This window comes from Pseudoalteromonas sp. MMG013, from assembly GCF_018100885.1.
In the GTDB taxonomy this organism is placed as follows: domain Bacteria; phylum Pseudomonadota; class Gammaproteobacteria; order Enterobacterales; family Alteromonadaceae; genus Pseudoalteromonas; species Pseudoalteromonas aurantia.
The window spans coordinates 57,672-115,342 of record NZ_JAGJEE010000010.1; the positions used below are offsets into that span (position 1 = coordinate 57,672).

Below are 57,671 nucleotides of genomic sequence, written 5' to 3' on the forward strand. Positions count from 1 at the left end.
GCGCAGATATTGATGCGGAAGTTATTTTATTGACAGCGCGTTTATGGCAAGCATTTGGTATAACAGAACATGTACGATTAGAGCTAAATTCACTGGGCTCAAATGAAGCGCGTGCTGAATATCGAGATGCGCTTGTGGCGTTTTTAGAACAGCATATTGGGCATTTAGATGAAGACAGTAAGCGCCGTATGCATTCAAACCCGCTACGAGTATTGGATAGTAAAAACCCTGATGTGCAGGCTATTTTAGTTAATGCGCCAAAACTATCAGAGCATTTAGATGAAGAATCTCGCACACATTTTGCAAATTTATGTGAACGTTTGGATGCAGCTGGCGTCAGATATCAGGTTAACGAAAAGTTGGTTCGTGGTTTAGATTATTACAATCGCACTGTATTTGAGTGGGTGACAGATAGTTTAGGCGCACAAGGGACAGTATGTGCTGGTGGCCGTTATGATGGATTAGTAGAACAACTCGGTGGTAAAGCAACCCCTGCGGTTGGATTTGCTATGGGGTTAGAACGTCTAGTGTTGATGCTGCAAGAGTTAGAGTGTGTTGGCGAGCTTCGTCGTAACGCGGATGTATACGTTGCGGCAATGGGTGATAAAGCCAGCATTCAGGCTCCGGTGATTGCAGAGGAACTGCGTAGCGACGTAATGGGTTTACGTGTTATGGTGCACGCAGGTGGCGGCAACTTCAAAAAACAATTAAAACGCGCAGATAAAAGTGACGCTCTTGTTGCTTTGATCTTAGGTGAAGATGAATTGGCTGAAGGTAAAGTAACCGTTAAATATCTTCGCGAACAAAAAGAACAAGTTACCTTGTCAATAGCTGAGGTTAAGGCCTTGCTATCAGACTTGGCTGGATAAGAGGTAAGAATGGAAATTTATTCAACAGATGAACAACAAGCAGAAGCAATAAAGCAGTTTTTCCGTGATAATGGGGTGTCTTTAGCGCTAGGTATTGTGATTGGCCTTGGTGGTTTATATGGCTGGAAGGCATATAACCAAAACCAAATTAGCAATGCAGAAGCTGCGTCTAGTGCGTATAGCAGTATTGCTGAAAGTGGGGAGATTTTAGCTAGTGCAGACTCTTTTATTAAAGATAATGCCGAGTCAAACTATGCGGTGTTGGCTGCGTTTGTTGCGGCAAAAGAAGCTGTAGATAGTAATCAATATGGTGTTGCGGCTGAGAAATTGCGCTTTGCTGCAGATTCTGTAAAGAATCCAGAATTAAAGGCAACAGCTTTAACTCGTTTAGCACGAGTGCAACTAGCAGATAAAAAGCTAGATGATGCACTGGCTACTTTAGAAGCCGTAATGCCCACTAGTTTTAATGCCCAAGTATCAGAAATTAGAGGTGATGTGTACCTTGAAAAAGGTGATAAGCAATCGGCTCGAACACATTATCAAGCTGCTGTTTCTGCAAGTGAAGATGGCAATAATACGTTACTACAAAATAAGCTAGATGATTTAGCCATTGCGCAGACCGCAGTATAAGGAGCTAAAATGAAACAGCTTAGTATAGCCACTTTAGCGCTGTGTATGGCGTCGTTGTTGGGTGGGTGTTCATCAAATGATGAAGATGAAGAAGTTTTAGTATTACCTGAGATAAATAACCAGTTTGAAACACAAGTTCAGTGGCAAGAAAGTGTGGGAAGCGGTGTCGAGCATTACTTTTCTCGGTTAACGCCGACTGTATACGAAGACACCGTCTTTGTTGCTGAACGCTATGGTGAAGTTAAAGCGTTAGATGTAAATACGGGTAAAACACTCTGGGAAACCGATTCACGTAAAAACCAAGCCTTTTGGCCTTGGGAAGACAGCGATAGTGCGAAGCTTTCTGGTGGTATCTTACAAGCTTTTGGTAAAATTTATATTGGCTCAGAGCATGGTGAAGTGATTGCTTTAGACCGTGAAACGGGTGCAATCGTGTGGCGTAAAGCCGTGCCTGGAGAAGCGTTATCTTCACCTGCGGCGGGCGATGGGTTAATTTATGTCAACCTAGGGTCAGGTAAGTTGCTTGCGTTACACCCAGATACCGGTGAAGAGCGTTGGCGGCATGAACAAGAAGTTCCGGCATTAACACTGAGAGGTTTGAGTTCACCTACGAGTGCAAATGGTGGAGTGCTGTTCGGTGAAGAAAGTGGTAAACTATCAGTATTAATTGCTGAAAACGGTTATTCCGCGTGGAGCGTTGATGTTGCCTTGGCAAAAGGTGCGTCAGAGTTTGAGCGATTGGTTGATGTTGATACAAAACCATTAGTGAGTGGCACCAATGTATACGCAATTGCGTATAATGGCAATTTAGCTGCTGTTGACGTACGAAACGGCAATGTCGTTTGGAAACGAGAGTACAGTAGTTATAGAGATTTTAGCATTGAAACCAATTCCATCTATATTGTAGATAGCGAAGGTGTTATTTATGCACTAGATAAGGACTCAGGCATTGAACGTTGGAGTCAACCTGCGTTACGTGGGTGGTACTTAACGACGCCTACAGTGGCTGGGAACTATTTAGTTGTAGGTGACCAAGAAGGTAATCTACACTGGTTAGATAAACAAAGTGGTCAGCTAGTATCAAGAGAAAGTTTTGATAGCTCTGGGTTTTTTGTTGAACCTGTGATTGCTGGCGACAAGCTAATTGTATACACCCGCGATGGTGAAGTTAGCGCCGTTAAAATTCCATAACACTTAGTTATTATTAAGTTTGTTAAGGCTTCGCTTTGCGAAGCCTTTTGTTGTTTATTAAAGAGGTAGTCTATGCTTCCTGTGATCGCTCTTGTAGGGCGACCTAATGTGGGTAAATCCACGCTATTTAACCGTTTAACACGTACTCGTGACGCGTTGGTTGCGGATTTCCCAGGTCTAACACGTGACCGTAAATATGGCCAAGCCAGTTACGATGGATATGAATTTATCGTTGTGGATACCGGTGGTATTGATGGTTCTGAAGAAGGCATTGAAACGGAAATGGCTGAGCAATCGCTGTTGGCGATTGAAGAGGCGGATATTGTTCTGTTTTTAGTGGATGCTCGAGCAGGAATGAACGCTGCAGATCAGGCTATTGCACAGCACTTGCGTAAACAGCAAAAGAAATGTTTTCTTGTTGCGAACAAAACGGATGGGATTGATGCCGATTCAAATTGTGCAGAGTTTTACCAGCTAGCGATCGGCGAAGTGTATCAGATTGCTGCTGCGCATGGCCGTGGTATTACCCAGTTGTTAGATCTCACTTTACAGCCTGTGATTGCAGAGCTAGCGGCTGAAGAAGATGAACTAGCGCAAGATGATGCTGACTTGGCTGATTTATATCTCGAAGGTGATGAAGGGGCGCATGAAGATGGTAAAACTGGTTTTGAAGACAAGCCTGTAAAGCTTGCCATTATTGGTCGTCCTAATGTAGGTAAATCCACGTTAACCAACCGCATTTTAGGTGAAGAACGGGTTATTGTTTATGATATGCCCGGTACGACCCGAGATTCAGTTTATATTCCAATGACGCGTAATGAACGCGAGTATGTTTTGATTGACACCGCTGGTGTTCGAAAACGTAAGAAAGTCAGCGATGTTGTGGAGAAGTTCTCAGTCATCAAAACATTGAAGGCCATTGAAGATGCGAACGTGGTGTTGATTGTTGTGGATGCACGTGAAGGTATCTCAGATCAAGACTTAAGCTTGTTAGGTTTTGCGTTAAACGCAGGACGTTCACTGGTGATCGCGGTCAACAAATGGGATGGCCTAGATGATTACGTAAAAGAGCGAATTAAGACTGAGCTTGACCGTCGTCTCGGGTTTATTGATTTTGCCCGCTTGCATTTCATTTCGGCACTGCATGGCACAGGTGTTGGTCATTTATTTGAATCGGTAGATGAAGCGTATGCGTCTGCAACTAAGCGTATTAGTACAGCAATGCTTCGTCGTATAATGGATATGGCACAGGCCGATCACCAACCGCCACTGGTGCGTGGTCGTCGCGTGAAACTCAAGTATGCCCATGCAGGGGGTTATAACCCTCCAAGAATCGTGATTCACGGTAATCAAGTCCACGATTTGCCAGATAGTTACAAGCGTTACTTGATGAACTATTATCGAAAAGCTTTGAATATCATGGGCACACCGATAAAAATTGAATTTAGAGAAGGGGACAACCCATTCTCAGGACGCACAAATAAGATGACGCTGTCGCAAAAGCGTAAGCTCAGAGCATTTACTAAAGAAAACCGTAATAAGTCATAATGATTTGATTACCCATGAAATGGCGCCATTGAGCGCCATTTTTGTTGATGGTGTATTTATTTTAAGTGAACGATGCAGATACGCTTAAGGTTTTCTCAGCCTCAATGATTTAATGTAACAGATATATGCCCCCACACCAGCGATTGGCAGCGTTAATAGTGCAGCCCAACCTGCGGTGTAACTTACGGCGAGTATCATGCCAATATCATAATTAAAAATCCTACAGTCCGTCGGTAGTGCTTCTTTCACCGTACATTGTAGTAACGCTACTGTGAGCTCTGCACTCATTACAATGAGCAAGGGGAACATGGCCAGTATTGCAAGGTATCTCGCCAGTCTTTGCAGTTTTATTTTACATAGCATTTTGTATTTCCTTATATTTCACGATTCCAATTTGACGTTCGATGTTATTGAGTGTCTAATCCCAGCTATTCTCCGGTTAATTATATGCCGTAATAAGTATTTATATAGCCACTTTTTCACGCCAGATAGATTATGATGTTGTTGATAAAAATCATCTGGATTATCAAAGTGGCCAAGAGATGCAATAATGCTCTTATGCTGAATATAAGTATTTTGTCCGTTAAATTGATTGTTGGGGTTTTGCAAGGAGGGCGTTGCAATTGCGTAGCCTATAAAGCTGCCAAGATGCGTTTTAAAACGCGATTGAATTGCATTTAAATAATCCTGATCGATAATGTAACCTTCTAACTCTAGCCATCTATCGTCTAGATATACTTCAACCCAACTGTGAATAATTTGCGCAGGTGCTAACGTTAAAATCCAATTAGGAATAACACCTTGTTTTAAATTATTACTAATGGTGAAGCCTTGTAATCGACAGGGAATACCCACCGCTCTTAATAGTGCCATCAGTAAGGTTCCTTTGGTATTACATTGGCCATAGCCTTGATATAAAACTGTGGATGCACTTAAACAATCCTCGCTGCTGTAGGCAAATTTTATGTCATTCATAACAAAGTCATAGATAGACTTTAAAGCTTGAGTTTGATTTATTACCAACCAATTTTTGTTGGTAATAAGAGTTTGGATTTGAATGTGTTGATAATTTAAAAGCTTAGTATTTGATAAGTAATTGTGCATAGTATCCTCTCTTTTTTAGAAAGGCACTATGACTGAATACGCGCAATAAAAATTGAATAAACTGGCTATAGAGGCGAAGGACGCATTTAATTGAACGACACATAGTGTGCTAAAAGTGCTTTTTAACTTTATACAGAGAATAACTTCTCTCTGTATAAAGCATATAGATTATTAAGATGAATGCGGTGTTTCACAGTCAGGTGAAAACCAGAAATCATCAGAGGCAGATACCCACTCATCACTGCAATTACCAAGTTGCTCACCTTCTACATCAGCACATGCGTCGTGATTTAAGCAATCTTGACTGTATTGCCCATCACCAAACATTGGGCAACCCGCACCACAGCGACCAGCACAAAACCCGTGACCACCAACAATGTAGGACTTTGTTTTCACAGAACCATTATCAAGGTCCCAAACAGCGGTTTTTCTGTTTCCCATTGCATAACAAATATCTGTCCACCCCTGGATGTGTGGACCCGTAGATGCACTCAGCGTTTGTTGGATTGGCTGATCAATTGGGTAGGTTGCTAAAAATTCGAAAAACTTCAATAAAGCCGTATTAGACTCATTATCGAACGTAGATTGAAAGCCCTTAATTTTTTCAGCATGCAGTTGTGCACTATGAAGCATATTTTTGATATCAGATTGCAGTTCTTTGGTAACAACAAGCTCCGATTTTTGCTTAGTAAAGCCGTTAATTACAACTTGTTTATTAACATTATCAAGCGCCAGGAGAAATACATTATCTTTATATTCAATGGTTGCATTAAAGACATCAGCCGCAGAGCCAGATGCCTTAAAGTTAATACGGTTATTTTTCCCGACTTTACTTGTGGAATATGCCTGATCCGAGAATGAACCTTGAATACCTGACTTTTGTGCTTCAATCGTGAAGTCATTCGTGTTGGCGAAGGTGCTCATTGAAAATAATGACAGAGCAAGTATGAGTGCTTTCTTCATAAATTAATCCTTTTAAATGGTTGAAAGGGACAGAGTCCAAATTTACTACCCACAAGACCTTGTGGCCCATTATGTTGATTAAAATTTAACAGAAAGTCAATTAATTGATTGATTTTTGAACTTGATTTTATTTTTATACAGTATTTTGCAAGTTACTGTTGAGTGTTTTTTCTGGAAAGAAGTTTTTGTAAAGTAATACCAAATTGCTTTTTGAAAGTGCGGCTTAGATGAGCACTGTCTGAAAACCCCGCAATATATGCAGCTTGAGTCGCGCTTCCACCTTTACTAATAACCTTAATAGCACAGATTAGTCGTCGCCATAGTAAATATGGACGCCAAGGTAGTTGCATATTTTGTTTGAATAAGTGCAAAAATCGACTCTCTGATAAATTTAACTGTGTAGCAATATCTTTTGCAAGCCAATGTTCTGGTTTAATGCAGCTGGTTGTGAAGCATTGATCTAACTGGACTAAAAGTGATTGGATCCGCACATCTAAATGACGATTGTTTTGCACGTATTTTAAATGGCAAAGCGCCAGTAAGTCTTTTAAATCACTGTGTATTGTGGGCATTGTTTGTAGTGGACATTGAATTAAGGCGTTTTGCGCCAATCGTGTATCAATACATTGACCTAAAGCACTGCTGGGTTCGATAAGAATGACCCAGCCTGATTGCATCGAGAGTTGATGTGAGACATGAGACTTGAGTATGAATGCAGTGCTGTTACAGCGATAGGTAGTGAGTTGATCTAATTGAATAGTCAAGCTCATGTGACTCATAGGGAGTGTAACTTGTTGCAAGGCATGCTGATGTGAGGTGGTATCTAATACTTGCGTATGGACCGCCAAAATACCGGGTTCGATGAAAAGTATAGGCATGTAATTAAACTAACAAAAAACCGAAGCAATTGCTTCGGTTTTTTTACGCGCTGAGGTTACTACGCAAAGGCATCTTGTAGTGGCGGTACTACCTGCTTTTTACGACTTAATACGCCATCAAGCCAAACTCGACTGTGTTCTGGTTTAACCCCGTAGGCTGTTTCAATAATGCCTTCATCATCAGATGAAATAAGCATTTGTGAGCCTTCCTTCATAATATCTGTCAGGAGTAATAATACAGAGTGGCGTCCACCTTCTTCTTTCAGTTTAGCGATATCAGCTTCTAAGTCAGTTTTGATGTCGTCAAATACAGAAAGGTCAATGACTTCTAATTGGCCAATACCAACAAGTTTTCCATTCATGTTGAAATCTTTAAAGTCTCGCATTACTAGATCACGAGCTGGTGTACCTTCAACGGCAGATTTCACCTTGAACATATCCATACCTAGTTCTTTAACATCTGCAACATGAGCAATTTCAGCAAGCGCTTCAACACACTTTATATCAGCTGTAGTACAAGTCGGCGATTTAAAAATAACAGTATCACTTAATATTGCACATAACATTAAGCCAGCGATATCTTTTGGGATCTCGATATTATAGAAGTCATACATCATTTTAATGATGGTATTACTGCAGCCAACAGGGCGGATCCAGCACTCTAGCGGTGTAGAGGTGGTTAAATCACCTAATTTGTGATGATCCACAACGCCAACAATTGTTGCCTCGTCTATATCATCAGGGGCTTGTGTTTTTTCAGTATGATCAACGATGTATACTTCTTCACCTGCATAGCTAAGCTTCAGCTCAGGTGCTTCAAAGCCAAAACGATCAAGAATAAATTGTGTTTCAGGAGAAATATCACCTAAACGTGTAGGTACGGCTGCTTCACCAATTTGGTTCTTTAAATACGCAAGTGCAATTGCACCACAAATAGAATCTGAATCTGGGATCTTATGACCCACTACATACATTGCCATGGACGGAGCTCCTTAAATTTTGGCCGATATTCTATCAAACTCTGTTGGTAATAAAATAGCCTTGTATCGTTAAATTAGACATAAGTGCTACTCCGAGCATGAGATTTTAAATATCTCAGGTGCTATGAAAGTGAATAAGGCGTATTTGTTCGATGGTATTTTTATTTTTTGTTGATATTATTTAACCTTTTATTAACAAGGGAATGTAATGGCATTCATTAAATATGGTTTTTTATACAGTATATTTTCACTATTCACGTGTGTTTTATACGCTGGAGAGACTGAGCTAGTTTCTTATCAATCGTTTGACCACCATGGCGATCATGCTTATTTACTTACGCTGCCAAGTGAAGCCAATTTTAAGCAGCAGCAGTTTTTAGAGGTTGAATTAGGTTGTGCAGTGCAAGGGTGCAGTGATTGGGATTACACAGTGCGTTTCGAATGGTTAAAAGACGGGCATCGATATGAATTCGGTCGTTTAATTACCCCTTATGCGGGCTATATGCAAAGGGGAATGCATGGTTTTAACCGTAGCTGGAGGCGAAAGTATGTCTTTGATATTTCACATTTGGCGCCGGTACTCAAAGGAGAGGGAACTTTGAATGTGCATTATGGAGGCTGGGGCGTCAAAAAGTCAGCATTTGGCTTTAGAGCAAAATTGATAACGCGAGGTACTGTTGCAAGGCGAGTAAATAAAGTTGTACCAGTGTATTATTCAGCGTCAGCTGGGTGGCCTTATAAATCGGCGAATGAATTTTCGTCGTTTTTACCTGCAACAGAAGTGACTTTTTCTGCTGATGACATCAAAGCTCAATTGAAGGTCATTGTTTCCGCACATGGTCACGCGCTTTCTTTTGATAATCCAGCGCAAGAGGCGGAGTTATGTGGCGAGTGGTGCGAGCGTTATTTTGAGCTATTACAAAATGAGCGTTTGTTAGCACGTACACCGCTTTGGCGTACCGATTGCGATCAAAGTGCAACATTCCCTCAAGGTGGCACCTATATTTATGCCCGAGCAAATTGGTGCCCAGGAGAAGTGGTTGAGCCATTTAGTTATGAGCTTGATACACGCCGCGCCCAGTCTATGTTAGATATCGATTGGCAGACTTATACTTGGCAGCCATCACAATATGGGTCTGATGCACCGAGGTATATTGTGAGTGCTGTATTGGTGACGTATGGACCTGTCAGGCTGAATACAGATTTGGCTATTGAGCAGATTTTAGCACCAAATAATGACATAGATAGCCGAACAAATACACGTTGTGGCGAGGTAAGCATTGCGGTGGTAAATCAAGGGCAAACGGATATTACAGATATTGATTTTTGGTATGGAGTCACCAAGCAGCAGCATTATTTATGGCATGGAGAGTTAAATCCAGGCGAACGCCAAATCCTTACCTTACCAGCTCGTTATTGGGGAGAATTCACATCGTCCAATGCACGCTTAACAGTACAGGCGATCACGGCACAAGATGAAAATAGTCGTAATGATTTTGCTGTGAGTAACTTTGATTTACCTCAGGCTTTTAGTAATCGGGCAAAATTGTATTTAACGACCGGTAAGTTTGCAGACGAAACCAGCGTAAGCATCAAAGACCGAGATCATCATCTTGTTAAACAATGGCATCAGTTTAACGCCTCGTCTGAGCATATATTAGAGTTGGATTTGCCAGTAGGCTGTTACAATCTAGAAGTGAATGATAAAGCGCAAGATGGTTTAGCATTTCCATTTTTAAATCAGCGTAAAGGGCAAGGAAGTATCGCTATTCATGATCCGTCACTCGTTGACGGGGTCGTAGAGGTGGAAGCTTTACAAGCTGATTTTGGCAGAAAATTGTCTGTCCCTTTTACCGTTGGCTATCGATTAGGTGAGTGTGCCGCGCCGCAATGGCAACCAAATAGAGCTTATTCAGTCATTGCTGAGAAAGTGGGTTTTCAAGGAATTATTTATGAAGTAAAACATTGGAGCTATAACTTCCAACCAGATAAGGCTGGCCCTTATGATGCTTGGCAGGCATACAGTTATTGTGATGGCAGTGAGCTAATAAATTGAAAGAATTGATATTAGTATAGTTGGGTTTGTGTGTGTAGCTAAATGTAGCTACACTGCGAGCAATATTTATGAAGGAAACTGCTATGGGCTTAAGTCGTAAAGCGTGGAATAACGTTGTGATTTTCTCGATGCTTTTGATGATTTTTTTTCTCAATGGCGTACACCATAAATTGGCTCCAGAGAGTCAGGTTTCCGGGCCAAAAGCCTTGTTGCCAGCGCAAAGCTTTGTCCTGACGTTAGCGTTTCCTGGTTATAAAATTGAGCGTATAGGAACGTCGTGGCGTATAGATGGACCTTGGCAAGCAAAGCCAGAGAAAATGCAGTCTTTGGTAAACTTATGGTTATCATTGCAGCTAGAAGTTGTCGACATAACGTTAAGTGCAGATAAAGCCATAACAGTTGCTCGGTTTTGGCTAGCTGGGCAAGAATTACCGTTAAGTTATCAACTATATTTGGATAATGAGCAGTACTACTTATTTGATAAACAGCAGCACCTCTGGTTATCGGTGCCGATGGAATTAGTACCGCAATTATTTTTACCTTTAGAAATTGGCAAGTCTGAAAACACGGGATTTGCGAATTAATCATTACAGAGTATTTTATGCCTGAATTACCAGAAGTAGAAGTGAGCCGTTTAGGCATACACCCACACGTTCAAGATCAAACGGTAACACAAGTACTTATTCATAACCCAAGCCTGCGATGGCCGATACCCGATGATGTAACGACAATTGTTAATTTGAAGATTGAGAATGTACGTCGCAGAGCCAAATATTTGTTATTGGATACGGCGGTCGGTAGCGTCATTTTACATTTAGGTATGTCTGGACATTTACGGATAGTACCTATCGAGGAGCCATTGAAAAAGCATGATCATGTGGAAATTCACTTTGAGAATGGTAAGGCGTTAAGACTAAATGATGCGCGGCGTTTTGGTGCATGCTTATGGCAGGCACTAGGTACCAGCCATACATTGTTTGCAAAGCTCGGACCAGAGCCATTAACGGGGGCGTTTACTGCGCTACATTTATATGAGCGTTCTCGAGGTAAAAAAATACCTATTAAGCAATTTATTATGGATAACCATGTGGTGGTAGGTGTAGGCAATATTTATGCGAATGAATCTTTATTTAAAGCAGGAATACACCCTAAAAAAGAAGCAGGAAAAGTATCGTTAAAGCGTTTTCAAGCATTAACTCCAATCATTAAAGACACACTCTCAGCTGCGATTGAGCAAGGTGGTACGACACTGAAAGACTTTTCACAAACGGATGGAAAACCGGGTTATTTTGCTCAGCAGCTGCTTGTTTATGGACGTAAGGGTGAGCCGTGTTTTACATGTGATACCCAATTACAAGAAATTAGGCTTGGTCAGAGAAGCACCATTTTTTGTCATAAGTGTCAGAAATAATGGTGCATGCGCTGTGTGAGTATTAGATCTAAGGAGTTACCACCTGCTCAGAGGTATTAATCGTTTCAAAAGGTGTATTAAAGCACCAAGCGGATAGAATTTTACTGACTTGTTCAATACGCAGTGCAAAACTTGATTTTAGCGCACGTTCATGAATGGTGTGATCACCATCACCATAAGGGCCAAAGCCATCTAGTGTGGCTGTGCCAGCAGCGGAGACGGTATTGGCATCGGAGACGCCACCACGATGTTCTACAGCGAGTGGGGAGCCTAAAATCTTTGATATTTGTTCGAGTAGATACTGCTGCTCGTCGTTTGGTACCATGACACCACGTTGTAAACCGCCATTGATAGCGATTTCTACGCCCGTAATTTCAACCGCCAAACAAATATTTTCAATGCCTTTGAGTAATCGTTGTTGTTCTGTTTTTGACGTGAACCGCGCTTCGACTAACATGTTGGCTTTCGGTGAAATAGTATTAGCCCCTAATCCACCAGAAATCTTCCCAACGTTGACGGTACTACCGCGCTTTAAGTCGCTGAGACTGGTCATTTCCAGTAATAAGTTGGCTAAAGCAAAGTTGGCATCAATGCCTTCACTATAATGGTTGCCAGCATGTGCCGCTTTGCCTGTTATACAGATATCAAAAGTTGCGATGCCTTTGCGAGCAACCACAACTTCATGATTTTTCCCTGCTGCTTCAAAAACTAAACACGCATCATAATGCGTGGCGAGCTCGGTTGTTAATGCTTTGCTGTCATCACTACCAATCTCTTCGTCGCTGACGAGTAAAAAGTCTATGTTATAAAGGGGGCCACATTGTTGACGCAATTGTCTCAGCGCATTCAAAGCAACAAAGTTTCCGCCTTTCATATCACATACGCCAGGGCCATATACCCACTCGTCATCTTGATGAAACTCATTAAAAGTCCCATCGGGAAATACGGTATCTAAATGACCTAACAGCAAGACTTTTCGACCCGTTTTCTTTGGAGTATGAAATAATAAATGATCACCTATATGCTCCCTTTGGTAACGTGTAAGCGAAAAGCCGAGCGGCCCTAGCAGCTCAATCATTTGTTCCCCATGTAAGTCTACATTTATTTTATTTTTACTATGAGAATTACAATGAATTAGGCTCGCTAATTCATCAAAGTTTATCTGTGTCATTATCAACTCCCTGAATTTCGTTGTGGCAGATCCTCGCGATATCGGGTTGCATTTCAGTGAAGCTTTTATGAACAAATTTTGTCCGTCGGTTTTGGTCAAAAATATGTCATACAGATCCTTTTAAATTAGCGTTCAGTTTAAAAACAATACAGCTTACCAAGGAGAAAAAAGTGACAGCACCACATGTGGGTATTTGGATGTATGAAAATGGTGGGGGATCGGCCATCGAGAGAAAACTAGTTCATGCATTGGCAGAGCGAGGGATCCAAACCAGTACCGGGTTAAATTTACGCGATGCGCGAGCACAAGGTGGTGAAGTGATATGCAATGGTGTCGCCATGGAGCAGCTTGATGTCTTTTTAAGTTATAACGCCGGGCAGCAAACTCAATACCAGTTATATTTATATCAAGTGCTTAGCCAAGCAATTCCGACACTTAATAATTTCAATGCATTTTCACTTGCAGAAGATAAATTCCGCACATCCCACTTGCTGAGTAGTCATGGTATTGCAACCCCAGATTATCGTCTATGTCATAAAAATGATATTGACGGCTTAAAAGGTGCGATTCGAGATTTTGGCGGTAAGTTAGTCTATAAACCAACGGATGGGTGGGGAGGCGTGGGTATTGTTAAAATAGATGGTGAACAAGCGCTTGATATGTTATTGCCCTTTTTGAGTCGAACAGATCTTCGGTACTTTTATGTCGAGCGCTTTATTAATTATGACAATACCGATTATCGGATTGATATTGTCGATGGTAAGTGTGTTGGGTGCTATGGCCGAAAAGCGCCTAAAGATGATTGGAAAACCAATATCACCAGTGGTGGCTCGGTGTTTGTACGTGAACCTGGACAAGAAGTCATAGACTTAGCGATACAAGCTACCCAGTTATTAGGGCTTGAGATTGCGGGTGTAGATCTCATTTATGACCGTGAAAAAGAAGAGTATGTCGTCCTAGAAATCAACACTATCCCAGCATTTGCAACTCCAGAGCAAGAAGCGCTTGGGATTAATTTTAATCAAAACAAGCTCGACGCTATGGTCGACCTCATCGATAAAACAGTACAACGCAAACTCGCACTTCACTCAGCCAAGGTGGCCTAGATAATGACAACACATGCACCTCTACCAAAGATTGGATTACTGTATTTAGATTATGTATTACGCTTTTTTGATAAATCAAACTTTAAAGGCTGGCCGGATAAAATAGAGCAAGTAACTTATCATTGGGGAGATGATAAAGCGCGCTTTATTAATGAAGTTAAAAAGAAAAAAATAGATGTACTTATTGGTAATATTCCAGCTACCGCTTATGAAGCATTTCGAGATATTGCCAGAGCACTCCCTAATGTCCGCTTTTTACCGTCGCTTGACAGTCAGTTCTCAAATAAATCAAAAGAAAATGTGACCCACTTCTGTCGTAAATATGATTTGCCAACCCCACATACCGAAATTTTTTATATACCAGAAAAAGCGCAAGCATTTTTAGCGAAAGCAACTTATCCAAAAATCATTAAGCGCTCATATGGGCCTTCTAACTATGGTGGGTATTTCGTACATAAAGTGGATAGTGAAGCACAGGCCCAGCAGCTTTTGAGTGAAAAAAAGTATTACCCTGTGTATGTACAAGATTTTGTGCCGATGGAAGCGGATATTCGAGTGATGCTTATTGGCCATAAACCTGTGTGTGCATTTTGGCGCAGACCCCCCGAAGGTGAATGGTTAACTAATACCAGTCAAGGGGGTAGCATGGATTATCAAGGCGTACCGGATGCCGTATTAGAGTTGGCTATTCGCACTTCAAAATCGGCGAATGCGGAATATTGGGCATGTGATATTGCTCTAGGTAAAGATGGTAAGTTGCGTATCTTAGAATGTGCCACTGCTTTTGCTGCATTTCCGTATATTCGAGACTGGATTGGGCAATATCTCATGTGGTTACTTGGAGATGGCCGGTTTAGCAAGCCAAATATACCCATTTATAATTGGGAGGAGCTTGGGAAAATTGATACGCGATTATTACGAACCATGCGCCATATAGGCTTTTCTCGTTATACACCCAGCCAAGACAGTGGAGAAGTATTCAATGGTTTAGATGAACAAAACTATCCTATTTTAGATACTCGTTACTTGAGCAAAGAAGAGTGGCCGAGTGAAGTTTGGAATCTGCAGGATAATTTTGTGCTGACGTCATCAGAAATAAGCACTGGTAAACAGCCACAAAGCTTACCTGCCAGTGATGAAGCGGCGAATGATAATAACGTGCATTTACCCGTTTATAGCGAGGAACAAGTTCGTGCCATACTCGCTGAAGTGAAAGGCATTGGTCAAAAAATGATTGATGACATCATGCACACATTTGGCGCACATGGCGTGGTGGATGTACTCAATAGCGATCCGGAACAGTTGTGTGTTGTTAAAAATCTAAAAGACAAAAAGCTGCAGAAAATAGTTTCTCACTGGCAGCAAATAGCCACAGTTCACCCGTGCCATTAAGCACGGGTTTTTTGTCTTAAACTTTTTAGCCAAAGAGATATTTATGAAAATCCAATATGCATCGTATCAAGATACCATTGATTTTTTACAGCGGGCAATGAGTGAGCACCCACATTTAATTCGCTTACAAAGCATCGGAAGCACTTGGGAAAATAGGCCCATCATGTTGGTCACGGTATCGCTCGATGTCACTTATGCAGACGACAAACCCGCTTTACTTTATACCGGTTCAATTCATGCGCGAGAATGGATTGGCAATGAATTGGCAATTAAGTTTATTGAGTATGTTATAGATAATTACCGCTTCAACCCGAAATTACAAACAGCCTTGACGCGCAATACTTTATATATGGTACCGTGCTTAAACCCCGATGGTTTTGAGTACTCACGTAACCATTTTTCATTTTGGCGAAAGAACCGTCGTAATAACGGAGATGGTACATTTGGCGTTGATCTGAATCGTAACTTCGACGCAAAATTTATGCGCAACCACAATACCCATACCAATACTTATGGTGGCCCTCATGCTTTTTCTGAACCGGAAACCTGTGCCATCCGCGATTTTGTAGAAGCACATGACAATATTCGTATTGCTTTAGACTACCATTCACAAGGGAATGTATTTTTCCCTGCGCATAAGTTTAACCATGAAGTTGAAATTGAAGGCACTGATCTCAATGTGCTTTGTGCGAACATGAACAACGAAATTCGCAAAGTGACAGGGCGACAATATGGCATTCATCGCGGAAAGCCACCGGCGCAGCTCATTAATGGGAGTGGCCGAGAGTATTATTATCGTAAAGGGATTATTGCAACTGTTGTTGAAGTGGGTACGCGCAATATTCCAGATTACATGAAAAATATGTCACAAAGTGTCGCGGAAAATATTCCTGCGGTGTTACATGCTTTAAGTGAAGCAATTAATTATTCTCCACTGGCGCCAAGTCGAGTGAGTGACTTTACCATAGGGCACGTCACGCATGACAGCGTAGAGCTGCAATGGCAATATGAAGCACGAGAGGATATATATTTTGAAGTATATCGCAGTGAGCATAATAAAAGTCCGTGTACGGAAGCGAATTTGGTGGCAATTACTAAGTCACTTGAGTTTGTAGATACACAACTCAATAGCGGCCAGTTCTATTTTTATAATATTCGCGCAGTTGACAAAGTCACCAAGATAAAATCCCCTTTTAGACCTGAATTACGATTGAAAACCACATTAGCCTCGCACCAATGCGGCCGTACATTATTTCCAGCGAGAGAGCATGTCGGATATTTATCACAAAATTTTAGTAATAAGAATAAAGAACATTTTGGATATAACTCCATGTTTATCGGAGTGGATAAAGGCCGGGGCGTGAGTTTAGGTGTAGTCGCTTATGATTTAAGTACGATAGAGGATGGCTCACGTATTGAGACCGCACAATTCTTCCTATACCCGATGAATCGTGTTGCCACAAAAATAGAGAAGTATGGTGAGTGGTCAATTTCTGTTTTAGATGCCTCTTTGATAGAGGACATTTATGACTTTGACAAAGTGATGGAAGCGACGCCGTTACATACGTTAGGTGAAACCATTGAATCAGATAAAATGACGCAAGGAATTTGGCTAAAGTGGTCATTCAATGGCGTAGAACGTACGCTTTTAAACAAGTTATTAGCGGATAAAACGCTATTATTACGGATACAAGGCCCAGATACCTTGCCGTTAGGTAATGATTCACAAGTAATGCAGTTTGATATCGGCTACGGTCCATTTGGTAGTGGTTTACATTATCGACCTAATTTAGAGCTTATTTATCAGTTACCGGAGCAACGCTTAGCATTGACAATGTCTGCGTGTAATACGATTTACCAAGACAAAGTAGTCGCAGACAAATTGGCATCTGGATTTGATGGTCAAGGTGAAATCGTGTACGGACAATTGGCATTTGAGCATTTGCAGCATCTAGACCCACTAAAGACGGTGTTCACGCAAGCTTGCTTAACTTTATATAGTCGTAATAGTTTGTCGTCAGCGAAAGATGTGCGGTTTACGGTTGAATTGGTCGAGCTTAAAGATGTTGACTTTAAGCATGTGAAGCAGCGACAAAAAATAGAGTACATAGGCTATGAAGTAAGTAATGAGCAGCTGAAAGAGCGTACTGCGCATAACTTTATTTTTGACAGCTACAGCCTGCAAGAGCTGGCGCGATTGCATAAGGCAAATTCTCCTTATTACTTTATTATTCGCGCAACCGCAGAATCACAAGCGAGCAATGCTTTAATAAATTGGGCTGATTGCCACGCAGAGCAAGCGACGACATTGAATATTCAGTATATTGAACGTCGTAATGAGCCGTTGCCTTCCCCCACTAATTTACAAACACACAATGAGAATGGGGTTGTTAAGTTAACTTGGGATAATCCAGATAGCGGCGATTTAGTGGGTTGCTTTGTGGTCAGAAATCGCTTTCATCCGCCGCGTTCTCCTTTTGATGGCGTCAAGCTATATGGCGGGCCAGATATGTATACACTGGATAATTTTGGTAATGCCGATTTGAGCAAGTATTATGGTGTATTTAGTTACGATCATGCGCCGAACTACTCTGAGCCTGTGGTGATTTATTACTCAGGTAAGGGCAATAAGTAAATTAATGATGTGATTGATATTAGGGGCTGTTGATCTGTTCGGTTCATTTTTGCAGCAGTTTGATTGGAATTTATACAAGGTGGAGGCTGTATAGTATGGTTATGCCATGTGAGTCAGCCGATAACACAGTAGAAAAGCCAATCAAGCGCTGCCTACCGGTTCTTTTGAGCAGCCCTTTCTCTTTGTTGCTTAATATTCGCTTAGATCACTAGGCGACATATTAAGTGCCGCGATAAAAGCATGCTCAAAGAGAACAAAAATAGAACCGCAAAAATCAACAGCCTCTAGATAAAGTCACTTAAATTCTCGCTTTTTAGAAATAAGGATGTTCTATAAAGGGTTATGATGCCATGATACGTGCTTTGTTGTTTTTATCTGAGAACAGAGATGACTGATACGAGTGCGATATTTATTATTGTTCCTACAGCCGATGTTACATCGATTACTTCTGAATTAAATTATGTACCCGCATCATTAAACAGTGAAGGATTTATCCATGCTTGTGAGTATCACCAAGTTGCTGAAGTGGTATCGCGTTTTTTTGATAATCACTTAGCCTTGTCGGTGTTGGTTGTTGATGTGAGTTTAATCAACTCACCGTTACGTTATGAAGCACCAAGTATCACAATGTCTTCACCAGCCCTTTTCCCCCATATTTATGGGGCGTTAAACACAGATGCGATTGTTGATGTGTGTGACTTAGTGCATTTTAAACATCAACCTATAACGCCGGAAATAATGGCGGTATTACGACATTATCGTTTTGAACGCTTACCTGTCGAAAGTACACTTTTTAAAAGTACATGGCGTTCCAGCAGTAACAATACGCACGGTGAGCCAGTGGGTACTGCGATGATAGGCTTGTACTGTGATAGCTTAACCAGTGTATCTTGTTTTCATAAATTGACCTTCGATGAGGTATGGCATTTTTATGGTGGTGATCCGCTAGAATTGACGCTTCTATACCCGAATGGAGATTCGGAGCAAGTCGTGCTCGGCACTGACTTTACCAATGGTCAGGTTTGTCAGTACTTGATACCTGCGGGGGTTTGGCAGGGAGGGTGTTTGGTCAAGGGCGGCCAGTATGCGTTATTTGGCTGTACAATGGCACCGGGCTTCACGGGGAGTTGCTTTACTGCAGGGATTGCCGACGCGCTGATTGAAGCCTACCCAAATGAACAGAAGGTCATTAAAAAATTATCCGTGAATGGCCATCAAACGACGATGCCAGAAGGATTTGCGACTTAATTTTTGAAAAGCAATGAATGAATGATTTTAGTTTTTAATTTTAAGTAAGAGTGTTTTATGATCCTTGATTTTGATAGTTTGTCTCCAAATAAGGTATACCATACGTTAACGCAAACTGTGGTGCCTCGTCCTGTTGCATGGGTGTTATCTGAAAATACCCAAGGCACATTAAACTTAGCACCATTTTCGTACTTTACGGCGGTAAGCTCCGATCCAGCAGTGTTGATGTATGCGGTAGGGGTAAAACCTTGTGGCGAATATAAAGACTCGGCGCTAAATGTTGAAGCAACAGAAGAGCTGGTGATTCATATTGCAGATAGTCGCTTAGCAGATGAAGTGACCTTATCAGCAGCAACTTTACCGAATGATCAGTCTGAACTGGATACATTGGATTTGACGCTCACCGACTTTGCCGGATCAACTTTGCCAAGGGTCGCGCAATGTAAAGTTGCATTTGCGTGTAAACTGCATAAAGTGGTGGAAATGGGAGAATTGCCCATGAAGTTGATGTTTGTACAGGTGACCCATGCGTATATCGATGATGAGATAGTCGAAATTGACCACAAAGGGCGTAGTAAAGTCGATGCGCTAGCATTAGATCCGATTGCGCGCTTAGGCGGTGGTGAGTATGCAAGTTTAGGGGAAGTTTTTAAAATCACCCGTCCAGCATAAGAAAGTAGTGCAGTAAAACGGTATACTTACTGCACTTATTATTGAGTTGTTTATTACGTGCTGCGTTTATAGCTGAAAAGGGGCCACACCCACAGCCTGCATGGTATAACCTGTTTGCGCTAGCTCACCTTTCCATGTTTCGACTTTAATTACACCGGTCACCGTGATCGCGTCATATAGGCTATCAATAGGAACGCCATTTTTAATTTTCACATGCACTATTTGATTCGGTGGTGGTGGTGGCACATGAATACAAGCACCAAAGTAGGGTACTAACAAGAACTCAGTAATGATCTCACTGTCGCCTTCAAGCGGCACAACGAAACCAGGCAAGCTTACTGATTGGCCATCTAAACTTTTTACGATGGGTGCGTTTAAATCTGGCTGTACCCAGTTTTGGTCTGCGCCATCATGACTGGCAGCATCTTGGTTGCTGATTTGTACATGCCCTTTAGGGATTAAGTCCTCCCAAAAAATTTCTTTTGGGGCGGCTGCATACCCTAAAAAACTGAGTAAAGTGAACAGTATTAACGTCAAAAATCTCATAGTATTTATTGTGCTCCTAAATTTTTATACTCATGCCATCAGCCAATGAATAAAAATAGGCTTTGGCGGCGGGGAGCAACCCCATTAATGTTCCGGCGGCCATAATAGCGCCTAAAAGTGTGAGTTCATAGTTTGTCAGCCAGCCTATGGTTAAACCAATACCAAATTGGCTTTGTAATATTGGATTTGCAACAATCAAGAGTGCATAAAATAAGATACAGCCAACGAGACAACCAACAAACGTAATAAGAATGGCTTCACTACTCATTAAAGCAAAGATGTGAGCTGGACGAGCACCTACTGAGCGTAAAATAGCCAACTCTCTGCGGCGCTGACTGAGTGTAGCAAGTAATGTCGTTAACATACCCAATAAGCTCACGAGTACCACCACGATAGAGAATAACAGTAGGATCTTTTCTACAATATCGAGCATTTCCCATAGTTCTCGGAGTGTGAGGCCAGGCATGATAGCCAGCAAAGGCTCGGCTTTATACATATTAATATTACGTCTGACTTGTAGGGTATATAAGGGGGAGTCGAAGCCCATTAAAAAAGCGGTTATTTGTTGCGGTGTTCCAATTAAATCACTTGGCTCTGAGTCTAGAGTAGCATGAAGGTGGTCGTGATTATCATGAGGTTTGTCGTCACCCTCGTCATGATTATGTGCGTTGCCATATTGATGTTCTACTTGGCTGCTTTGTTGTGGCTTTTTGCCAATCATCATCGGCTTTTTGTGATTTTGTTCATGCATTGCTTCAACAGCAATCAAAGGAATATGCAGTGTTTTATCTACAGGGGTTCCGGTTGGCGCTAATATACCGACAATGGTCATTGGGTTATCATCATGATGATGAAAGCTGGTATTGCCCATGCCATGGGATATGACAATTTGTTGTCCTATATGATAATGCAGCGTGTTTGCCACATCACTGCCAAGCACCACCTCTTGGGCATTATGAAAAGGTCGACCGTGTTGAAACGCCAAGTGTTGTTTTTTTCCGTAGCGATAGTGCGTGAAATACGCTGCATCGGTGCCGAGTACGGCATGACCTTTATGACTGTCTCCTAAGCTGATAGGGATGGTCCAAGCGATTCCTTTTTTTTCTCTGATGTCGAGATAACTTTGCCATGAGACTGCATTGTTGGTATGTCCGATGCGAAAGACACTCGATAGCAGTAATTGAATATCTCCTGTTCGGGCGCCAACAATTAAATCAGTGCCTGAAATCGTATTACTAAAACTGCTTTTCGCATCTTGTCTTACACGTTCGATGCTTAACAGCAACATGACGCTGATAGCGATGGTACAGAGTGTGAGCAAAACACTGGCTTTACGGTTTAAGCTGCTTTTAATGGCGAGTTTAAGCAATGTCATTTTATACCCCGTTAATATCAGACAAACTTATCTGACGATCAAATAACGAAGCTAGGCTATTATCATGACTAACAAATAGCACCGTGGCTTGATAATCTTTAGCTTGGTTAAATAGTGTTTCTATGAAGGTGTGGCGGTTGTCGGCATCGAGTGATGAGGTGGGCTCATCGGCAATGATAAGTTCAGGTTCACCAATAAAGGCTCGAGCGGCGGCAACACGCTGTTGTTGACCAATGCTCAGTTTTGACACGTGCTGTGTTAGCACTATGTCCTTTAACCCCAGTGCCTTTAACAGTCGAGTCGCTTCAGTTGTAACATCGGTTTTTTTATCAGCTAGACGCTTGCGTCGCAGCTTAGAAAACTCACATCCTAACATCACATTTTCGAGCGGGTTCAGATACGGAAGCAGATTAAAACTTTGAAATATAGTGCCAATATGATCGGCTCTGAAACGGTCTCGATGTGCATTGTTTAAAGTTGATAAATCAGTATTCAATATTTTAATTTGACCCGATTGCAGCATATTGATACCTGCTAGCAACCCGAGCAACGTCGATTTTCCGCAACCGCTTGGGCCGTGTAGGAAAACGCGTTCACCTTTGTTTATGTGCAACGCTTGAATGTTGAGCGTGGGTTGAGGTTGAGTAGGCCAAGTATGAATAAGGTCTGTGATTGTGATCATAATGAAACCAAGCGGGCTAATGTCAATGAGATAATATTACAGTTTTCGTCTTAGCAACACTGAGTTTGGTTTAATCGCCGGCTTTTGGCGATGAAACACCAACATGAGGAAATTTTGGCGAGTGGCTGTCTTTTCGTACGAACTTTGCGGCTATAGATTGTGATTTAAGCCCCAAAAGCTTATTATAGCGCCTCCTAACCCCCTCATATTTTTGTGCCCTTTAGCAAGGTGCATCCGGCCTTGGAGTAATAATGAGTAGCTACAAAGTTTTAGACATAAATGATGATCTGCCAATTCGCACTAAAGGTGCTGTACATAGTGGCAAGGTACGCTCAGTGTATTGGTTAACTGATGAAGACAGTGCCCGTTTAATTACAGATAAACAGTATGATGTCCCCCATGGAACTGAATTAGCGATTATGGTTATTTCAGATCGTATCTCAGCTTTTGACTGTATTTGGCAAGGTGAGAATGGTTTGAATGGTGTACCAGGTAAAGGTATTGCGTTAAACAGTGTGGCAGCGCATTGGTTTAAGCTATTTGATGATGCCGGTCTTGCTGGCAATCATATTGTTGATATTCCACACCCATATGTGTGGATTGTGAGAAAAGCCAGCACAGTGAAAGTAGAAGCAATCGCCCGGCAATACATTACTGGTAGCATGTGGCGCGACTATAGCAAAGGTGTGCGTAATTTCTGTGGTATTGATTTACCTGAAGGTTTAGAAGCGAATCAAAAGCTAGACGGTGTTTTGATCACCCCTTCAACAAAAGGGATCATTACCGGTATTGCTGATGTACCAGCCGTTGATGATGTGAATATTACCCGCAAAAATATTACTGATAATTTAGCTGCATTCAATTTTAACTCTGAGCAAGATGTTGCTAAATATGAGCAACTACTTAGCGAAGGTTTTGCGCTTATTAGTGATGAGTTGGCCAAGCTCGATCAAATCTTTGTAGATACCAAATTTGAATTTGGTTATGTAGAGCAGCAAGATGGCAGCCAAAAGTTGATTTATATCGATGAGGTAGGTACTCCAGATTCAAGTCGAATTTGGGATGGCTCGGCGTATCGTGATGGTAAAATTGTTGAAAACTCAAAAGAAGGGTTCCGACAGTTATTGATCAATAACGTGCCAGACAGCGATGTGCTGCTTAATAAAGATCGCATGACTGAGCGAGAAGCGCTCGCACATGGTTACAAACTGCCAATAGAGGTAATGATGTCGGTGTCTGATACCTATGTGGGCATTGCGAGTAAAATTGTTGGGCGACCGTTAAAGATACCAGCAGACCCTCGTGCAGAAGTCATTGCGATTCTTGATACTGACTATGGATTAATTATCTAAACATTTATTCTTCATAGAGTATATTATTCGCCCAATAAACAGCACTTTATGTTGTTTATTGGGGGTTATCTCGCAAATACCTTGCAATTAGACTGGCTGTCACTTTTACTTAGAGTAATTAAAGTAAAAATTTGATGGCAAGGTCCGCCTTTCATGTTTGTTATTCGTACTTTTATAATTTTATGTATATTGTGCTGTTTGAACCCGCAGGCGCTATTGGCGAAAACTCTGCTGCTAACAGATCAGCATGATAAACCGCTTTCAGATGTTGTTGTTGAGCTGCTTGATGGTGATATGATAAAAGTCGTGCCATCAGAGGTTGCTGTGATGGATCAAGTAGGCAAACGGTTTGCGCCACGATTATTGGCAATCTCTAAAGGGCAATCAGTGCGCTTTCCAAACAGTGACGATATCCGTCATCATGTCTATTCTTTCTCGCAAGCGAAATCATTTGAATTAAAATTGTATGCTGGCACTCCTAAAAAGCCCATCACTTTTGAACAAAGTGGGATTGTTGTGCTAGGTTGCAATATTCATGATTCAATGGTTGGCTATATATATGTCGCTAACCACCTTCATGTATATATCAGTAATGACAAAGGATTGGTTGAATTACCTGACTTTACGCAAGATTATACAGTATGGCATGAGACACAAGTAGGTGATATTAATCAGCGTGAACAGCACCAATGGTCAGCGCGAAAACAGCAACAAATAACTATAATAACAACGTTAGCACCTTTGCCTCGCAACACCTTTGGTGAAGTATTTAAGGAACATCATGGGCACTAGTCTAAAGAATCGAATTATTTTATTGTGTGTGGGGTTAGTGTTACTAACTTCGATGGCGAGTTTAGTCAGCTTCTGGTGGTCAACTAGCCATTTTAATGAGCGGCGAGTCCAGCAAGATATTAAAGTTGCACAGAATGTATACCAACAGTATTTAAAAGCAAAAGAGCGCTTATTGGTAACAGCTGCAACGGTACTTACCGCGGATTTTGGGTTTAAGCAAGCGGTTGCAACGCGAGACGCAGATACAATCAGCAGTGTGTTATTTAACCATAGTCAGCGAATAGATGCTGACTTAATGCTGTTATTGGATGTACGAGGAAAGCTCATTTCAGCAAATCAAACTGATATTGTGCTACCAGATGATAGCCGAGAATTGATGAAGGATTTGTTAGCGAATGGTGAGCGCTCTACTTTCATTGTGATCAGCGGCAAGCTTTATCAAGCAATTATTTTACCTATCAAAGCGCCTAGGACAATTGCTTTTAGTATTGTTGGGTTTGCCATTGATGAAAAAGTGGCTTTGGAGTTGAAAGAGCTAACAGGCATGGAAATGAGCTTTATTGGGCATGGGAGTGGACTAAAGGCAAGCTCGATTATTGAACATCCTGCGGAGCAGGATTTACTAGGTTATATTCATGGCCAGAGAATTAATCGCTGGTTTAAAGAGCATCCTGTATTTATCAGTGCCGAGGTGCCCTTAGCAGCCTTATCGAATAATCCTATTAGTGTTGTATTGAGTGCCGACCTGAGTCGCCATTATCACGAGTTTGATCAATTAGTGCTGACCATTATTTTCTTGTCTTGTGGCACAATCTTAATTGGTTTCATTACCAGTGGCATATTGGCGAATAATCTGACGACCCCGCTTCAACAGCTCACCGTGATGGCCAAACAGTTTGCTCAGGGCAATTATTTAGCATCATTAACCGAGACGAGACCCAGTAAAGAAATTTGTGAGCTGGTTGATGCGTTTCACGAGATGGGGGAGGATATTCAAACTCGTGAGAAGCAAATTCGCTTTCAAGCTCGTCATGATAATTTAACTGGGTTTTATAATCGCAGTGCGGCACTCGATTTGCTCAGTAAGCATTTATCGGCGTCACAGCAATTTTATTTGGTGGCGATTGATATTAAAGGTTTGCGCCATATCAATGATAAGTTGGGCCCAAGAGTTGGGGACAGTTGTATTCAAGCGGTTGCTGAGCGAATGAAAACAGCGACAGAATCATTGAATGGCTTTAATGCACGTTTAGGAGGCGATGAGTTTTTAACCGTGCTAGCAGCAAAGCCGGATAGTACTAAGCAAGCATGCGTAAGCCAATTGCTGCAATCATTGACAAGCTCTTATACCATTCAAGGTTTAGACATTACATTACGCTTTAGTGTAGGGGTTGTGTGTTACCCTGCGCAGGCGCAAACACCGGATGATTTAATTCGTAGAGCGTTAATTGCGGTAGACACAGCAGCGCAAACGGGTGAAGAGATTTATTACTACCAAGATGGGGAAGATGAAGAGCATTTAGAGCGTTTGCAAATTATAGATGAGTTAAAACAGGCATTGGTTGCAGACGATGGCCAATTATTTATGACTTATCAACCGAAGCTGAATTTAATCAATCAGCAAATAGACAAAGTTGAGTCATTGATACGCTGGAAAAGAACTAACGGTGACTGGGTGTCTCCTGAATTATTTATTGATTTAGCTGAACAGTCAGGACTTATTGTTGAATTGACACAGTGGGTTGTGGCAACGGTAGTTAAGCAGGTAAGTAACTGGTTATCTGAAGGGTTGACGATGAAAGCGGCCATTAATGTGTCGGCACAAGATATTGCAGATGACGGATTTCTACCACATTTAAAACAAGTGCTTCTTGACAATAATGTACCAGCACAGTTAATTACCGTTGAGTTGACTGAGCGCGATATGATTGAAAATGAAGCAAAAGGTATTGCGGTACTAAAAGCATTGAAAGCACTCGGTGTGATGATTTCTTTAGATGATTATGGCGTCGGGCAAACGTCATTAGGCCGTTTAAAAATGCTGCCAATAGATGAGTTAAAATTAGATAAAGTTTTTATTTTAAAGTTAGATGAATCGCACCAAGACCAATGTATTGTTCATTCGACAATCACACTTGGCCATCAGCTTGGATTTTGTGTGGTAGCTGAAGGGGTGGAAAATCAACCATCACTTACTTTATTGCAAGACATGCAGTGTGATTATGCACAAGGTTATCATTTAAGCAGACCACTGACCGCAACGGACTTTTCTGATTGGCTAGGTCGATACCATGAAGTGGGCTAGCTTCTGGGTTGTAGTTATTGCATGTTTGATGTATCACTCTATGTTATATGCTGGAGGAAAGCTGTTAGCAACGCCAGGTGTTTCTCAATTAGAAGGGAGTGGCGGTGGCGGCATTGTGCCATGGGCTCAATTATCAGGATATGCAACAGAAGACGAATGGAGTTTGGGTGCGTTTTGCAGTGGGGCTAAATTACAAGACTATCAATTAGACGTTTGTGGTGCACAAGTTAATTTTTTTGATCGTCTTGAACTAAGTGTCGCAGAACAAAATTTTACGGTCGCGGTGTCTAATCGTGTGATTGAGCAATCGGTACTCGGGGCAAAAATACGTTTATATGGTGATGTAATTTATAGTGACTGGCCACAGTTGAGTGTGGGGCTGATGCACAAGTCATTAGGTGATAGTGCGATTGCTCGTGCGTTAGGCGCAGATGCTAGCCAAGGAAATGACGTTTATTTTTCAGCCAGTAAACTGCACCTTGGTGCATTGTATGGGCGCAATTGGTTTTGGAATATCACTGCGCGATACACACAAGCAAATCAGATTGGGTTGCTTGGTTTTGGTGGAAAATATGCTTCAAAGCGCTGGCATATTGAAATGAGCTCCGCTGTTTTTGTTGCTCCACAGCTTGCTTTGGGGTTTGAATTTAGAGAAAAACCACACAATTTAGGACTTGGCGAATCTCATTGGCGTAATTTATTTATTGCGTGGTTTCCTATGAAATCACTGAACGTGACAGCTGCGTGGTTAGATTTGGGGTCGATTGCGGGAGTGCCATCACAAGAGGGTTTGTACTTGTCTTTAGCAGGTAACTTTTGATGGGGAGGTTATTTGGTCGTGTTACAGGGCTGCTTTGCATTGTGATATTGTTAAATGCGTGTGTTACGCCTAAAGCGAACGTCAGTTTGTACCATCAGCTCGGTGGTGAACCTACTATTGAGCGAATTATCGACTCATTTATCAATGAAATAGGAAGACACCCAACAATCATTCAGTATTTTAAAGAGGCCAATGTTATGCACTTTCGTACTGGTTTTATCCAGCATATGTGTGCATTGTTGGATGGCCCGTGCAAATATACTGGGGATTCTATGGTGCAAATACACACAGGTATGGATATTACCACTCGAGACTTTAACATAGTCGTTGAGCTACTTATTACAGCAATGAATGAAGCAGGTGTTTCTCATGTGCTACAGAACCAAATATTAGCAAGAATGGCGCCTCTACGTAGCGAAATAATTAAGATTTGATTATGCGTTTGATATCGCCTGAGGCGTGTTTGCGCTGTAAATACATGGCAAAGCGGTGTTTTAAGTTTCGCAAAAATGTACTTTGGTTGGAATGTGTGCCGGAGTTGCTATTGGCTATTTCGCTCTCAAAAGAGAGATCTTCACTGATAGGGTAAGGCTTAATACCCACTAAATTTAGCTCTACTTCACTATGGAACTGAATATCAACATCGACAGGCCTGAAAAAAGGCTTTCTCTGCAATAACTTTTTAGCACCAGATAAACTCACTGCATAGCCCTGTGTACCATTGGGCACTTTAAGGTAGCTGCCGAGTGTCAGTGATTTAGATAAAGATGCACTTTCAATAAAGGGGTTTGCACGATTGTCTGAGAGTTTTATCATATCCCAGCTTTCTAATTCACCCACTTGCTCAATCGTTTCTTTTAAGTGTTCTTCAATGATTAAATCGTCCTCTAAGACAATAGCAGCAGTAATATTGTGTGCTGCCATATGTTGCCAAATTCTCATATGACTGACATAGCAGCCAATCTCTCCGGGGGTCATATTTCTATGATGCTTTTTTAAATTGGCGGTGGGATCATACCAATTTGAGGTTTCTGTTTCATCGAGTGACTTGCCAACAGTGGCTTCAAATCTCTGACATTCAAGACCTAAGGTCTGGAGTCGGTTATACGTTTTTTGCCAGCGTTCAACGCTGTTCTTCATATTGATAACAAATATAGGTAATGACATATCAGTATAAGTAAAAGAAGTTTTAAGCATAATACCAAAAACTATGCGTGTTTGGGAATGTTAGCGCTCTAGCAGTTTTTTGCCGGCAATCACCACACTTTTTGGTGTAATTGACGTGATGATATTGGCTTCGATCAGGCTCTTACTCGTATTTCTAATTACTTTGAAGGCGTTGTTTTTGGGTTCTACAGAGGACCAGGCTGATGTGCCGAAACCGACAAGCGCGACACAGGGGGTATTAACAGCACAAGCCATATGCATCGGGCCGGAATCGATGCTAATCATTAAATCCATGACTGCAATATAATCGATAAGTACGGGTAAAGTCGTGGCGCCACTTAGGTCTGTGAGCTGTATATTATTATCAGTACACCGTTGTTGTAAGCGCGCATTATCTTTGCTTTCAGTCTTATCACCAAAGAGATAAAAGTGACACTGAAACTGATCGGCATACTGAGTGAGTATTTGCTGAGATAACCCAATGGGGTAGTGACGACTGCCTTTGTTCTCACCACCAAAATAGAGTCCGATTTTTAAGATTGAGTTTGAGGGCAGGGCCTTTTCTAATGGGCTCGGTACTAATGTGGGTAGAGAGTAATCATTAAAAGGCTGACCATGAGTATCGTTGACTAATCGACAGTATCTATGAATATAGTGATGGCATGGGTTGAGTTTAAGCGCGTGACTCAGTAGCCCTGAGCGCAAGTTTTGTGCATATCCGACGGTGAGTTTTATACGCGCTAATCTACATAAAATAGCTTCTCGTAATGAGCCTCTAAACAGTATTGCCAGTGAAAAATTATAAGATTTTAGATATTTGGCCAAGCTCAATAAAGATTGCTTTTGAAAAGCGGCATCACGTTTGTCTTCAATAATTTGGAGGTTGGATATGGTGGTTTTTTCTAATAATTCACATAAGTAGGGACGTGCTAGTACACAAATGCTTTGCTTGGGATACAGTTTACTCAATAATTCTAATGCGGGCAGCGTATTAATGACATCCCCAATAAATTTGGGTAATACGATTAATATTGGACCAATAATTTTTTTGTTATTTATTATTTTCATAGCAATGGGTAAAGTGTATTACTGTTTTTATTCGGCTTAGTACTAGAGTACGTGATATCTGAAGTTAAATTATAACATAGAGCCCTTATGAAAAATGTGAAAAGTTGTAGTTGGGTTGCAGAGAATCTAAATAAAGTATCTGTGTTTGATGCTGGGATTGTGAAGCCAGGAATGGCAGGCCCTTACAAGCCTTGTGCAGTTGTGCGAGGTGCAGGTCGCTTTGATATTAGTGGTTCACTATCAGATCCAAAAACGCAATTATCAAATATGATGTGTAATGCGAAACAGTTCCAGTCACACATGCGCCAATTAGGCGTGAATCAAAATGATACGGTGGTACTTTATGATGATTCTGGGCTTTTTTCAGCTGCGAGAGGCTGGTGGATGCTCAAGAGCATGGGGTTCGAACACGTATTTATAATGGATGGCGGATTGCCAGAGTGGCTACTCCATGGTTTTCCTGTTCAACAGCAATACAGTACGCCTAACTCAATGGGTAACTTTACCGTTATCCAAGGAGCTGCTGATTGGCAGTTTATTGAACGTTATGAAGTGCTTAGAACGATTTTAGACGAGTCTAGTCTGTTGTTAGATGCACGAAGCCCATTGCGTTTTTCGGGCTGTGAACAAGAGCCGCGAACAGGTATGCGCAGTGGTCATATCCCCAATAGTAAAAACTTACACTATAACGCATTATTAACTGAACGAGGCTTATTACGTTCCATAGGGGAGCTGCAGGCGCTATTCAGGTTGCTTGGGTGTGAAGGGAAAGCTTTGCAATTTAGCTGTGGTTCTGGGGTAACCGCTTGTATATTGGCGTTGGCAGCAGATGAATGTGGTTATACTAAGCTGGGAGTATATGATGGTTCATGGAATGAATGGGGCAGTATGCAATTTTGTGACGAATTGCCCATTAGGTGTGAAAGTGGAAAGTAAATCAAAGTGATTAACGATGATATAACCGCACTAAGCTTTTGAAAATGGACAATGTCGACAGCCATTACTACAACATTTACCGCGTTTTAAATGTGCCCATCGGGTCATGACCATTAAGCCATTTTCTATATCGTAGTCAAGTCCCTCTAAAAATGAGTTGGAAGAGGCGTGCTGTTGTGCAAGCTTGAGTTGCTGTTGAATAGGTTGATTTGCCATATTTTCAATATAATTACGTGTATTTTTGATTAAGCAGCTGCGGCAGAAGCAGTTTTTATCTGATTGTAGAGGCATAATGTTTGGTAGCGTCATACACCAGCATTTTTCATCTGTGGTGCAAGATAAAACTTGTTGGCAGTCATCACAGTGCATAAACTTGACCCATATAGATAAAGTGCTTAAATAGGCACAGATACTACCATAACTTTGGGAAGGCAGGTGTTATTGAGCAAATATATGCTTTGCTCATTATGTGGCTAAATTGCACAACAGATTTAATAGATACAGGAACTTATGGTTAACTCTCTCTCCCACCTAGATGCACTTATTGCCGTTGTACGTTTTACAGAGCAGCAAGAAAGCGCTTATTCGGCGTTAATACACTTTGCGCAAGATAAAGTTGTTTATACCTTAACTCGTGAGGATTTAGCTTATGTTTTACAACGTGTTCTATCGTTGGATATTGCTATTGAAGAGTTAGAATTGTGGGCTGGCTTGTTAGAGATACGGGGCGATATAGATCATCGCCAAATTGAAGGGGCATTGTATGCGCTAGCGAACCCAGAGCAAATGGGGTCATTAACGTTAGAGAAAGTTCGTACGCTGCAGACATTGATAGAATAGCAAGTAAAAGCAAAGATAAGGGCTTTAAGTGAATGTGTTGACACCAAAAATTATTTTCAATGGTTATCAAGATAACCAGTTTAAGCTCGTGATTTTAGAGCCTAGTGTTGCGGAGGCTGACTATGCGGTTGTTATGCGTAATCAAACGCGCTTGAGCACCTTCTTTAAAGGCATTATGGATTGGCCTAAAGCGGACATGACTCTTGAGGAAAATCGTGCCTCACTTGCCCAGCATCATCAGGAATTTAAAGAGCAAATTGCATTTGCATTTAGTGTCTTTTCGGTAAGTAATGACCAATGTATTGGTAGTGTTTATTTAGATGCGAGCCGCTGTGACGATTTCGATTGTGAGCTGTATTATTGGTTGGATGCAGGGTATTTAGAGCTAGAAGCAAAGCTAGAGAAAAGCATTTGTGATTGGATTGAACACGCATGGGGGTTGCCAAAAATAGCACTGGTTGGACGTTCGATTGCGCTTGAGACGTGGTTGCAATTAATTCGCGAGTCTGCAGCCTGTGAAAAATAGCAGCAAGAGCCGCTATTTTTCTTATTTAACTGAATAATTTAGTTGTGGTAACTTAAACAGGTTTCTACTTCACTTTTCGATCCTAAGATCACTGCTACGCGTTGGTGGATAGCATCCGGTTCGATATCCATAATACGTTCTTCACCTGTATGAGCAACGCCGCCAGCTTGCTCTACAAGCATAGCCATCGGGTTTGCCTCATAAAGTAAACGCAGTTTATAGGGTTTTTCTGGGTTTTTAGTATCGGTAGGGTAGGTAAATAGACCACCACGACATAACACGCGATGCACATCACCTACCATTGCCGCAATCCAGCGCATGTTAAAGTTTTTTGCGCGTGGCCCCGTACTTCCTGCTTGTAAATCATTGATATAGCTCTGCATGGCTGGCTGCCAATGGCGCTGGTTCGAGGCATTAATAGCATATTCCTGAGTTTCTTCAGGAATGCGCGCAAACTCTTCAGTAAGTAAGAAACTGCCATGTGTTTTATCAAGTGTAAAAATACGCGTGCCTTTACCAATCGTCAGTGCCAATGTGGTACAGGGTCCATATAAGACATATCCAGCAGCCACTTGTTGGTGACCCGGTTGCATAAAAATAGCAGGATCCGCGGGATCAGAATCTTTTGGGGCAACCATTATTGAAAAAATAGTGCCAACCAATGAATTGATATCGGTATTGGATGAGCCATCAAGTGGATCGAAAGCCACGATATAGTCTGCATCAGGGTTTCCCGCAACGGTATAATCTTCTTCCTCAGAAGCAATCGCCTTAACGTAACCTGATTCAAGTAGAATGTCTTTTAGAAGTTGGTTTGATAACACATCAAGTTTCTTTTGCGTTTCACCTTGAATATTTTCATCTAATGTTGAGCCCAGTACGCCAGACAGCGCGCCTTGACCAACACGAAATGAAATTTCTTTACATGCAGCTAAAATAGTACGAATAAGTGAAAGTAATTCTCTAGAACAACCATCTTCAATTAACACTGGGGGCAGTCTACGCATAGTTTTGGATCCTGATAACGTTTTGGTTGCAGTCAATTAATGTGAGAGATAACAGCAACCGCGCTGAATTTCGTCTTAAAATGGCTGAACTTTGTATACAATTTTATATACTTGGCTCATGATGACCATTAAAACCACTAATAACAAAGGTAAGAATATGCAAAAATTTAGGTTACTACCTTATATTCTCTGCACCTTGCTAGGCGCTATGATAACTCAAGCGCACGCAGCAATTAAGTCTATTGATGAGTTTACTGATAAACTTAATCATTTTCCTGGCTATTATACGTTTTTTGCCGATAACAACAGTGGCAAAATTTATTTAGACATTGATAAACTTAAACAGCCATTCCTATTACAGCATAGCTTGCCATACGGTGTTGGCTCAAATGACATTGGTTTAGACCGAGGTCAGCTAGGCGGCACGTATATGGTGCAATTTGAACGTTTCGGAAATAAAGTGATGTTACGTGCTTTAAACTCGTATTATCAAGCCAGTTCAGACAATGCAGCAGAACAACAAAGTGTGAAAGAGGCATTTGCATCGAGCATACTCCATGGCTTTAAAGTGGTTGCTGAGGATGATGACAGTGTATTGGTTGACTATACCCCTTATCTTTTAAGTGATGTACACGGCGTAAGTCGCACCCTTGCAGCACGTAAGCAAGGGAATTTCAGTTTAGATAGCGGACGAAGTGCCGTATTTATGCCACGTTCAAAAGCATTTGTTGATAATACCGAATTAGAAGCTTTATTGACATTTAAAGGCAATAAACCGGGTGAATTTGTACGTCAAGTCAGTGCAGACCCATATGCTATCACGGTCCATCAGCACCATTCTTTGGTAAAGTTGCCTGATAGCAATTACACACCTCGTCAATTTCATCCGCAGTCAGGGTATTGGAGTATTGAGCATAAAGATTACTCTGCTCCACTGGGGGAGTCGATGTATGTACGATATATTCCGCGTCATCGTTTAGCAAAAAAAGATCCTATGGCTGCGGTGAGTGAGCCAATAAAACCTATTATTTACTACCTTGATCCAGGTGTGCCAGAGCCTGTGAAAACGGCATTATTAGATGGCGCAACATGGTGGAATGATGCGTTTATTGCCGCAGGATACAAAAATGCATTTCGAGTAGAGATATTACCAGAAAATGCCGATCCTATGGATATTCGTTATAACGTTATTCAATGGGTGCATAGAGCAACACGAGGCTGGTCTTACGGAGCGTCAGTCATAGACCCGAGAACCGGTGAAATTATTAAAGGACACGTTACGCTGGGTTCTTTGCGTGTTCGACAGGATATTTTAATTGCTCAAGCATTAGCTGCACCTTTTGTTAAGGGCGATGAAGTAACTGAGCGTTTACATGCCATGGCACTTGACCGTATTCGTCAGCTAAGTGCACACGAAATAGGGCATACTTTAGGTATTGCACATAACTTTTCGGCATCGATTAAAGATAGGGCGTCAGTAATGGACTATCCACATCCGTTAGTGAGCTTTAATAACGAAGGTAAGTTGGATATTACTCAGGGCTATGCAAAAGGCATGGGAGCATGGGATAAGCAAGTTATAAAGTATGGGTACAGTGACTTCACAGCGACTAATGAAGCACAAGGGTTGAAAGCTATTTTGGCTGAAAATCGCACCCAAGGATTGGAGTTTATTTCTGATAGAGATGCGCGAGCGAAAGGCGGTGCTCACCCGACAGCGCATCTTTGGGATAATGGTAATGATCCATCTTTAGAGTTATTAAGGGTGTTAGATGTGCGTAGCCAAGCTTTGAGCACGTTTGGGATTAATAATTTGCAAACGGGTGAAGCGCTATCACAATTGGAAGAAAAGTTAGTGCCATTATATTTATTTCATCGTTTTCAAGTTGAGTCAGCGGTTAAATTGATTGGCGGCGTTGATTATGATTACGAAATACGTGGTGAACATCCCATAAAAGGGGCACAAGTTGTTGCAAAAGCACAGCAACAACAGGCACTAAAGGCGATGTTGGCAACCCTTGATGTAAAGACACTGCAAATACCAGAATCAATTTTGGCGTTGTTACCCCCCAAAGCTTATGGGGAGTCTAAAACACGGGAAAGTGTTTATGGACGTACTGGTTTAACATTTGATGCTATGGCATTACCTGAAGTATCAGTGAACCATACACTTAATTTGTTATTCAATACTCAGAGGTTAAATCGTGTTGCGCAGCAAGGAGCAAGAACATCAGCAGCGTTTAGCTTAGATGACCTACTGAGTCAGACATATGGATATGTATTTGGCCACCGTTCAGACACCGCAATGGGCGAGAAACTAGCACAGCGTGTGCAGTATTTAACGGCTAAGAAATTGGCTGAATTAAGCTTGAGTGATAAAGTAGACCCAGAGGTTCAGGCACAGCTGCGTTTTTATCTAGCGCAGCTAGTGGCTGATTATACGCAGAGCGGATTGTTTAATGATGTTAGTAAAGGCGATAGTGCGTTTAAGCATTATTTGTCAGAGCAAGTACAGCACTTTTTAATTTCAGGTAAATGGTTAGGTAGCTTTAAAGCCATCAAAACCCCACCAGGTTCACCGATTTAGTATTAAATAACGACTAAAAAAGCGTCATTCGGCGCTTTTTTGTCATATCACATTATTCAAAGCAGCAGCTTTTGATCAACTGCGTGATTATCTGTTGTGAAGGCGTTATTTTTTCCATGGCAAGGTACTCGTCGGGTTGATGAGCTTGTTTAATCGAACCTGGCCCCAGCACAATCGTCTCGCATCCCAATTGCTGAATAAAGGGGGCCTCCGTGCAATAATTTACCGCAACCGCTTTTTCCCCTGATATTTTTTCAGCAAGGCTAACTAACGCACTATCTTTTACACCATTAAAAGCCGGAATTGGCTCATGCATATCAATCACCGAGACGCTATTGGGGTACTCATCATTGATGGATTTTATAGAATTAAGTAACAGCAGTTGTAACTCTTGGATACTAAGCCCTGGGAGCGGGCGTATATCAATATGTAATTCACAACAGCCACAAATCCGGTTTGCATTATCTCCGCCGTGAATATGCCCTAGATTGAGTGTTGGGTAGGGGATTGCAAAATCCTCAATTGAATATTTATTCTTTATCTTTTCTTTTAACTGTAATAGCTTTGCAATGACGGTGTGCATTATTTCAATCGCATTGAGCCCTCGCTCAGGATCTGAGCTATGCCCTGAACGACCAATTATTCTAATCGCTGAAGTCATATGGCCTTTATGCATAAAAACGGGTGTCATATCGGTCGGTTCTCCAATAATACAGCGCTCAGGTTTTAGGGTTGGATGTTTTGCTATTTCTTGTGCGCCAGCCATGGTTGTTTCTTCGTCTGCGGTGGCCAAAATTAAAATCGGGGCAGTTTGTTTTGCTGTATCTAGCTGACTAATAGCCTCTAATACAAAGGAAAAAAAGCCTTTCATATCAATTGTACCAAGACCATATAACTTATTGTCTTTGATCGTTAAATTAAAAGGGTCTTGGCTCCAGCGGCTATCATCAAATGGGACCGTATCCGTATGACCAGCAAGCATTAAACCACCATCACCTTCACCGCGCTTTGCAAGTAAATTGTATTTCCCTGGGGCACTTGTCAGCTCAGTTATTTCAATATTAAAGCCTAAGTTTTCACACCAGCTGGCCAGCAAATTAATGGTGCTTAGATTACTCATGTTTAGAGATTCATCGAGAGCACTAATGGAAGGGCTGGCGATCAATTGTTGGTACATAGATAAAAAATCTGGGTTTTGCATAATATTTTCCAAAATATTTATTCAAAGTAATTGCATAACAATGTAAAGCTGTTTAAGATGAATATCAATTCACTTTTTCAGCATAAATATATTTTAAGGGCTAGCATGCGACGATAAATATTCACTATTTAATTCTATAACGATGTAAAAACGCAATTGATATTAAGAGAAAGTACAAAAGATGAAGAATGTAGTGATTATTGGCGCCAGTGGATATAGCGGCGCAGAGCTTGCCAGTTTAATAGCCAAACACCCCCACTTCTCCCTGAAGGGTTGTTATGTGTCAGAGCAAAGCTTGGATAAAAACAAGTTATTGAGTGAGTTGTATCCAGAACATACAGGTTTGCTCGACACTTTTTTATTACCGCTAACTGAGCAGGCATTGAACGTTATTTCTGATCAAGCTGATTATGTGTGTTTGTGCACAGATCATAAAGTGAGCGTTGAGTTAGCACCCAAGTTTTTAGCGCTAGGAAAAAAGGTGTTTGACTTGTCTGGTGGTTACCGGTTAGCAAACCGTGATGATTATGATAACTATTATGGATTTGAGCACCCATCCCCTGATTGGCTGGAAAAAGCGCAATATGGTTTAGCTGAGTGGTATGCAGCGGAGATTAAAAAGGCACAATTGATCGCGGTAGCTGGGTGTTACCCTACTGCAGCTCTTAATGCACTGAAGCCCTTGAAAGATGCCAACTTACTTTCGGATGAGCCTGTCATTATCAATGCGGTGTCGGGTGTTACTGGGGCGGGTAGAAAAGCCAATATGGCGACGCATTTTTGTGAGGTGTCACTTGCGCCATATGGGTTGTTTAATCACCGCCATACCCCTGAAATATCTCAATACCTTGAACACCCTGTTTTATTTACGCCACATTTGGGCAGCTTTGCGCGAGGCATTTTAGAAACTATTTACATCAAGTTAAAGCCTAATACGAGTGCCGCGCATGTTGAACAAGCGTATCAAGTGCTTGCTGATGAGCCTTTAATTCGCTTAAAAGGCAGTGTTTTGCCTTCAATTAAAGGGGTAGTTAAACAGCCTTACGTAGACATTGGGTGGCAGCAACAAGGTGAGCAGCTTATCGTGGTGGTTGCCATCGATAACTTACTAAAGGGGGCTGCGGGACAAGCAATTCAGTGCATGAATATTGTCAATGAACAGCCTAGTTACTTCGGTTTAAAGGAAAATAACGTATGAAGACCTGGGTAATTAAAGTGGGTGGTGCAGTTTTAAATCAAGATGATGCAGCGACAGAGTTGTTTAAAGAAATGGCTAAAATTGCAACATGTCACCCAAGCAACCAATTCATATTGGTCCATGGAGGGGGGGCATTAGTTGATAGGTGGTTAAGTGATGCTGGATTTGCAACGGCAAAGCATCAAGGGTTACGGATCAGTCCAAAAGAGCAAATGCCATATATTATTGGTGCGTTGTCTGGGTGCGCAAATAAGCAGCTCATGGCACAAGCTATTGTCGCAAATTTGCAACCTTTCGGTTGTAGTTTGTATGAAGCAGGCATAACAGTCACGCAAAAGTTAAAAGCCTTAGCCCAAGTTGGCCAGTGCCAAGTTGGGAAAACCGGTGTGCTCCCAGAGTTGTTGGCAATGGGCCGTTTACCGGTTGTAAGTTCAATAGGTATTGGTCCTGATGGGCAGTTATATAATGTGAATGCAGACGAAGCTGCGGAAGCTATCGCAAGTGCACTCGGTGCTGAACTCGTTTTTATGACTGATGTAGAAGCCGTATTAGATAAAAATAAGCAGCCTATTCGGCATCTGAATGCTGAGGGGATTAACATGCTTATTGAAACAGGAGTCATCGTGGGTGGAATGGAGGTCAAAGTAAAGACCAGCCTTCGCGCAGCCCAATATTTACGACGAGGAGTGTACATTTCAAGTTGGCAAAAGCCAGAAAACCTCTCGTTTCTGGTTGGCGGAAAACATGCTGGAACACAAGTTACACCTTAGGAATAAATACGATGATGACACATTTTTTAACAGGTTTGGAATTAAATAAAAACCAAGCCTTACAATTACTTAATTTAGCGCTAAATATTAAGCAACAACCTCAAGAATATAGTCAGGCACTGGCCGGAAAATCAGTCGTAACACTATTTGAGAAGCCAAGTTTAAGAACGCGATTATCTTTTGATATTGGCATTAATAAACTCGGAGGACATGCTGTTTATTTAGATCAACAAAATGGCGCGATGGGCAGTCGAGAGTCTGTGCGTGATTTTGCGTTGAATATTGCCACTTGGGCTGATTGTTTGGTCGCGCGAGTGAATCATCACAGCACACTGACTACGTTGTCAGAAAATTCGAGCATTCCCATTGTAAATAGTTTATGTGACTTGTATCACCCATGTCAGGCACTAGCAGACTTTTTAACCTTGCAAGAAGTTTATGGAGATGTCAGTAAACTTAAGTTGGCATTTATAGGAGCTGGCAATAATGTAACACATTCGTTGATGTTGCTGGCGGCCACTCTTGGAACAGATTTCGTTGTGGTGTGCCCCAAAGGGCATTCTCCCGATGCGCAGATAGTAAAACAAGCAGAACAAATCGCGGCAGTTAATGGTGCGTCTGTTTTGATTAGCGACAGAGTCGAAGCAGCCGCTGGTTCAAATGTTCTGTATGCAGATACGTGGGTGTCGATGGGCGACAATACACCACTTGAACATGTAAAACAGACATTTATGCCTTATCAAGTTAATCAAACTTTATTAGATCAAACCGGTGCCAGCTGTGTATTGCATTGCCAACCCGCGCATCGAGAGTATGAAATTACGTCACAAGTGATGGATGGCACCCATTCAAAAATCATTCAACAAGCTGAAAACCGGATGCATGCGCAAAATGCATTATTGGTCTCGTTGTTAAACCCAAATTATCTGTAAGGAAGATCATGAGTAAATTTAAGAAAGTGGTATTGGCATATTCAGGTGGTCTAGATACATCGGCAATTGTACCTTGGTTAAAAGAAACGTACGACTGTGAAGTTGTCGCATTTGTGGCTGATGTAGGGCAGGGCGCTGATGAGTTAACGGGTGTTGAAGAGAAAGCCATAGCATCAGGTGCGTCTGAATGTCACATTGTTGACCTAAAGGAAGAAATGGTCAGTGAGTATATTTACCCGACCTTAAAAACAGGTGCCATTTATGAAGGTACTTACTTGTTAGGTACCTCTATGGCTCGACCTATTATTGCAAAAGCTCAGGTTGAAGTAGCACGTAAAGTTGGCGCAGATGCGTTATCCCATGGTTGTACTGGCAAAGGTAATGATCAAGTACGTTTTGAAGCATGCTTTGCGGCTTTAGCACCAGATCTTGATGTAATTGCACCTTGGCGAGAGTGGGATTTGACCAGTCGTGAATCTTTATTGGACTACTTAGCGCAGCGTGATATTCCATGTGCCGCATCTGCGACAAAAATTTACAGTCGAGATGCAAATGCATGGCATATTTCACATGAAGGTGGTGAACTTGAAGACCCGTGGAATCAACCGAGTGAACAAGTTTGGACCATGACTAACTCTCCTGAAGAGGCCCCTGATAAGCCTGAGTACATATCGGTCTCTGTACAGAAAGGGCAAGTGGTTGCCGTAAACGGTGAGCGTTATAGCCCGTATAATTGCTTAGTTCAATTAAATAACTTGGCTGCACCACATGGCGTAGGCCGAATAGATATTGTTGAGAATCGCTTAGTTGGTATGAAATCACGAGGGTGCTATGAAACACCGGGTGGCACAGTCATGATGGCTGCATTACAAGCGGTAGATGAACTGGTACTCGATAAATCTAGTCGAAAATGGAAAGAAACATTGGGCAATGAGTTTGCGCATTTGGTCTATGACGGTCGTTGGTTTACACCATTAAAAGCGTCCATTTTAGCTGGCGCAGAAGCGTTATCAGACTTGGCGACGGGCGAAGTTGTGCTTAAGCTGTATAAAGGTCAAGTTCATGCGGTACAAAAGCAGTCGGTGAATAGCTTATATAGTGAAGATTTTGCAACATTTGGGGATGACGATGTGTATGACCAGTCTCATGCTGAAGGTTTTATTCGCTTGTTTTCATTATCAAGCAGAATAGCAACATTGAATAGTAAAGCAAAATAGTCAGATTTAATTGTACTGAGTTTGGAGAATAGACATGGCATTATGGGGTGGCCGGTTTTCATCAGGCCCTGACGCTGCATTTAAGCAATTTAATGACTCATTGCCATTTGATTATCAAATGGCAGAGCAGGACATAATTGGTTCAATTGCATGGGCAGGCGCATTACAGCAAGTTGATGTTTTAACTGGTAATGAGCATCAAGAGTTGGTCAACGCGTTACAGCAGCTACAATCTGAGGTTGAGGAAAACCCGACGGCGGTTGCCACATCAGGGTTTGAAGATATTCATTCTTACGTTGAGGCTAAGCTTATCGGCAAAGTGGGTGACTTGGCGAAGAAGCTTCATACTGGGCGCAGTCGAAATGATCAAGTTGCAACAGACTTCAGGTTGTGGAGTCGTCAAAGCGCGGAGCAAATATTGACCGCGATTGGTAGCTTGAAAGCTGCCTTTATAGCGGTTGCAGAACGTGAGCTTGGTACTATCCTGCCGGGCTATACGCATTTACAACGTGCACAACCAGTACTATTTAGTCACTGGTGTATGGCTTATGTCGAGATGCTAGAACGTGACGAGTCACGGCTCAATGATGCAATTGCACGCTTGAATGTGTGCCCTCTTGGTTGTGGAGCCTTGGCTGGCACAGCTTACCCCATAGATCGGCAAGCTCTGGCGTCTACACTCGGTTTTACAGAAGCATCAAGAAATAGCTTAGATTCAGTCTCAGATAGAGATTTCGTCGTAGAATTACTGAGCTGTGCCAGTATTTCAATGATTCATTTATCGCGCTTCGCGGAGGATTTAATTTTTTACAATTCAGGAGAAGCTGGATTTATCGAACTCAGCGACAGTGTTACCTCTGGTTCATCATTGATGCCTCAGAAGAAAAACCCTGATGCCTTAGAGTTAATAAGAGGCAAAACTGGGCGAGTATTTGGTGCTTTTAGTGCCATGATGATGACTCTAAAGGCGCTGCCACTTGCATATAACAAAGACATGCAAGAGGATAAAGAAGGGTTGTTTGATGCAATGCCAACTTGGTTAGCCTGTATTCATATGGCGCAAGCGTGTTTAAACGGGCTGAAAGTCAACTCTGAACGCACATTATTAGCGGCGCGAGGGGGGCACGCCAATGCCACTGAACTTGCTGATTATTTAGTGGCTAAGGGGATCCCATTTAGGGAAGGGCATCATATTGTTGGTGAGTTAGTTCAAGTAGCAATTGCAAAGCAGAAAAATCTTGAACAGCTTCCGATTGAAGAGTTTAAAGCTGTTTGTGATGCCATTGAGGAAGATGTTTATCCGGTATTAGAAATTGACGCATGTATTGCCGCACGGCAAGCATTAGGCGGCACATCTTTGCCGCAAGTAAGTGATGCGATTAAAACTGCGAAAAAAAAACGGCAAATTACGGTAAGAGATGCAACGCTAAATGATGTAGAAGCAATTGCTGGGCTTGTGCAGTACTGGGCTAAGGTCGGAGAGAACCTGCCTCGCGCCAAAAGTGACATGGTGCATTCAATCAATGAATTTGCAGTGACAGAAGTGGGTGGAAAAGTAACAGGATGTGCTTCATTGTATATTTATGATACTGGTCTGGCCGAAATTCGCTCATTAGGTATTAACCCAAGCGTTGACGTCAAAGGTCAGGGGCAGCAATTAGTTGACTATTTATTGTCTAAAGCTAAAAAGTTGGCGCTACATCGCATCATTGTGTTAACAAGGGTGCCTGGTTTTTTTACAAAGCAAGGGTTTATTGATTGCACTAAAGAAAGTTTACCTGAAAAAGTCATGAAAGATTGTGAGTTGTGTTTAAGAAAAGACAATTGTGATGAGGTTGCAATGGAGTTTATGTTAACCAATAAGTCCAGTAAATTTATATCATGTAGGTATGTCGCATAGAGTTATTAATTGCGATTTATAATTGGTTTATTTTGTTTTTCTGAATAGTGTTGCAATTCTTGGTTTTTTTGTTAAATATTTTAACATTGTGGCTCGGTATTTGCCTAATTTCAATGGTCATGGCTTTTTGACACTTCGGGCATGAAGTCTCAAAGAGTTAATATTGGAACTGAGGGAAATTATGTTTATATCAATTGAAATGTTAGCAAAAAAAAGCAAATCATCGAAAAGTGCTAGTAAGAATAGAGAACTTTCTGGTAAGGTCATAATAAGTAAGTCAATTCTAGGCTCTGTTTCTGGGGCTCGAGGCGGTGGCGCGAGGCCTAAGTCTAAAGATTAGAGGTTTGGGAGAGTACATATTATAGTCCAGCTGAGTAATGCATTATCGGAGTTATCTTTACACTTTGATACTATTATCGTTATTGGAATGGGGTTGAGTTTTCTACTTAACCTTTTCTTTTATATATCTGGAATTAATAGACAACTCTCTCTGCTGATTACCTCAGCTGTTATGGCAACTTCATATTTTATAAGTAATCATTTAGTAAAGTTAAGTTTTAGCTATTGGGTTTATCTAGAGTGGATAGCATATGATTTACTCGTTATACTTCTTATTTACTTAATTCATAAACTAAGAAAAATAGAGTTCTGTACAGCATCTTTTTACGTGTTTTTAGGTTTATCAATAAATTCAATGTTATTTTTTATAATGTTCATTGATCTCCATTTCTTTGAAAATAAAGATTCTTGGTGGTTTTGGCACTTATATACTATTTTAGTGAATTCTGTTGATATATTTATGGTTTCAGTTCTTATTTTAAATCGGGATTTACTTGGTTTTTTTGCAATAAAAAAAAGGTTTTCTTCTTAACTAATATATAGGTAATAAATTTTTATATTCATGCTATTTTTAAATGAATGCTTTGTATTTTAGTTTTTTGTGTAATTGAAATTTCATGATTTAATCTGGAATTATCATTGTCATAATATATAACTACTTTTCTAACTACAATAGGTCTGATCTTACCCTTTCAAAGAAAAATTTTAATATCCACAGCCTTAATAGAGTCATCGAATAAGTTAGAATTGTTTAGTTCATCACTTAGTTTCTTGCCATTGTTGAGTGATTTGGTAAATAACTTGATGTTATGGATGGTTTTAATCACTACACGGCTGAATTTTGCGCGAATGTTTGAGCCAAGTGCTTTTAAAGCTGATGAAAAGCATTACCCGCTTGAATCTGCGTTTGTGAGCTTTCTACAATTTTTTTCCTATAATGCCAGCTTTTAGTATCAATCACTGATTTTTACATTGAACCTTATCAGGGTATTCGGTTTTTTGTATTGCACAATGGATTTTTCTAGTTATTTTAACAAGTTATAAGCTCATGAAATTAATTCTAAAAAATGGAGAATATCAAGGTTTTACCTTATCCTATGTGTCGCATCGAATGGATTGCTTTTCTTTTCTTGTTTTTACACATGGTAACTGTGGCTGAGGAGATTTTCTATTATCCCGTGTGGCTGGCTAATCTGTATATCAAGTCTATTAGTTTACTAGACTTAATAGTAGTACTCTCTTTAATTATACATAGAGATTTCTTGGTAATATAAATTTAAAAGCCGGGTGCGATCTTTTATCAGTGCTGTATATGTTAAATAACCGCTTTATTAAATCTAGTAGGAGGCTTGTGTTTCGGGGCGGGCTTAATGAGAAGATAACTATGTTTTGAATCATTCACGGCTAACTATGCCCGTACTATTATTAGGTGTATCCATGGTTTTACTTTTTTCGAGTATCATTGATACTTAATATGCGTGCTAAACATCTACTCTCTGGCATGAGGTGACATAGTGAGCATATAAAAGTAGTATAAGACCAGCTTGATGAAACTTACCTATACATACTTTTATGCTCTTCGGATTAAAACTGGAACTCCCAACTTAATTTTACCGCACTGTTCACATCATCATTCCCATTTTTATTTTCATCTTTATCTTGCCAAACAGAAGTACTTATTTTACCTAGTCCTCCAAGCAAGCCGTGTTGATAGCCTACTTCCAATAAAGTGCGCTTGGTTTTGATATGTTCAAATTCGATGTGTTTTAATTTGGCATAAGCACCGATGCCAGACATTTGATAGTAATCTGCAGCAAGGGTAATGCTTTTAGCTTGAGGCCCAATTGCTGCGCCTAGCCACTGATCACGCTCTTTGTAATCGGAGCCTTGTGAAGGTTCAGCAAAGTTGCATTGAAAGCTTGCTTGCTGTGCCTTGCAGTCAATTGTACTGTCGCTATATTCAATATAGGCTTTGGCACGATAGTGGGCGTTACTAAAAAATGTTTCGGCACCAAAAGTCTGCATACTATTTTGTGGCGCGAGACCTTTATCGTTATCGCCCATCACTTCACCATAAAAAGACAATGCTCGATTTGCAATGAGGGTTGAATATTTAAAATCAAAACTGGTCAGTCGGCGTTGTGTTGTTGTTTTATCTGTATCCTTTAAATTACTTGGGCCAGAGAAAATAAAGTCACTACTTGTACTACTAAAAGCCAGCTCTAAACCACTAATTGGCGTAGTTGATAGTCTTATTCCCCAAAAGTCTCCTGTGTGTTTTTGCGATAAAAGAGGTTTTTGCTTAGCCGCAATCGCTGTGACTTGCCAAGGCCCGATAAATGATAGAAAACGAGGGCCATCATAATCACTGTTGGCTCTGCTGAGTCGTACTGCTTTCATTGGGGCGGCATTGTTCGACAACATCATCGCATTGTCATTGGCTGGACCCCACCAATAATTCAAACGTTCCGCGCTGAGGGACCAATTTCCATATAGTATTGCTAAGTGACTACCATAGTGATTAATCTTTTTCTCATCTATTGCTTTGTCAGCATAATTCACTTGTATTTTAGCGCTGACGTTAGTGCCAGTGATGATGCTATATGTATTTATACCTGACTGAGCAGCTTGTCGTGAACCGAAGTCATTATTCAGCGAAGGAGCGTCATCAAAATACGCCTTAATGCTTGAGTATTGTGCTCGCTTTGCTTGTTGCAAAGCATGTTTAACATGCTGTAAGGCAAAATGCGCTTGTGGGCTGAGTGTACTTTCATCAACGCGAGAGAGATCTTGTACAATACCTTGCCATAAAAGTGGGTATTGATTAATTGGACGATTGATTACACCATGGCTTGCGAGTAAGTCGAGTGAGTGCTTGAGCGCGCTTTCGTCCGATGTGATCCAAGGGCTTGCTATAGCATGTGTACTGGTGAAAAAATAGACTGCGAGTGTTAACGGTAAATGTTTCATCCGTGTAGTTTTTCCTTTAATGCATGAGCGACGATAGGGTCGACAAATTCACTTACATCTCCACCATGTAACGCAACTTCTTTAACTAAAGTAGAGGAGATAAAGGAGTTTCGTTCTGAAGGAGTAAGAAAAACACTTTCTAAATCGGGGTTTAATCGTCTATTCATATTTGCTAATTGAAATTCATAGTCGAAATCAGATACCGCTCTAATACCTCTGATAAGTACACTGGCATTGTGCTGCTGTGCCAAGTCGACGAGTAAACCAGAAAATCCAATGACTTGCACATTTTTATATTCACTAAGTACCTGTTCGGCCAGCGCCACACGTTCATCGAGCGTAAAACAGGGTTTTTTGTTTGGATTATAGGCTATGGCCAACAACACGACGTCAAACATTTTAGCTGCTCGTTTAATGAGATCAGAGTGACCATTTGTTAATGGATCAAATGTTCCTGGGTATAGGGCAGTTACTTTCATAAATCAATGAGTTCGATGAGTTTGCGTCATAATACCAGTGTTTTTCTTATATTTCACTGGTCTGCTTAGATGCATTTTTGCTTATATCTAAAACTGATTAATGCTATTTTCAGTTATTCTAATTAGCTATACTTAGCTGGTTATATATTACTTACATTATAAAAATTGCGTGTTAGAGAGAACAGGATATGAATACCAAGGAAAAAATTATTCGTACCAGTATTGCTTTGTTTAATTTACATGGAGAACGAGCAATAACCACCAACCACATAGCTTCTAATTTGGGAATAAGTCCGGGGAACTTGTATTACCACTTTAAAAACAAAGAAGACATTATCCGTAATATTTTTACATTATATCGAGAGCATTTAAGTACTCATTTTAAACCTTTGAATACGGAATTTGAACCGCTAGAACAACTAACTAAGTACTTAGATTCATTGTTTGAACTGATGTGGCGTTATCACTTTTTCTATGACAACTTAACCGATATTTTAGCGAGGGATGAAGTGTTGAAAAAGGAGTACATTTCTTTTCAAGCAGACTTGTTTGAACAAGTTCGATCAGTGGTGATTGGCTTAAGAACCAGCAAAGTGATTGATATTAGCGATGAGGATGCAGTTGAAGTCGCACATATGTTGAAAATGACAGTGAGTTTTTGGACGCCTTATGTGAAAGCGCGTCGTTTAACTGGGGTGTTAGAGCAGCAAGATATTTACAATGGGATAGTTAAAGTTTTGATGTTATTTAAGCCTTATTGTACTGACCTAAGCACACAAAAAATAGGTTTATTACAAGCGCATTATCAGCAATTGGCTGATGAGTCATTACCGAGTATTGCGTAATTAGGTCATTTTAGCCAAGTGGTTATTTCCTAGTCGTGTAGAAATTTGCTATAATCGCGCGCCAGTTGTCCCGGCGCGCATTCGCCCAGTCTAAAGAGTTATTTCTATGCTTAAACTTATCGTCAAACTGCATCCTGAGATCGCAATCAAGAGCAAATCTGTTCGTAAGCGCTTTACACAAGTGCTTGAAAGAAATATCAAAATTATTTTGCGTCGTTTTGATGAAAATGTCAGAGTAAAAAATAACTGGGACAATATTTCAGTTGAGAGTCAAAGTACTGATGAAACAATTCACGCGTTATTTATCGATAACTTAAAACGAGTACCTGGCATTGTACAGTTTATTGAAGTACAGGAGACACCCTTTGATACTCTTGATGATATTTATCAACGTACATTAGAGCTTGCCGGACACAGTATTGAAAATAAAACTTTTTGCGTTCGAGTTAAACGAAAAGGGGAGCATGCGTTTACGTCCTCTGATGTTGAACGTTATGTTGGCGGTGGCTTAAATCAAAATGTATCAGGTGCAAAGGTAAAGCTTAGCAAACCCGAAGTGACTGTAAAAATAGAAATTAAGGGTGCATTAGCTTACATTGTAACCCATACCCATTACGGTATTGCAGGATTTCCACTTCCAACTCAAGAAGATGTACTTTCGCTCATTTCTGGTGGGTTTGATTCTGGGGTCGCAACTTATCAAATGATGAGAAAGGGCGCTCGTACACACTTTTTGTTCTTCAATCTTGGGGGAGCAGCTCACGAAATCGGTGTAAAACAGGTAAGTCATTACTTGTGGAATCGTTTCAGTTCCACACATAAGGTTAAATTTATTACTGTTGATTTTGAACCTGTTGTTGCTGAAATCCTTGAAAATGTTGAAAACGGTCAAATGGGAGTGGTGCTCAAACGCATGATGATGCGTGCGGGTAGCCAAGTCGCAGAGCGATTAAATATTCCGGCTTTAGTCACTGGTGAAAGTATTGGGCAGGTATCGAGCCAAACGCTTGCGAACTTAAATGTCATTGATAGAGTGACGGAAACGTTGATTATTCGACCGCTGATTCAACATGATAAAGCCGAAATTATCAATATAGCAAGAGACATAGGCACCATTGAAATGGCGGAAGCAATGCCTGAATACTGTGGTGTTATTTCTAAGAAACCAACAGTAAAAGCCAAACTTGATACAATTATTGCCGAAGAAGCTAAATTTGATTTTGATGTATTAGACACGGTCATTAAAAATGCCACAGTGAAAGACATTAGAGATATAGAAGCTGAAGCAAAAGAAGAAGTAAAAGAAGCTGAGAGTGTAAGTCAGCTACCCGAAAATGGCGTGATCTTAGATATTCGTGCGCCCGATGAGGAAGATGCATCGCCTCTTGAAGTAGATAATGTGGAAGTTGTACACCTACCATTTTTCCGTTTAAGTACCAAGTTTGCGGATTTACCTCAAGATAAAGAATATTATCTGTACTGTAAAAAAGGCGTAATGAGTCAGTTGCAAGCACTTATCTTGCATGAGAATGGGTTTATGAACGTAAAAGTGTACAAGCCTGAATAGGGGGAGTGCACTTATGATAAAGCTGAGTTATGCATACTCAGCTTTTTTTCATCAATTGTGAGAGTCCAATAATTGAATGAGCATCTTTCGGTTAAAAGGCGTGTCAATGCTGTGATGTTCACCTCTTTGTACGATATATCCGCAAATAGCTTCTACTTCGGTTTTTCTATTATTCAGAACGTCTTGCGCCATAGATGAGGAATTATTTTGTGTGCGAGCCATTACTTGATAGGCTGTTGTTAGTGCTTCGCTAAGCTCAACATCGATTTTTTCTGCACGCGCGACGGTACATGCTTCATTTAATAATTGTAAAATGGTACTGGCGTATTTTGGTTGGCGTAGTTGGCCATTTCTGATTTGGTGGATTGCAGATAAAGGGTTTATAGCGATATTCACCAGTAGCTTTTGCCACCTTAGTTGCTCAATATCAGGGTGGATCCTGCTATGAGGTAAGAGCGAAGAAAAAAACTCACTAAAGCAGTATGATAATCGTTCTGAGGCTGTTGCATTTGATACACCTAAATAGGTTTCTCCGACTCCCGTTGCCTGTACCGTCGTATCATTTATTTTTAATCCTCCCATTGACGTACTAAAAAAGAAAAGTGCTTGTTTTGGCCTTAGGTGTTGTTTAAATTCATTGAGGTTAGTCATGCCATTGTGGCTAATAAATACATTTGCTTGTTCTGTTAAGTACGGGAATATTGAATAAAAAGCATGCGCTAATTGATATGCTTTGACACAAATAAAGCAGTTACTAATAACGAGGGAGCGTTGTGTTAGTGAATAAATGTTGATGTGCTCAACAGGGAGAACATGGCTTTTTTGATCGTGATAAAAAGTAAATGGGGTCGCGTATTCGCGCCTTACTAGCAAAGTCGTATGGTGAGCGCGACTAAAAGCATTGGCAAGGGATAAGCCAATAGCACCGGCCCCCAGAATGTGTATATTAGCCATATTTTTTACCGCACCAAGTACGCCATAAAGTATAGCTTGCGTAATAGCTGACAGCCCCAAGTACATCGGCGATAAAATCTGCAAAAGATGCTTGACGATGGGGGAGCATGCCTTGCATTAATTCAATGCCAACTCCATAGCTTGCTAATAAAGTAATTTGTAACCACATAGGCCATTTAAAAGCATGCTGCATAATAAAAGCGAGTATGAAAAATATGCCGAAGTGAGCAATTTTATCAAGGTGTTCTATCTGTATACCCGAATGCTGGATTTCTCTCGCAAACAATACGGTACAAATGGCCAAGGTGATAAGCAAAACAATTTGATAAATACGTCTGGTCACAAAACATCCTAGATTGTTGGTGTGTTAAAGAGTGCGGTCAGTATATCATTGAAAACTGGCTGTTGGGTGAATATAAAAAGCTGTCCAAACTTAATTTTAGATTGATATAATTGATGGATATCTATTAGGAGAATTATTATGCCATCATTTGACATCGTGTCAGAAATTGAAATTACAGAAGCACAAAATGCAGTAGACAATGCCAAACGTGAGCTTGAAACCCGTTATGATTTTCGTGGTGTAGATGCTTCAATTGAACTTGCGAATGAAACGATCACGTTAAAAGCGGAAGCGGATCCACAAGTGATGCAGTTATTCGATATATTAGCCAGTAAGGCGTCAAAGCGTGGTCTCGATGTCGCAAGTTTAGAACTCAAAGATATTGAGCGTTCTGGGAAATATGTATCTCGTAAAGTGGCTTTGAAGCAGGGCATTGACAAGGAGATGGCTAAAAAAGTGGTCAAAGTAATTAAAGATGCAAAAATTAAAGTGCAAGCCTCTATTCAAGGTGAAGAAGTGCGTGTAACGGGTAAAAAGCGAGATGATTTACAAGAAGCAATGCAGGTTGTGCGCAGCGGGGAGCTAGGTCAACCATTTCAATTTAAAAATTTCCGAGATTGATTTTTCTATAAAAAGCCTGCATTTGCAGGCTTTTTATTAGAACTGTTACTTTTCCACAAAGCGAATCGTTGACGGAGTCAGTTCAGTTAGTAAGCGTGTACCCTCAGGGATATTATCTGCAGTATTGATAATATCAACACCAGGTGTTGTTGGGTTGTTGATCCCCATCCATAAAAAGTTTGCTGAATCCAAAGCTAGCTGTACTATTGCATCATCGCCAGTGTTGGCAATATTACTCGCAATCACTGCGCCTGTCGTTGGGTTAAACTCATGCAGGGTTGATTTTACATGGTACTCTGGGCTAAAAAAGGTTTGATTACTATAAAAGTAACCTTTTTCCTCAGATACGATAACACTCGCTCTGATAACGGCTGATTCGTTTTCTGGGATGGCTTGTGCGTCAATAATGTTTCGTACTGAATAGTCCTCAGGGGTGATCTCTTCAATTCGACTTAATGATAAATCAGTCCCAGAATATGAACTTCGAGACGTGACATATACTTTGTCATTAGCAGTGACAACACTATTCTCTAATGGATTTCTCCCTACAAGCGGGATGCCTTTAAATTCATCATCAGCTAATGCATTGGTTTCTATTTCTGTATCAGTTAAGGTGTCAAATACTGCAACATAAGCAATACCCGGCGTCCAATTGTCATCAATACGCTGCATGGCAATATACAGTTTACCATCCAGTATTGCAGCTGATGATGGAGTGGGGGTATTATTCGCATTATTATGTGCGTAGTGAGAAATGTCTAGCTCTCCGATTTTGAAGTCTTCAGCTTGTGTGGCTTGCGGGTTTACTATCCACACTTTTCCAGAGCCATAGCGGATAAGATAAGCTTTATTGTCATTTAATGAGACTAATGAGTACGGGTTTCGACTCACCGAGTCTTGACTGTCTTGTGTTGAATATGACCAAAGCGCAACGTCAGGTGCCGCACGATTATATTTTGTGATTTCATCAATCTTAAAGCGACCAATATGGTATATATCTGATTTGTATGTGCTGAGCGTATAGTCTGAGGCATCTTTTATATAAAAGCCGGTTTCAACGTTTTGTTGGACAGGATCGATGTAAACCACTTCTGAGCCCAAAAAGTCGGGGGAAACGGTTTGGACAACTGCAAAATCAGGTGTATCTTTTACATCATCAAGAGAAATAGAAATTGTTAATGATGCATTGAGCTTATCATTAGTTTGCTCTGTTGCGGTTATTGTTACACTAAATGTCGTGTCTCCAACCACTTCGAAGTCGGGTGCGTCTTTAAAGCTCAGTTCTCCTGATTGTTCAAGGTTAAATAGTGCACTTGATTCACCGCTCAAGCTTAAGATTAATGCATCTCCATCAACGTCATTTGCCGTGTATGAGCCAACTAAAGTGGTGTTTTCTAGGACTGTTGGTGATTGATTACCTGTGAGTGTTGGTGCATTATTTTTATCACTTGAGCCACAGCCTGTAAGTACTAAAGCGGATGCAATAAGGCTCAAAGGTAAGCTTTTTTTAGCTAGCGTATGAAACATGGTTTAGATGCCCTTTAAAGAATATTTAAGTTGGATACTGCGCCCATGAGCGGGGCGATTGGCTAAATCTTGAAACTCAGTATTAAACAGGTTACTGAACGTCAAATTCAAATTATGTTGGCTATGTGACCAGTTGAATGTCACGTCGGTTACCTCTCTATCGGCTGGCGTGCCATTACCTCGATTTTTTTCACTTTGGAATTTATTACTGCGATTAAAGTAAAGCTCACGGTCTATTTTATGATTCAGGCTTACACTCCACTGGTTATTCACTTGGTAAGTGAGCGCTGCGCTATATTGTCTATGATAAACACCTGGCAACTTTTTATCGTCAAAAGCACTGAAGATTGAGTGTGTATTTGAGTGAATGAATGTGCCTTTTAGAGCAAACAGCCATTGAGTATTAAATTTATAATTAGTTTGTAACTCTAAGCCCTTTAAAGTGGCTTCAGAGACATTTGTATAGCTTCCCACATTGCTGGAATTAAAAATAGCGACGATGCTGTTCTCTTGTTTTTTTATATAGCTAGAAGCATTGAGCACCAGAGCTTTACGCTTATATGCAAAGTTGATAGCCCTTGTTTTAGAGCGCTCAGGTAATAAGTTTGCGTTACCTTTAAAAGCACCACGATTACCATAAAGTTCAAACAATGTTGGGGTTCTGACACCTTTAGAGAAAACGAATTCAGCAACAACTTCGCGCCATTGATAGGTAGCTCCTAACTCATGTGTATCGAACTGGTCGTTAGCATATAGCGTTTGCGCTGTTGTATTTTTGAGAGGTTCATTACTCGATTTGTTGTGTAGCTTGTTGTACAACCCATATATATTAATAGGTAGTGTATTTCCTTGCCACTCGATACGTGTGCCGTAGTTTGTTTGCTGCAATTGCGCTTTGATATCGCATTCGCTGATGCCATTACATGGATTTGCTTGATCATTTATGAATTGTTCGGACTGAAAGGCGTGGTCGGTGAGGGTAATAAAAGGTGTAAATGTATAACTGTCCCAGATAACCGTTGGCTTTACGCTAACATGCTTTTTATCAGAGTTATAATGATAACTTTGCTCTGAAACCCCGTTGGGGGCGTCTAAATAAATTTCACTCTTATCTTGATAATAGCTATCCAGCTCAATGCTGGGTACATAAGCATGTATATCATGCAACGTATGCAAATAGCCGAGACGCCATGTTTTAGTGGCTAAATTGGATGTGGTTTCAGGTGAGTTATTTCTATAATTCGGTAACTCTTTCGTTTGATCTGAATATTGCCCATGAATTCTAACTCTGTTGTTTTCAAATTTTATATTATCATTGATATAGAGTGTATTTTTACTGTAGCCATTGTTAAGCAATGCCTGTTTTTCAGAAATAGAAGGGTTGTTAAACGTTTGAGGCACTAAGTATTGGTAATTATTATCGGTATTTAGCGTTTGTGCGCCGAGCGTTAAAGTATGCTGGTCAAAAATCGTATTGACCGTAGCATTTAATTCGGTATGACCAAAAGATCCGACGACGGCTGATAGCTTTTTTTGTGAGTTATCTGGATTGTACGTATTGATCCTTACAACACCGCCAATGGGAGTGGCCCCAGTCCCAATCGCTTGGCTTTTACTTATTTCTATGCTCTGAATTTGCTCTGTTGGGATTTGATTTAAATCGAATCCACCAAATTGACTGTCGTTGACGAGCTGCCCATCAATGTAAAATTGTACTTGCTTACTATTTGAACCTCGGATAGAAATTGCAACTGGGTTACCGAGTCCACTGATTTGGCGTATTTGAATGCCATTTATAGAGCTTAGAATATCGGACAAGGTTTGAGCACTATTAATAAACTCATGGCGCTGGAAAATTTTATAAGAGGGTGAGTAGCTGCCTGTATGTTCAACTTCTAAAATTTCTATGTTTGTGCTGTCACTGGGCACGATCTCTTTGCTTGATACTGTGGGTATGACCAATAAAGCGAACACAAAAAACATAAATAGTTGCATAAGTATCTCATTATTAGGGGAGCAATGAGAAATACAGTCATGCTAAAGCATCACGATATATCCCATATTGCCCACCGCAATATTATAAACTGGATTTTATAGTGAGGCCGGTCTCCGGACTTTGGTGAACATGTTTGCTCAGCCATTACCGTTGCGGGGGCAGTATTAGACTATTTAACCAAGGTGGTTACGGCACTAATTTCCCGATTATCTTTATCCGATACAAGAGGATTAAGCACCTCACTATTTTGACGCGTAGTCTGAGGTCTTTATAGGTAAATGTCAAAGTCTATACGGTGTCTTGATAATTGTGTTATGTCGATTTCTAAATTATATCTGATGGCGAAAAAAGAAGGTGGATGATTTTTGTGTATTAAAAATCAACTAGTTATGGTTTTTTTTGGGATGTTCGAAAGCAAGCTTTCTATGTCATCCCGTTTATTAGTCGGGGGGTTTTAATCTATGTTATTCACAAATCGTTGTTCAAACTTTGCTATTTTTGGCGCAATTAACATACTGCAATACCCCTGATTAGGGTTCTCATTAAAATAGTCTTGATGGTAGTCTTCTGCCGCGTAGAATGTTTGTGCTTCGCTGACTTCGGTGACAATAGGTGCTGATATTTGTTGCTGAATCCTTGTGATCGTATCACTGATTGCGTGATGCTGATATTCATCGTGATAATAAATCACACTTCTATATTGTGTACCAATGTCATTACCTTGGCGATTTAACTGGGTTGGATCATGTAACGTAAAGAACATAGCCAGTAAAGTGTCGTAATTAACCATGGTGCTGTCAAAGCTTACTTCCACTACCTCTGCGTGGCCGCTATCACCTTGGCAAATAGCTTTATAAGTTGGCTCTGGTGTGTGTCCACCTGTATAGCCTGAGCGAACCGATGTAACTCCTCTAACGCGACGAAATGCAGCATCAATACACCAAAAGCAGCCGCCACCAAATGTGGCTTTTTTTATACTAGTCATGTTCAACCTTTTTTATAGCTGTAGCCTGTTGCTCTAATTGTAGCGCTAAAAACTCTGGTGATTGTGTGTTTTTAGACAATAAGTTATACGCACAAGGGATCACAAATAAAGTGAGTAATGTGGATACACTCACCCCAGCAAAAACCACGACACCAATCACCATTCGACTCTCAGAACCGGGGCCAACAGCCATAACGAGTGGAATTGCGCTCATTACAGTCGTAAGTGAAGTCATAATGATAGGCCTTAAGCGCTGGACTGATGCCGTTACGATGGCTTGTTCAAATGCGATACCTTTGTCACGCAGCTGATTGGCAAATTCAACAATCAGAATGCCGTTTTTAGCACTTAAACCAATTAACATGACGATACCAATTTGGCTATATATATTGAGCGAGCTATCGGTTAGGTAAAGTCCGTACATCGCACCAACGAGGCCAAGTGGCACAGTTAACATAATTACTAGTGGGTGAATAAAGCTTTCGAATTGTGCCGCGAGTACTAAAAAAGTCACGGTTAGCGCTAAGATAAAGACATAAGTCATGGCTGATTCACCTTCATAGAACAGTTGTGATTCACCTTTGTAGTCTATTGCACCATCAATATTATTCTCTTCAGCTGCAACAGTGTTTAAGAAGTCCAGAGCTTCAGCCAACGTATAGCCATTCGCTAAGTTTGCCGTGATCGTTATAGCACGCATTCTGTTGTATCTATTTAGACGAGACGCGGTGGCCGCTTCATTGATGCTGATCAAGCTGTCAAGAGGGATCAGTTCATCAGTACGTGATTTGACAAAAATATTTGCGATATCATTGGGACCGCCAAAGTCAGCTTTTGTACCTTTTAGTATGACATCATACTCTTCACCCCGATCGATAAAAGTGGTGACTCTGCGTTGCCCCAACATTGTTTCAAGCGTATTACCTATATCACTGATAGACACACCTAAATCAGCCGCTTTTGTTTTATCTATTTGAATTAAAAACTGTGGAAAAGTTTCTTTGTAGTCATGGTCAAGTCGAACGAGCCCTTTGTTCTTTTGAGCTCGATTAATGATCTTATCTCGCCATTGTGCTAGTTCTTGATAGTCATTACCTTGTAACACAAATTCAATAGGCCGAGATTGACCACCACCACCAATTCCTCGTCGCATAATAGCAAAAGCTCTAATATCAGTTACTTCGCGCATTTTAGTGCTTATCTCACCCATTACTTCCCATGTTGAACGTTTTCGCTCATCCCAATCTGGCATGCCTATGATCGCAACACCGCCTTGGCCACCCCAGCCTGGAACCCTAACAAGCACTCTGCTCAATTCTCCCGTCTCCACATAAGGCAGTAAGCGTTGTTCTATTTGAGCCATATTTAGTTCATTGTTCTCGTAGCTTGCACCTTCGGGGCCATTCATCATCACAAAAAAGGTACCACGATCTTCTTTGGGAGTGAGTTCTGATGGGATCTGTTGAAATAAAGTAAAGCTGGTAAAGCCTGCTAGGATAAGAGTAAAAATAAGGCTATAACGGCGTTTCAGGTTAGCAGTTAGTACATTACGATACCCTCGCTCTAAACGTGAGAACTGAGCGTCCATCCATTGGCTAAATCTATTATTACTGCTAGTAGGTTTTAGTATTTTTGAACTGAGCGCCGGCGCGAGAGTGAGAGCTGTTATACTTGAAAACAAAACCGCGGCGCTGACCGCCATAGCAAACTCAGTAAAGAGTGCGCCAATACGACCGTCCATGAATACCAAGGGAACGAATACTGAAATAAGAACCAGTGTTGTCGCTATAATCGCAAATCCGACTTCTTTAGCGCCTTTATAGGCTGCAAGTAATGGCGGTTCCCCTATTTCAATACGACGATGAATATTTTCTAACATAACAATGGCGTCGTCTACCACTAATCCGATAGCTAATACGAGTGCGAGCAGGGTCAATAAATTAATTGAGTAGCCCATTGACAGTAGAAAC

The 57,671-nt window shown here is 41.0% G+C and carries 51 protein-coding genes and 1 riboswitch (2 of these 52 cut by a window edge); of the genes, 29 read left to right on the forward strand and 22 right to left on the reverse strand.

The features are described 5' to 3' along the window. The 4 genes from hisS to der form a co-directional block, all read left to right on the forward strand. Positions 1-869: the 3' portion of a histidine--tRNA ligase gene (hisS, locus tag J8L98_RS11345; RefSeq protein WP_210996505.1), read on the forward strand. It extends 409 nt beyond the left edge of the window; 869 of the gene's 1,278 nt are visible here — the last part of the coding sequence; the start codon falls outside the window, past its left edge; it ends in the stop codon at positions 867-869. 9 nt (positions 870-878) lie between these two features. Further along, complete coding sequence (locus J8L98_RS11350; protein ID WP_192505887.1) at positions 879-1,499, forward strand: tetratricopeptide repeat protein; 621 nt, start codon at positions 879-881, stop codon at positions 1,497-1,499. Positions 1,500-1,508: 9 nt separating this feature from the next. Continuing rightward, positions 1,509-2,690, forward strand: a complete 1,182-nt coding sequence (bamB, locus tag J8L98_RS11355) for an outer membrane protein assembly factor BamB (protein WP_192505886.1) — start codon at positions 1,509-1,511, stop codon at positions 2,688-2,690. Between the two features lie 72 nt (positions 2,691-2,762). Beyond that, positions 2,763-4,238, forward strand: coding sequence for a ribosome biogenesis GTPase Der (gene der, locus J8L98_RS11360; protein WP_192505885.1), 1,476 nt, complete (start codon positions 2,763-2,765; stop codon positions 4,236-4,238). Between the two features lie 84 nt (positions 4,239-4,322). Here the strand turns inward: der and J8L98_RS11365 are convergent, their stop codons facing one another. The 5 genes from J8L98_RS11365 to J8L98_RS11385 all read right to left on the reverse strand — a co-directional run bounded on the left by J8L98_RS11365 (position 4,323) and on the right by J8L98_RS11385 (position 8,163). Next, positions 4,323-4,601 (reverse strand): hypothetical protein, encoded by a 279-nt coding sequence (locus J8L98_RS11365; protein WP_210996506.1) that lies wholly within the window; start codon positions 4,599-4,601, stop codon positions 4,323-4,325. Between the two features lie 18 nt (positions 4,602-4,619). After that, the gene (locus tag J8L98_RS11370; protein WP_210996507.1) at positions 4,620-5,342 is read right to left on the reverse strand and encodes a transglutaminase-like domain-containing protein; all 723 of its coding nucleotides are present in this window, start codon (positions 5,340-5,342) and stop codon (positions 4,620-4,622) included. A gap of 171 nt (positions 5,343-5,513) precedes the next feature. Beyond that, entirely contained in the window at positions 5,514-6,305 is a 792-nt protein-coding gene (locus J8L98_RS11375) for a hypothetical protein (protein WP_210996508.1), read from the reverse strand. 152 nt (positions 6,306-6,457) lie between these two features. Next, complete coding sequence (locus J8L98_RS11380) at positions 6,458-7,183, reverse strand: helix-turn-helix domain-containing protein (protein ID WP_210996509.1); 726 nt, start codon at positions 7,181-7,183, stop codon at positions 6,458-6,460. 59 nt (positions 7,184-7,242) lie between these two features. Then, entirely contained in the window at positions 7,243-8,163 is a 921-nt protein-coding gene (locus J8L98_RS11385; RefSeq protein ID WP_192505880.1) for a manganese-dependent inorganic pyrophosphatase, read from the reverse strand. Positions 8,164-8,371: 208 nt separating this feature from the next. Here J8L98_RS11385 and J8L98_RS11390 point away from each other — a divergent pair, with 208 nt between their 5' ends. The 3 genes from J8L98_RS11390 (at position 8,372) to mutM (ending at position 11,630) form a co-directional block, all read left to right on the forward strand. Then, entirely contained in the window at positions 8,372-10,219 is a 1,848-nt protein-coding gene (locus tag J8L98_RS11390; RefSeq protein WP_210996510.1) for a peptide-N-glycosidase F-related protein, read from the forward strand. Between the two features lie 68 nt (positions 10,220-10,287). Beyond that, on the forward strand, positions 10,288-10,803 hold the full coding sequence (locus J8L98_RS11395) for a hypothetical protein (protein ID WP_247682530.1): 516 nt from the start codon (positions 10,288-10,290) through the stop codon (positions 10,801-10,803). Between the two features lie 17 nt (positions 10,804-10,820). Continuing rightward, positions 10,821-11,630 carry a bifunctional DNA-formamidopyrimidine glycosylase/DNA-(apurinic or apyrimidinic site) lyase gene (mutM, locus tag J8L98_RS11400; protein ID WP_210996511.1) on the forward strand — a complete coding sequence of 270 codons (810 nt, stop codon included), beginning with the start codon at positions 10,821-10,823 and terminating at the stop codon, positions 11,628-11,630. A gap of 28 nt (positions 11,631-11,658) precedes the next feature. Here the strand turns inward: mutM and J8L98_RS11405 are convergent, their stop codons facing one another. Then, the gene (locus J8L98_RS11405) at positions 11,659-12,801 is read right to left on the reverse strand and encodes a M20 family metallopeptidase (RefSeq protein ID WP_210996512.1); all 1,143 of its coding nucleotides are present in this window, start codon (positions 12,799-12,801) and stop codon (positions 11,659-11,661) included. Positions 12,802-12,971: 170 nt separating this feature from the next. Between J8L98_RS11405 and J8L98_RS11410 the strand changes: the two genes are divergently transcribed. The 5 genes from J8L98_RS11410 to J8L98_RS11430 all read left to right on the forward strand — a co-directional run bounded on the left by J8L98_RS11410 (position 12,972) and on the right by J8L98_RS11430 (position 19,854). After that, positions 12,972-13,907 (forward strand): ATP-grasp domain-containing protein, encoded by a 936-nt coding sequence (locus tag J8L98_RS11410; protein ID WP_210996513.1) that lies wholly within the window; start codon positions 12,972-12,974, stop codon positions 13,905-13,907. Positions 13,908-13,910: 3 nt separating this feature from the next. Next, positions 13,911-15,299: a hypothetical protein gene (locus tag J8L98_RS11415; protein ID WP_210996514.1), complete on the forward strand. Its 1,389-nt coding sequence runs from the start codon at positions 13,911-13,913 to the stop codon at positions 15,297-15,299. A 43-nt stretch (positions 15,300-15,342) separates the two neighbouring features. Further along, entirely contained in the window at positions 15,343-17,934 is a 2,592-nt protein-coding gene (locus tag J8L98_RS11420; protein ID WP_210996515.1) for a M14 family zinc carboxypeptidase, read from the forward strand. Between the two features lie 387 nt (positions 17,935-18,321). Beyond that, positions 18,322-19,182: a cupin domain-containing protein gene (locus J8L98_RS11425; RefSeq protein ID WP_210996516.1), complete on the forward strand. Its 861-nt coding sequence runs from the start codon at positions 18,322-18,324 to the stop codon at positions 19,180-19,182. Positions 19,183-19,239: 57 nt separating this feature from the next. After that, entirely contained in the window at positions 19,240-19,854 is a 615-nt protein-coding gene (locus J8L98_RS11430; protein WP_210996517.1) for a flavin reductase family protein, read from the forward strand. 66 nt (positions 19,855-19,920) lie between these two features. On the opposite strand, the gene J8L98_RS11435 is transcribed toward J8L98_RS11430, so the two are convergent. From J8L98_RS11435 to J8L98_RS11445, 3 genes are read right to left on the reverse strand one after another with little or no spacing between them, the layout of a single operon-like run. Then, complete coding sequence (locus tag J8L98_RS11435; RefSeq protein ID WP_210996518.1) at positions 19,921-20,400, reverse strand: DUF3299 domain-containing protein; 480 nt, start codon at positions 20,398-20,400, stop codon at positions 19,921-19,923. A gap of 16 nt (positions 20,401-20,416) precedes the next feature. Then, positions 20,417-21,775, reverse strand: a complete 1,359-nt coding sequence (locus J8L98_RS11440; RefSeq protein ID WP_210996519.1) for an ABC transporter permease — start codon at positions 21,773-21,775, stop codon at positions 20,417-20,419. Between the two features lies 1 nt (position 21,776). After that, a complete protein-coding gene (locus J8L98_RS11445; protein ID WP_210996520.1) occupies positions 21,777-22,457 on the reverse strand; it encodes an ABC transporter ATP-binding protein in 681 nt (226 codons plus the stop codon). 251 nt (positions 22,458-22,708) lie between these two features. Here J8L98_RS11445 and J8L98_RS11450 point away from each other — a divergent pair, with 251 nt between their 5' ends. The 5 genes from J8L98_RS11450 (at position 22,709) to J8L98_RS11470 (ending at position 28,160) form a co-directional block, all read left to right on the forward strand. Continuing rightward, positions 22,709-23,809 (forward strand): phosphoribosylaminoimidazolesuccinocarboxamide synthase, encoded by a 1,101-nt coding sequence (locus J8L98_RS11450; RefSeq protein ID WP_210996521.1) that lies wholly within the window; start codon positions 22,709-22,711, stop codon positions 23,807-23,809. A gap of 216 nt (positions 23,810-24,025) precedes the next feature. Further along, positions 24,026-24,601, forward strand: a complete 576-nt coding sequence (locus J8L98_RS11455; protein WP_247682531.1) for a methylamine utilization protein — start codon at positions 24,026-24,028, stop codon at positions 24,599-24,601. After that, positions 24,591-26,906 carry an EAL domain-containing protein gene (locus J8L98_RS11460; protein ID WP_210996522.1) on the forward strand — a complete coding sequence of 772 codons (2,316 nt, stop codon included), beginning with the start codon at positions 24,591-24,593 and terminating at the stop codon, positions 26,904-26,906. Before J8L98_RS11455 ends, J8L98_RS11460 begins: the two co-directional genes overlap by 11 nt. Next, on the forward strand, positions 26,893-27,726 hold the full coding sequence (locus J8L98_RS11465; RefSeq protein WP_210996523.1) for a DUF3034 family protein: 834 nt from the start codon (positions 26,893-26,895) through the stop codon (positions 27,724-27,726). Before J8L98_RS11460 ends, J8L98_RS11465 begins: the two co-directional genes overlap by 14 nt. After that, complete coding sequence (locus tag J8L98_RS11470) at positions 27,726-28,160, forward strand: group 1 truncated hemoglobin (RefSeq protein WP_210996524.1); 435 nt, start codon at positions 27,726-27,728, stop codon at positions 28,158-28,160. Before J8L98_RS11465 ends, J8L98_RS11470 begins: the two co-directional genes overlap by 1 nt. Here J8L98_RS11470 and J8L98_RS11475 read toward each other — a convergent pair. Further along, complete coding sequence (locus J8L98_RS11475; RefSeq protein ID WP_247682532.1) at positions 28,150-28,923, reverse strand: glycosyltransferase family 25 protein; 774 nt, start codon at positions 28,921-28,923, stop codon at positions 28,150-28,152. The genes J8L98_RS11470 and J8L98_RS11475 overlap by 11 nt on opposite strands. Positions 28,924-28,953: 30 nt before the next feature. Then, on the reverse strand, positions 28,954-29,961 hold the full coding sequence (locus J8L98_RS11480; RefSeq protein WP_210996525.1) for a glycosyltransferase family 9 protein: 1,008 nt from the start codon (positions 29,959-29,961) through the stop codon (positions 28,954-28,956). A gap of 87 nt (positions 29,962-30,048) precedes the next feature. Between J8L98_RS11480 and J8L98_RS11485 the strand changes: the two genes are divergently transcribed. Then, positions 30,049-30,897: a sulfurtransferase gene (locus J8L98_RS11485; protein WP_210996526.1), complete on the forward strand. Its 849-nt coding sequence runs from the start codon at positions 30,049-30,051 to the stop codon at positions 30,895-30,897. A gap of 30 nt (positions 30,898-30,927) precedes the next feature. Here the strand turns inward: J8L98_RS11485 and J8L98_RS11490 are convergent, their stop codons facing one another. Beyond that, entirely contained in the window at positions 30,928-31,206 is a 279-nt protein-coding gene (locus J8L98_RS11490; protein WP_210996527.1) for a DUF5522 domain-containing protein, read from the reverse strand. A 201-nt stretch (positions 31,207-31,407) separates the two neighbouring features. Here J8L98_RS11490 and J8L98_RS11495 point away from each other — a divergent pair, with 201 nt between their 5' ends. Beyond that, the gene (locus J8L98_RS11495) at positions 31,408-31,737 is read left to right on the forward strand and encodes a hypothetical protein (protein WP_210996528.1); all 330 of its coding nucleotides are present in this window, start codon (positions 31,408-31,410) and stop codon (positions 31,735-31,737) included. 28 nt (positions 31,738-31,765) lie between these two features. Next, positions 31,766-32,263, forward strand: coding sequence for a hypothetical protein (locus J8L98_RS11500; protein ID WP_210996529.1), 498 nt, complete (start codon positions 31,766-31,768; stop codon positions 32,261-32,263). 38 nt (positions 32,264-32,301) lie between these two features. Here J8L98_RS11500 and J8L98_RS11505 read toward each other — a convergent pair whose 3' ends face one another. Next, complete coding sequence (locus tag J8L98_RS11505; RefSeq protein ID WP_210996530.1) at positions 32,302-33,270, reverse strand: class 1 fructose-bisphosphatase; 969 nt, start codon at positions 33,268-33,270, stop codon at positions 32,302-32,304. Between the two features lie 157 nt (positions 33,271-33,427). Here J8L98_RS11505 and J8L98_RS11510 point away from each other — a divergent pair, with 157 nt between their 5' ends. Further along, positions 33,428-35,857, forward strand: coding sequence for a zinc-dependent metalloprotease (locus J8L98_RS11510; RefSeq protein WP_210996531.1), 2,430 nt, complete (start codon positions 33,428-33,430; stop codon positions 35,855-35,857). Between the two features lie 52 nt (positions 35,858-35,909). Here J8L98_RS11510 and argE read toward each other — a convergent pair whose 3' ends face one another. Next, positions 35,910-37,058: an acetylornithine deacetylase gene (gene argE, locus J8L98_RS11515; protein ID WP_210996532.1), complete on the reverse strand. Its 1,149-nt coding sequence runs from the start codon at positions 37,056-37,058 to the stop codon at positions 35,910-35,912. A gap of 181 nt (positions 37,059-37,239) precedes the next feature. On the opposite strand from argE, the gene argC reads away from it, so the two are divergent. Genes argC through argH form a run of 5 tightly spaced genes read left to right on the forward strand, consistent with a single transcriptional unit; the run spans position 37,240 to position 43,075 of the window. Further along, positions 37,240-38,256: an N-acetyl-gamma-glutamyl-phosphate reductase gene (gene argC / locus J8L98_RS11520; RefSeq protein ID WP_210996533.1), complete on the forward strand. Its 1,017-nt coding sequence runs from the start codon at positions 37,240-37,242 to the stop codon at positions 38,254-38,256. Next, positions 38,253-39,026 (forward strand): acetylglutamate kinase, encoded by a 774-nt coding sequence (argB, locus tag J8L98_RS11525; RefSeq protein WP_210996534.1) that lies wholly within the window; start codon positions 38,253-38,255, stop codon positions 39,024-39,026. The genes argC and argB overlap by 4 nt, the downstream gene beginning before the upstream one ends. Positions 39,027-39,037: 11 nt before the next feature. After that, on the forward strand, positions 39,038-39,958 hold the full coding sequence (locus tag J8L98_RS11530) for an ornithine carbamoyltransferase (RefSeq protein WP_210996535.1): 921 nt from the start codon (positions 39,038-39,040) through the stop codon (positions 39,956-39,958). Positions 39,959-39,966: 8 nt separating this feature from the next. Further along, on the forward strand, positions 39,967-41,175 hold the full coding sequence (locus J8L98_RS11535) for an argininosuccinate synthase (protein ID WP_210996536.1): 1,209 nt from the start codon (positions 39,967-39,969) through the stop codon (positions 41,173-41,175). Between the two features lie 34 nt (positions 41,176-41,209). Further along, positions 41,210-43,075 (forward strand): argininosuccinate lyase, encoded by a 1,866-nt coding sequence (argH, locus tag J8L98_RS11540; RefSeq protein WP_210996537.1) that lies wholly within the window; start codon positions 41,210-41,212, stop codon positions 43,073-43,075. A gap of 1,923 nt (positions 43,076-44,998) precedes the next feature. Here the strand turns inward: argH and J8L98_RS11545 are convergent. Both J8L98_RS11545 and coaD read right to left on the reverse strand, forming a co-directional pair. After that, positions 44,999-46,384 (reverse strand): capsule assembly Wzi family protein, encoded by a 1,386-nt coding sequence (locus J8L98_RS11545; protein ID WP_210996538.1) that lies wholly within the window; start codon positions 46,382-46,384, stop codon positions 44,999-45,001. Next, on the reverse strand, positions 46,381-46,863 hold the full coding sequence (gene coaD / locus J8L98_RS11550; protein WP_210996539.1) for a pantetheine-phosphate adenylyltransferase: 483 nt from the start codon (positions 46,861-46,863) through the stop codon (positions 46,381-46,383). The genes J8L98_RS11545 and coaD overlap by 4 nt, the downstream gene beginning before the upstream one ends. Before the next feature lie 188 nt (positions 46,864-47,051). On the opposite strand from coaD, the gene J8L98_RS11555 reads away from it, so the two are divergent. Continuing rightward, positions 47,052-47,708, forward strand: a complete 657-nt coding sequence (locus J8L98_RS11555; protein ID WP_192505848.1) for a TetR/AcrR family transcriptional regulator — start codon at positions 47,052-47,054, stop codon at positions 47,706-47,708. Between the two features lie 106 nt (positions 47,709-47,814). Beyond that, positions 47,815-49,275, forward strand: coding sequence for a tRNA uracil 4-sulfurtransferase ThiI (gene thiI, locus J8L98_RS11560; RefSeq protein WP_210996540.1), 1,461 nt, complete (start codon positions 47,815-47,817; stop codon positions 49,273-49,275). A 51-nt stretch (positions 49,276-49,326) separates the two neighbouring features. On the opposite strand, the gene J8L98_RS11565 is transcribed toward thiI, so the two are convergent. Together J8L98_RS11565 and J8L98_RS11570 are read right to left on the reverse strand one after the other, a co-directional pair. Then, the gene (locus tag J8L98_RS11565) at positions 49,327-50,229 is read right to left on the reverse strand and encodes a 2-dehydropantoate 2-reductase (RefSeq protein ID WP_210996541.1); all 903 of its coding nucleotides are present in this window, start codon (positions 50,227-50,229) and stop codon (positions 49,327-49,329) included. Beyond that, on the reverse strand, positions 50,222-50,572 hold the full coding sequence (locus J8L98_RS11570) for a VanZ family protein (protein WP_192505845.1): 351 nt from the start codon (positions 50,570-50,572) through the stop codon (positions 50,222-50,224). The genes J8L98_RS11565 and J8L98_RS11570 overlap by 8 nt, the downstream gene beginning before the upstream one ends. Before the next feature lie 138 nt (positions 50,573-50,710). On the opposite strand from J8L98_RS11570, the gene J8L98_RS11575 reads away from it, so the two are divergent. Next, complete coding sequence (locus tag J8L98_RS11575; protein WP_192505844.1) at positions 50,711-51,193, forward strand: YajQ family cyclic di-GMP-binding protein; 483 nt, start codon at positions 50,711-50,713, stop codon at positions 51,191-51,193. Between the two features lie 45 nt (positions 51,194-51,238). On the opposite strand, the gene J8L98_RS11580 is transcribed toward J8L98_RS11575, so the two are convergent. The 4 genes from J8L98_RS11580 to J8L98_RS11595 all read right to left on the reverse strand — a co-directional run. Continuing rightward, entirely contained in the window at positions 51,239-52,720 is a 1,482-nt protein-coding gene (locus J8L98_RS11580; RefSeq protein WP_210996542.1) for a cadherin repeat domain-containing protein, read from the reverse strand. A gap of 3 nt (positions 52,721-52,723) precedes the next feature. After that, complete coding sequence (locus J8L98_RS11585) at positions 52,724-54,715, reverse strand: TonB-dependent receptor (RefSeq protein WP_210996543.1); 1,992 nt, start codon at positions 54,713-54,715, stop codon at positions 52,724-52,726. A gap of 87 nt (positions 54,716-54,802) precedes the next feature. Continuing rightward, a riboswitch (cobalamin riboswitch) is annotated at positions 54,803-54,973 on the reverse strand. A 197-nt stretch (positions 54,974-55,170) separates the two neighbouring features. After that, a complete protein-coding gene (msrA, locus tag J8L98_RS11590; RefSeq protein WP_210996544.1) occupies positions 55,171-55,701 on the reverse strand; it encodes a peptide-methionine (S)-S-oxide reductase MsrA in 531 nt (176 codons plus the stop codon). Then, positions 55,694-57,671, reverse strand: partial view of an efflux RND transporter permease subunit gene (locus J8L98_RS11595; protein WP_210996545.1) — the 3' portion only. 1,124 nt of this gene lie beyond the right edge of the window; the window shows 1,978 of its 3,102 coding nt (coding positions 1,125-3,102); the start codon falls outside the window, past its right edge; its stop codon occupies positions 55,694-55,696. Before J8L98_RS11595 ends, msrA begins: the two co-directional genes overlap by 8 nt.

Bases quoted from the DNA above. Each gene is read 5' to 3' on its own strand.
- J8L98_RS11585 (WP_210996543.1), bottom strand. From the start codon at position 54,715: ATGCAACTATTTATGTTTTTTGTGTTCGCTTTATTGGTCATACCCACA.
- J8L98_RS11440 (WP_210996519.1), bottom strand. From the start codon at position 21,775: ATGACATTGCTTAAACTCGCCATTAAAAGCAGCTTAAACCGTAAAGCC.
- J8L98_RS11370 (WP_210996507.1), bottom strand. From the start codon at position 5,342: ATGCACAATTACTTATCAAATACTAAGCTTTTAAATTATCAACACATT.
- J8L98_RS11420 (WP_210996515.1), top strand. From the start codon at position 15,343: ATGAAAATCCAATATGCATCGTATCAAGATACCATTGATTTTTTACAG.
- J8L98_RS11475 (WP_247682532.1), bottom strand. From the start codon at position 28,923: ATGCTTAAAACTTCTTTTACTTATACTGATATGTCATTACCTATATTT.
- J8L98_RS11470 (WP_210996524.1), top strand. From the start codon at position 27,726: ATGGGGAGGTTATTTGGTCGTGTTACAGGGCTGCTTTGCATTGTGATA.
- J8L98_RS11480 (WP_210996525.1), bottom strand. From the start codon at position 29,961: ATGAAAATAATAAATAACAAAAAAATTATTGGTCCAATATTAATCGTA.
- J8L98_RS11435 (WP_210996518.1), bottom strand. From the start codon at position 20,400: ATGAGATTTTTGACGTTAATACTGTTCACTTTACTCAGTTTTTTAGGG.
- J8L98_RS11425 (WP_210996516.1), top strand. From the start codon at position 18,322: ATGACTGATACGAGTGCGATATTTATTATTGTTCCTACAGCCGATGTT.
- J8L98_RS11430 (WP_210996517.1), top strand. From the start codon at position 19,240: ATGATCCTTGATTTTGATAGTTTGTCTCCAAATAAGGTATACCATACG.
- msrA (WP_210996544.1), bottom strand. From the start codon at position 55,701: ATGACTAGTATAAAAAAAGCCACATTTGGTGGCGGCTGCTTTTGGTGT.
- argC (WP_210996533.1), top strand. From the start codon at position 37,240: ATGAAGAATGTAGTGATTATTGGCGCCAGTGGATATAGCGGCGCAGAG.
- J8L98_RS11510 (WP_210996531.1), top strand. From the start codon at position 33,428: ATGCAAAAATTTAGGTTACTACCTTATATTCTCTGCACCTTGCTAGGC.
- argB (WP_210996534.1), top strand. From the start codon at position 38,253: ATGAAGACCTGGGTAATTAAAGTGGGTGGTGCAGTTTTAAATCAAGAT.
- J8L98_RS11450 (WP_210996521.1), top strand. From the start codon at position 22,709: ATGAGTAGCTACAAAGTTTTAGACATAAATGATGATCTGCCAATTCGC.
- J8L98_RS11535 (WP_210996536.1), top strand. From the start codon at position 39,967: ATGAGTAAATTTAAGAAAGTGGTATTGGCATATTCAGGTGGTCTAGAT.
- thiI (WP_210996540.1), top strand. From the start codon at position 47,815: ATGCTTAAACTTATCGTCAAACTGCATCCTGAGATCGCAATCAAGAGC.
- J8L98_RS11565 (WP_210996541.1), bottom strand. From the start codon at position 50,229: ATGGCTAATATACACATTCTGGGGGCCGGTGCTATTGGCTTATCCCTT.
- J8L98_RS11390 (WP_210996510.1), top strand. From the start codon at position 8,372: ATGGCATTCATTAAATATGGTTTTTTATACAGTATATTTTCACTATTC.
- J8L98_RS11505 (WP_210996530.1), bottom strand. From the start codon at position 33,270: ATGCGTAGACTGCCCCCAGTGTTAATTGAAGATGGTTGTTCTAGAGAA.
- J8L98_RS11350 (WP_192505887.1), top strand. From the start codon at position 879: ATGGAAATTTATTCAACAGATGAACAACAAGCAGAAGCAATAAAGCAG.
- J8L98_RS11545 (WP_210996538.1), bottom strand. From the start codon at position 46,384: ATGAAACATTTACCGTTAACACTCGCAGTCTATTTTTTCACCAGTACA.
- J8L98_RS11555 (WP_192505848.1), top strand. From the start codon at position 47,052: ATGAATACCAAGGAAAAAATTATTCGTACCAGTATTGCTTTGTTTAAT.
- J8L98_RS11580 (WP_210996542.1), bottom strand. From the start codon at position 52,720: ATGTTTCATACGCTAGCTAAAAAAAGCTTACCTTTGAGCCTTATTGCA.
- der (WP_192505885.1), top strand. From the start codon at position 2,763: ATGCTTCCTGTGATCGCTCTTGTAGGGCGACCTAATGTGGGTAAATCC.
- J8L98_RS11385 (WP_192505880.1), bottom strand. From the start codon at position 8,163: ATGGCAATGTATGTAGTGGGTCATAAGATCCCAGATTCAGATTCTATT.
- J8L98_RS11460 (WP_210996522.1), top strand. From the start codon at position 24,591: ATGGGCACTAGTCTAAAGAATCGAATTATTTTATTGTGTGTGGGGTTA.
- J8L98_RS11465 (WP_210996523.1), top strand. From the start codon at position 26,893: ATGAAGTGGGCTAGCTTCTGGGTTGTAGTTATTGCATGTTTGATGTAT.
- argH (WP_210996537.1), top strand. From the start codon at position 41,210: ATGGCATTATGGGGTGGCCGGTTTTCATCAGGCCCTGACGCTGCATTT.
- J8L98_RS11395 (WP_247682530.1), top strand. From the start codon at position 10,288: ATGAAGGAAACTGCTATGGGCTTAAGTCGTAAAGCGTGGAATAACGTT.
- J8L98_RS11405 (WP_210996512.1), bottom strand. From the start codon at position 12,801: ATGACACAGATAAACTTTGATGAATTAGCGAGCCTAATTCATTGTAAT.
- J8L98_RS11415 (WP_210996514.1), top strand. From the start codon at position 13,911: ATGACAACACATGCACCTCTACCAAAGATTGGATTACTGTATTTAGAT.
- J8L98_RS11495 (WP_210996528.1), top strand. From the start codon at position 31,408: ATGGTTAACTCTCTCTCCCACCTAGATGCACTTATTGCCGTTGTACGT.
- J8L98_RS11365 (WP_210996506.1), bottom strand. From the start codon at position 4,601: ATGCTATGTAAAATAAAACTGCAAAGACTGGCGAGATACCTTGCAATA.
- J8L98_RS11490 (WP_210996527.1), bottom strand. From the start codon at position 31,206: ATGACGCTACCAAACATTATGCCTCTACAATCAGATAAAAACTGCTTC.
- J8L98_RS11530 (WP_210996535.1), top strand. From the start codon at position 39,038: ATGATGACACATTTTTTAACAGGTTTGGAATTAAATAAAAACCAAGCC.
- bamB (WP_192505886.1), top strand. From the start codon at position 1,509: ATGAAACAGCTTAGTATAGCCACTTTAGCGCTGTGTATGGCGTCGTTG.
- mutM (WP_210996511.1), top strand. From the start codon at position 10,821: ATGCCTGAATTACCAGAAGTAGAAGTGAGCCGTTTAGGCATACACCCA.
- J8L98_RS11380 (WP_210996509.1), bottom strand. From the start codon at position 7,183: ATGCCTATACTTTTCATCGAACCCGGTATTTTGGCGGTCCATACGCAA.
- J8L98_RS11485 (WP_210996526.1), top strand. From the start codon at position 30,049: ATGAAAAATGTGAAAAGTTGTAGTTGGGTTGCAGAGAATCTAAATAAA.
- J8L98_RS11575 (WP_192505844.1), top strand. From the start codon at position 50,711: ATGCCATCATTTGACATCGTGTCAGAAATTGAAATTACAGAAGCACAA.
- argE (WP_210996532.1), bottom strand. From the start codon at position 37,058: ATGCAAAACCCAGATTTTTTATCTATGTACCAACAATTGATCGCCAGC.
- coaD (WP_210996539.1), bottom strand. From the start codon at position 46,863: ATGAAAGTAACTGCCCTATACCCAGGAACATTTGATCCATTAACAAAT.
- J8L98_RS11445 (WP_210996520.1), bottom strand. From the start codon at position 22,457: ATGATCACAATCACAGACCTTATTCATACTTGGCCTACTCAACCTCAA.
- J8L98_RS11375 (WP_210996508.1), bottom strand. From the start codon at position 6,305: ATGAAGAAAGCACTCATACTTGCTCTGTCATTATTTTCAATGAGCACC.